This window comes from Bartonella koehlerae C-29, from assembly GCF_000706625.1.
In the GTDB taxonomy this organism is placed as follows: Bacteria; Pseudomonadota; Alphaproteobacteria; order Rhizobiales; family Rhizobiaceae; genus Bartonella; species Bartonella koehlerae.
Map to the genome: position 1 here is coordinate 1,361,659 of NZ_KL407334.1, position 57,671 is coordinate 1,419,329.

Annotated in this window: 38 protein-coding genes, 4 tRNA genes, 1 other RNA gene and 2 pseudogenes (2 of these 45 only partly in view); 17 read left to right on the forward strand and 28 right to left on the reverse strand. The window is 36.8% G+C overall.

Going from position 1 to position 57,671, the window contains the following annotated elements; translation table 11 throughout:
- From O9A_RS05870 to O9A_RS05890, 5 genes are all read right to left on the reverse strand, one after another.
- On the reverse strand, window positions 1-526 hold the 5' portion of the coding sequence (locus O9A_RS05870) for a valine--tRNA ligase (protein WP_034459641.1). 2,198 nt of this gene lie to the left of the window's left edge; only the first 526 of its 2,724 coding nucleotides appear in the window; the start codon lies at window positions 524-526; the stop codon falls past the left edge of the window.
- A 141-nt stretch (window positions 527-667) separates the two neighbouring features.
- Entirely contained in the window at window positions 668-1,228 is a 561-nt protein-coding gene (locus tag O9A_RS05875) for a DUF2497 domain-containing protein (protein WP_034459642.1), read from the reverse strand.
- A gap of 256 nt (window positions 1,229-1,484) precedes the next feature.
- Complete coding sequence (locus O9A_RS05880) at window positions 1,485-2,801, reverse strand: TolC family outer membrane protein (RefSeq protein ID WP_034459646.1); 1,317 nt, start codon at window positions 2,799-2,801, stop codon at window positions 1,485-1,487.
- A gap of 33 nt (window positions 2,802-2,834) precedes the next feature.
- Window positions 2,835-3,509: a protein-L-isoaspartate O-methyltransferase family protein gene (locus O9A_RS05885; protein ID WP_034459649.1), complete on the reverse strand. Its 675-nt coding sequence runs from the start codon at window positions 3,507-3,509 to the stop codon at window positions 2,835-2,837.
- A 212-nt stretch (window positions 3,510-3,721) separates the two neighbouring features.
- Window positions 3,722-3,795: transfer RNA gene (locus O9A_RS05890), tRNA-Cys, on the reverse strand.
- Window positions 3,796-3,982: 187 nt separating this feature from the next.
- On the opposite strand from O9A_RS05890, the gene O9A_RS05895 reads away from it, so the two are divergent.
- Window positions 3,983-4,057, forward strand: a tRNA-Asn gene (locus O9A_RS05895).
- Window positions 4,058-5,572: 1,515 nt separating this feature from the next.
- Here the strand turns inward: O9A_RS05895 and O9A_RS08565 are convergent.
- The 3 genes from O9A_RS08565 to ilvA form a co-directional block, all read right to left on the reverse strand.
- On the reverse strand, window positions 5,573-5,695 hold the full coding sequence (locus O9A_RS08565) for a hypothetical protein (protein ID WP_280949007.1): 123 nt from the start codon (window positions 5,693-5,695) through the stop codon (window positions 5,573-5,575).
- Between the two features lie 261 nt (window positions 5,696-5,956).
- Window positions 5,957-7,342 carry a DEAD/DEAH box helicase gene (locus tag O9A_RS05905; protein WP_195890922.1) on the reverse strand — a complete coding sequence of 462 codons (1,386 nt, stop codon included), beginning with the start codon at window positions 7,340-7,342 and terminating at the stop codon, window positions 5,957-5,959.
- Window positions 7,343-8,207: 865 nt separating this feature from the next.
- Window positions 8,208-9,485 (reverse strand): threonine ammonia-lyase IlvA, encoded by a 1,278-nt coding sequence (gene ilvA / locus O9A_RS05910; RefSeq protein WP_034459655.1) that lies wholly within the window; start codon window positions 9,483-9,485, stop codon window positions 8,208-8,210.
- A gap of 148 nt (window positions 9,486-9,633) precedes the next feature.
- Between ilvA and O9A_RS05915 the strand changes: the two genes are divergently transcribed.
- Window positions 9,634-9,719: transfer RNA gene (locus tag O9A_RS05915), tRNA-Leu, on the forward strand.
- Window positions 9,720-10,044: 325 nt separating this feature from the next.
- On the opposite strand, the gene O9A_RS05920 is transcribed toward O9A_RS05915, so the two are convergent.
- From O9A_RS05920 to O9A_RS05930, 3 genes are all read right to left on the reverse strand, one after another.
- Entirely contained in the window at window positions 10,045-10,929 is an 885-nt protein-coding gene (locus tag O9A_RS05920; RefSeq protein ID WP_034459658.1) for an outer membrane protein, read from the reverse strand.
- A 724-nt stretch (window positions 10,930-11,653) separates the two neighbouring features.
- Window positions 11,654-11,926: a hypothetical protein gene (locus O9A_RS05925; protein ID WP_034459661.1), complete on the reverse strand. Its 273-nt coding sequence runs from the start codon at window positions 11,924-11,926 to the stop codon at window positions 11,654-11,656.
- A complete protein-coding gene (locus tag O9A_RS05930; protein ID WP_034459664.1) occupies window positions 11,920-14,280 on the reverse strand; it encodes a mechanosensitive ion channel domain-containing protein in 2,361 nt (786 codons plus the stop codon). The genes O9A_RS05925 and O9A_RS05930 overlap by 7 nt, the downstream gene beginning before the upstream one ends.
- 624 nt (window positions 14,281-14,904) lie before the next feature.
- Between O9A_RS05930 and secD the strand changes: the two genes are divergently transcribed.
- From secD to O9A_RS05950, 3 genes are all read left to right on the forward strand, one after another.
- A complete protein-coding gene (secD, locus tag O9A_RS05940; RefSeq protein ID WP_034459666.1) occupies window positions 14,905-17,418 on the forward strand; it encodes a protein translocase subunit SecD in 2,514 nt (837 codons plus the stop codon).
- Between the two features lie 102 nt (window positions 17,419-17,520).
- Window positions 17,521-19,224: a cation:proton antiporter domain-containing protein gene (locus O9A_RS05945; protein WP_051665592.1), complete on the forward strand. Its 1,704-nt coding sequence runs from the start codon at window positions 17,521-17,523 to the stop codon at window positions 19,222-19,224.
- Between the two features lie 77 nt (window positions 19,225-19,301).
- Window positions 19,302-20,252, forward strand: a complete 951-nt coding sequence (locus tag O9A_RS05950) for a lysylphosphatidylglycerol synthase transmembrane domain-containing protein (RefSeq protein ID WP_034459669.1) — start codon at window positions 19,302-19,304, stop codon at window positions 20,250-20,252.
- Between the two features lie 662 nt (window positions 20,253-20,914).
- Here O9A_RS05950 and O9A_RS05955 read toward each other — a convergent pair.
- On the reverse strand, window positions 20,915-22,483 hold the full coding sequence (locus O9A_RS05955; protein ID WP_034459672.1) for a TerC family protein: 1,569 nt from the start codon (window positions 22,481-22,483) through the stop codon (window positions 20,915-20,917).
- A 489-nt stretch (window positions 22,484-22,972) separates the two neighbouring features.
- On the opposite strand from O9A_RS05955, the gene O9A_RS05960 reads away from it, so the two are divergent.
- Together O9A_RS05960 and O9A_RS05965 are read left to right on the forward strand one after the other, a co-directional pair.
- A tRNA-Lys gene (locus tag O9A_RS05960) sits at window positions 22,973-23,048 on the forward strand.
- Between the two features lie 1,338 nt (window positions 23,049-24,386).
- Window positions 24,387-25,787 carry an amino acid permease gene (locus tag O9A_RS05965; RefSeq protein ID WP_034459674.1) on the forward strand — a complete coding sequence of 467 codons (1,401 nt, stop codon included), beginning with the start codon at window positions 24,387-24,389 and terminating at the stop codon, window positions 25,785-25,787.
- 96 nt (window positions 25,788-25,883) lie between these two features.
- On the opposite strand, the gene ilvC is transcribed toward O9A_RS05965, so the two are convergent.
- From ilvC to O9A_RS06020, 11 genes are all read right to left on the reverse strand, one after another.
- Window positions 25,884-26,903: a ketol-acid reductoisomerase gene (gene ilvC / locus O9A_RS05970; protein WP_034459676.1), complete on the reverse strand. Its 1,020-nt coding sequence runs from the start codon at window positions 26,901-26,903 to the stop codon at window positions 25,884-25,886.
- Between the two features lie 557 nt (window positions 26,904-27,460).
- The gene (locus tag O9A_RS05975; protein WP_034459678.1) at window positions 27,461-27,679 is read right to left on the reverse strand and encodes a hypothetical protein; all 219 of its coding nucleotides are present in this window, start codon (window positions 27,677-27,679) and stop codon (window positions 27,461-27,463) included.
- A gap of 833 nt (window positions 27,680-28,512) precedes the next feature.
- Window positions 28,513-29,247: a pyridoxine 5'-phosphate synthase gene (locus O9A_RS05980; RefSeq protein WP_034459681.1), complete on the reverse strand. Its 735-nt coding sequence runs from the start codon at window positions 29,245-29,247 to the stop codon at window positions 28,513-28,515.
- 86 nt (window positions 29,248-29,333) lie between these two features.
- Entirely contained in the window at window positions 29,334-30,455 is a 1,122-nt protein-coding gene (locus O9A_RS05985; protein WP_034459683.1) for an ATP-dependent DNA helicase, read from the reverse strand.
- A gap of 365 nt (window positions 30,456-30,820) precedes the next feature.
- Window positions 30,821-32,620 carry an acetolactate synthase 3 large subunit gene (locus O9A_RS05990; protein ID WP_034459685.1) on the reverse strand — a complete coding sequence of 600 codons (1,800 nt, stop codon included), beginning with the start codon at window positions 32,618-32,620 and terminating at the stop codon, window positions 30,821-30,823.
- Window positions 32,621-32,888: 268 nt separating this feature from the next.
- Window positions 32,889-33,761, reverse strand: a complete 873-nt coding sequence (miaA, locus tag O9A_RS05995; protein WP_034459688.1) for a tRNA (adenosine(37)-N6)-dimethylallyltransferase MiaA — start codon at window positions 33,759-33,761, stop codon at window positions 32,889-32,891.
- Window positions 33,762-34,364: 603 nt separating this feature from the next.
- Complete coding sequence (locus O9A_RS06000) at window positions 34,365-35,882, reverse strand: Do family serine endopeptidase (RefSeq protein WP_034459690.1); 1,518 nt, start codon at window positions 35,880-35,882, stop codon at window positions 34,365-34,367.
- A gap of 151 nt (window positions 35,883-36,033) precedes the next feature.
- Entirely contained in the window at window positions 36,034-36,978 is a 945-nt protein-coding gene (hflC, locus tag O9A_RS06005) for a protease modulator HflC (protein ID WP_034459691.1), read from the reverse strand.
- A 2-nt stretch (window positions 36,979-36,980) separates the two neighbouring features.
- Complete coding sequence (gene hflK / locus O9A_RS06010; RefSeq protein WP_034459693.1) at window positions 36,981-38,126, reverse strand: FtsH protease activity modulator HflK; 1,146 nt, start codon at window positions 38,124-38,126, stop codon at window positions 36,981-36,983.
- A gap of 117 nt (window positions 38,127-38,243) precedes the next feature.
- Window positions 38,244-38,753, reverse strand: a complete 510-nt coding sequence (locus tag O9A_RS06015) for a dihydrofolate reductase (protein ID WP_034459695.1) — start codon at window positions 38,751-38,753, stop codon at window positions 38,244-38,246.
- A complete protein-coding gene (locus O9A_RS06020) occupies window positions 38,750-39,544 on the reverse strand; it encodes a thymidylate synthase (protein ID WP_034459697.1) in 795 nt (264 codons plus the stop codon). Before O9A_RS06020 ends, O9A_RS06015 begins: the two co-directional genes overlap by 4 nt.
- Before the next feature lie 227 nt (window positions 39,545-39,771).
- On the opposite strand from O9A_RS06020, the gene O9A_RS06025 reads away from it, so the two are divergent.
- A complete protein-coding gene (locus O9A_RS06025; RefSeq protein WP_034459700.1) occupies window positions 39,772-41,079 on the forward strand; it encodes an MFS family transporter in 1,308 nt (435 codons plus the stop codon).
- Window positions 41,080-41,995: 916 nt separating this feature from the next.
- A pseudogene (locus O9A_RS06030) lies at window positions 41,996-43,353 on the forward strand (MFS transporter).
- Between the two features lie 19 nt (window positions 43,354-43,372).
- Here O9A_RS06030 and O9A_RS06035 read toward each other — a convergent pair.
- Entirely contained in the window at window positions 43,373-43,678 is a 306-nt protein-coding gene (locus O9A_RS06035; protein WP_034459703.1) for a DUF2853 family protein, read from the reverse strand.
- Between the two features lie 94 nt (window positions 43,679-43,772).
- On the opposite strand from O9A_RS06035, the gene ssrA reads away from it, so the two are divergent.
- The 5 genes from ssrA (at window position 43,773) to O9A_RS06055 (ending at window position 47,757) form a co-directional block, all read left to right on the forward strand.
- Window positions 43,773-44,128, forward strand: a transfer-messenger RNA (tmRNA) gene (gene ssrA, locus O9A_RS07790).
- Window positions 44,129-44,298: 170 nt separating this feature from the next.
- Window positions 44,299-44,844, forward strand: coding sequence for an SspB family protein (locus tag O9A_RS06040; protein WP_034459706.1), 546 nt, complete (start codon window positions 44,299-44,301; stop codon window positions 44,842-44,844).
- An 11-nt stretch (window positions 44,845-44,855) separates the two neighbouring features.
- On the forward strand, window positions 44,856-45,062 hold the full coding sequence (locus O9A_RS06045) for a DUF4169 family protein (protein WP_034459710.1): 207 nt from the start codon (window positions 44,856-44,858) through the stop codon (window positions 45,060-45,062).
- Entirely contained in the window at window positions 45,049-45,300 is a 252-nt protein-coding gene (locus O9A_RS06050; protein WP_034459712.1) for a ribbon-helix-helix domain-containing protein, read from the forward strand. Before O9A_RS06045 ends, O9A_RS06050 begins: the two co-directional genes overlap by 14 nt.
- 120 nt (window positions 45,301-45,420) lie before the next feature.
- Window positions 45,421-47,757, forward strand: a complete 2,337-nt coding sequence (locus tag O9A_RS06055; RefSeq protein ID WP_034459714.1) for an ATP-dependent helicase — start codon at window positions 45,421-45,423, stop codon at window positions 47,755-47,757.
- Between the two features lie 58 nt (window positions 47,758-47,815).
- On the opposite strand, the pseudogene O9A_RS06060 reads toward O9A_RS06055, so the two are convergent.
- A pseudogene (locus tag O9A_RS06060) lies at window positions 47,816-48,446 on the reverse strand (LbetaH domain-containing protein).
- A gap of 148 nt (window positions 48,447-48,594) precedes the next feature.
- Between O9A_RS06060 and O9A_RS06065 the strand changes: the two are divergent.
- From O9A_RS06065 to O9A_RS06075, 3 genes are read left to right on the forward strand one after another with little or no spacing between them, the layout of a single operon-like run.
- On the forward strand, window positions 48,595-49,176 hold the full coding sequence (locus O9A_RS06065; RefSeq protein WP_034459717.1) for an SCO family protein: 582 nt from the start codon (window positions 48,595-48,597) through the stop codon (window positions 49,174-49,176).
- A 33-nt stretch (window positions 49,177-49,209) separates the two neighbouring features.
- Window positions 49,210-50,079, forward strand: a complete 870-nt coding sequence (locus O9A_RS06070; RefSeq protein ID WP_034459719.1) for a 50S ribosomal protein L11 methyltransferase — start codon at window positions 49,210-49,212, stop codon at window positions 50,077-50,079.
- A gap of 16 nt (window positions 50,080-50,095) precedes the next feature.
- A complete protein-coding gene (locus tag O9A_RS06075) occupies window positions 50,096-51,922 on the forward strand; it encodes an aminopeptidase P family protein (RefSeq protein ID WP_034459720.1) in 1,827 nt (608 codons plus the stop codon).
- Window positions 51,923-53,376: 1,454 nt separating this feature from the next.
- On the opposite strand, the gene O9A_RS08400 is transcribed toward O9A_RS06075, so the two are convergent.
- The 3 genes from O9A_RS08400 to recN all read right to left on the reverse strand — a co-directional run.
- A complete protein-coding gene (locus O9A_RS08400) occupies window positions 53,377-53,550 on the reverse strand; it encodes a type II toxin-antitoxin system HicB family antitoxin (protein WP_342543786.1) in 174 nt (57 codons plus the stop codon).
- Between the two features lie 350 nt (window positions 53,551-53,900).
- Window positions 53,901-56,051, reverse strand: coding sequence for an NAD-dependent DNA ligase LigA (gene ligA / locus O9A_RS06090; protein WP_034459722.1), 2,151 nt, complete (start codon window positions 56,049-56,051; stop codon window positions 53,901-53,903).
- Window positions 56,052-56,181: 130 nt separating this feature from the next.
- Window positions 56,182-57,671, reverse strand: partial view of a DNA repair protein RecN gene (gene recN, locus O9A_RS06095; protein ID WP_034459724.1) — the 3' portion only. Its footprint extends 172 nt past the window's final position; the window shows 1,490 of its 1,662 coding nt (coding positions 173-1,662); its start codon lies beyond the right edge, outside the window; its stop codon occupies window positions 56,182-56,184.

The window sequence follows — 57,671 nt, forward strand, 5'->3', positions numbered from 1 at the left end:
CAAGCCGCTTGTCTCTATATATCAGTCCTTGTTTATAAAGCGCGACAAAAACTTCACGAACAGCCTCGGACAAACCGTCATCCATTGTAAACCGCTCACGAGACCAATCACAAGAAACACCAAGACGACGTAGTTGATTTGCAATAACGCCACCAGTTTCATAACGCCATTCCCAAATACGCTTAACAAATTTTTCTCTGCCCATCTCTTGACGTGTTGGCTCTTGACGCTCTGCAAGCTGACGCTCGACAACCATTTGCGTAGCAATCCCTGCATGATCCATACCAGGCTGCCACAATACATTCTTGCCACGCATTCGTTGAAATCGGACTATAATGTCTTGAATTGTGGTATTGAGCGCGTGCCCCATATGAAGCGAGCCTGTAACATTGGGCGGTGGTAGCATAACACAAAAAGATTCCGCACCACTTTTGGAGCCCATTCCTGCTTTAAAAGCACCACGAACTTCCCACTTCTTTGCAATCCGTTGCTCTATAGAAGCAGCATCATAGTTTTTGTCTAACATTCTCTTTATCCATAACGCTACAAAAGCACAACGTATGATCTAAAATCTGATCATACTCTCTGCAAAATCCATTTACTCACACAAAGTCTGCAAAACTGCAAACAAAATGAACATATAAAAAAATAATGAGAAAATAAAAAATTAAGACGACTTCTTAATTGCTTTAACGATCTCTTCACGTAAAATATCTTCAAGCATAACGGGCAATTTACGCTGCAACCATTCTGCTATAGCCGGACGCAAAACATCCTTTGCAATCTTCTCTGCAGAAGAAATACAATACGCAGACAATTCTACATGACCAACAGTCACATTTTCAGACTGTGAAAAAGGCTCATTATATTCCTTTGTTCTATGAACAGAATGCTGTTCTTCAGAAGAAAGCTTCATCTTTTGCATATCCACGCCGACCGTATTATATTCCGCCTGTGTATTCTCTTTGTCTTGCGTTAAAGAAAAATCATGGTTTTCAGAAGAGAGGCCAATGCGATCAGCCAAAGCCTTCATCGCATCATCAACCGATAAGGTTGTATCATAAACACCCTCCGATGGTACCTCTAAATTTTCTCTAGAAGAATTCCCCGCAACGCCTTCATTTGAAAAGTAATCAGGATGAACCGCATTCTCTTCGATGATTTCACGAATAGACGTTAAAATTTCATCCATACTTGGCTCACGTAACACGCTTGAACTCTGTACCATACTTAAAAACCTCTCAAAGACGCAACAACAAACAGAATCACACTTTATAGTGTAAGCAAAAGAATCATAAGATCAACATGCCTCCCACTATATTTTCTAACATGCTTGTCATGAAGATGCTGCTACACACAACTTTCTTCATTTATAAAAAATAACATTGAACTGTTTTCTTTTGCAACATAGTGAATTACAGGTTTGCAGATCTTTTAAAGATTAAAAACTTTGAGCAGCAGATGAAAGAGCCATTTTTATGCTTTTATCGGTTATATTTAATCGTTTTTAAGCCTAAATAATCTGCCGTTAATTTCCCAACAGAAGATTGAACACCATAGCTTGCAACGACAGCATTCCGTTCTGCCATAGCAAGCGCAATTTGAGCATTAATTAACTGAGTTCGAGAATTTAGAACATCCAGCGTCGTTGCCTGCCCGACGCGGTTTTCTTGAACACGACCTTTAAGAGCAATTTCAGCAGCACTAACACTTTCACGATAAGCAACAACAGAAGCGCGCGCACCCTCTAACTGAAACCAAGCAGAAGTAAGTGCCTGCCTTATATTACTACGAGCCAAATCAAGCTGAAGATGAGCCTGCCCAAGTTGTTCCTTAGACTGTCGAATCTGAGCAGTCGTCCGCCCACCTTCAAAAATTGGAACATTAACTGACAATCCTATTGATTTAGAAACTCCATCCTCTCCAGGACCACTGTAAATTCGATTATAAGACGCCGCAGCAGAAAAATCAATTTTAGGGAGTAAAGTTCCTTCTTTTGCCTTTACATTATAAAAACTAGCATCGACTAAATATTTTGCATAAAGAATTGCTGGATGCAGAGCAAAACTCATTTGGTAAGCAGCATCAAGATTTACGGGCAAACCTTTTGCCACTGGTGGACGTTTTAACTTTTCAGGATCAGAACCAATAACTTGTCGATAAACTGCTTCTGCTGACTTTACATCAGCACGTGCAAGACTTAGTTCCGAAACAGCCACGGAACGTGCAGCTTGTGCCTGAGAAAGATCAACACGCCCTCCCTCCCCGACATCAAATCTTGCTTTATTCGAACGAACTTGCTCTTCAAGAGCAGCCAAATTTTCTTTACGAAGATCAGCAATACGACGCGCTTGATAAACATTAGCATAAGCAGTTACAGTATCTAGAAAGATATTTTGTTCAGCATTTCGAAGATATTCACGCTGCGCTTGAAGCTTAACCTGAGCTGAAGAAAACATATTTTGCGTGATAAAACCGTCAAATAATCTTTGATTTAATCTTACCCCGAAAGATCCAGAAGTACTATAGGGGCCTATAATAGACTTACTGCGCCCATAGTTTCCAATTCCCTCAATTTGTGGCAATAACCCTGATCGTGCAATGACCACCTCATCATCTGATATACGCACAGCCGCACGTTCACTCTTCAACTTAGCATTATGTATATAAGCTTTAGAAAAAGCATCCATCAATGTTTCGGCACAAACTGACCCTGATAAGAAAACGCTCAACACCAGAAAGAAACAGGCCTGAAGTTTCTTTTTTATTCTGAACACAACAAAAAATCCCAAATTAACTATACGATTATCTTTTATTCACAAACAAAACAAGCACTAAAATATAAAATCAGGCGTCTTTAAAAAACCAGGAAGACATTTTACAGCCAGATTAAAAGCGCGACGCGCAGAAATAATTCCATTTTCTTTTACATAGATTCGAGCAACACCAGCATTACCGTGTCCTTCAACTACAACAAGACGTCCCCCATCTTTCATCTGATCAAAGATAACTTCTGGGATAAAATCGACAGAACCCTCAATAAAAATCACATCATAAGGACCCTCAACAGCATAACCCTGCTCCAATGCTCCATGAACCACAACCACATTGTTACATTGATTACGTTTTAAGGTCGAAGAAGTTCGCTCTATAAGAGCTTTATGAGCTTCTAACGCAATAACAAAACGTGCAAGTTTTGAAAGCAATGCCGCACAATAACCACTATTGGCCCCAATATCTAACACAATATCCGATGATTTTATAACGGCAAGCTGTAGTAATTTGGCTAAAGGAGCAGGTGCCATCAAATAGTATGCAGGAACTCCCTCCCGTGCTGGATATATAAGGATATCGGTATCGAGATAACTCAAAGCTTTCATATCTTCCGGTACAAAATCTTCACGCGGTACCATTAAAAACGCTTCAAGAACTGATAAATCGGTCACATCTACTGTACGAATTTGATTGTCAACCATTTTCCGGCGAAGCTCTGTAAAATCTGCGACCATAATGCCCCTTGTCTCCTCCATACAATAACAAAACAACAATAATGAGGATCTCCAATCCTTATAAAAGGTGTTTACAAAAAATACGCTCCAGTCAACAACGAAATTCTAACCGCACTCTATTTTCATAGTTCCGTAGCAAAGCGTTCTTAACACAGAGAGCAACAGTTCACTTGCGTATATTACCCTTAAAGGCCATTCTGTTTAAAATAGGCTGGAGGCCTCGCCCGGAATCGAACCGGGATACAAGGATTTGCAATCCTCTGCGTAACCATTCCGCCACGAGGCCTCGTTAACAAACATATAAAGCGTCAATAAGGGAAGGCAACGCATCCGTCAAGGTGTAGAAATTTTCTCTAACCTTTTTTCCTCTTCAATTATGCAATTTTTGATATTTTTTTTAAAAAAACAATTTTATACTTTGCAAATCACTCTTGCTTTGCTATAGCCTTTGTAGTTGAAAGATTGGGCACTGTTCCCCGGTAGCTCAGTGGTAGAGCAACCGGCTGTTAACCGGTTGGTCGCTGGTTCGAATCCGGCCCGGGGAGCCATGTCTTTTTTGTGGTGTGTAATTTATCGCTTTTACGTGTATTTTAAAAAGTGGATGGTGTGTAAATAAAAGTAAAGGAAGTGGATTTCAAATGTCTTTTTACAGTGTATTGTTATTTAGAAGCTCTTTAAGTATATTTTTAATACCTATCGGTAAAAGATTTTAGATTTTCTTTTCACGCACATCAAAGGTAAGAATATTTCCTCATTCTAAAAAATAGGAAGTTTTGGAAATTTCCTTTTACTTCATCGGAATCGTTAAGGTGTAATACAAAATATTCTTCAATACCCTAGAAAATATTTACCACTTCTAGCCTTTAGTAAAATCCTTTTCCACAAAATTCTCACCACTATAAGACACTAAGACACTTTGATTATTTCAATAAATTTAAACGCATACCTATCCTCTCAAACTGGATACATTCTTTATCTATTAAGCTACCCAAACCCATTTCGCGATAGCACCCATGAATGATATAATGGTAAATCCATTAAGACTTCACTATTTTTACCCTTATGAAGCAGCAAACCGACACTATCATTCTCTTTGCCAGCTTCCAATGTTACGACAAGCATTGCATTTAAACGATATTAAGGAGCATGTTTACTCCTTTTCTTTAAGAATTTTTATCCATACGCCAATCCTTCCTGTAACGTACAAGCGAATGGTTTTGATTGATTCAACATAAAACAGATTTGAAATGAGAGAATCTTACCATATTAGGGATCTCTCATTCAAGATACAAAATAATAAATTATCTTTATAAATCAATGTTTTGTTTCTGTTATATCAATTAAACAACCAGTTTGTTCTCTCTGAAATCTCAGATAAGTTTTTTCCCTTACTAAGGTTTGGTCATTTTACAGAGCAGGTAATAATTGTTTATGCATCAAAATTGGGTAACTTTTATGAGTTTTGATATATCTTTCCGCGCCTTTTTGCTCCTTTTATATTCTCTTAAAACATTTCCTGAAGAGCACCCTGAATGGCATTATTAGATATTCTAGTTTCTTAAACAAAGCAGGAATATTTTTAGCATAAAAACGTTTTTTGCTAATCATCTTCATTAAGCTTTTTTATAATGTGGAATTGTAAAAAACAAAAACTTTTATTCCCAAATTATACGAAATAAGAGCTTGTTCAACAACATGCTTAAATTATTGCAAATCTTGACAAAGAAGTTCTTCTGCTTCCTTTTCTGTGATGTGCATATCTGTACGAAAAAAGGATTTTTAACATCACTTGTGTGGTAATAATCAAGGGATCAAACCACTCTGTTAAAGCTTGATAAGCGTGTAAACGCAAAACATTCCATTCTTAAATGAACGCTAGCCTTGCTTTAGATATTTTTCGCACAAATTTTTCTATAAAAAGGTGAAACTGGATAAAAGCTGTTGAAAATATTTTCTAATGAAGCTTGTAATATCATAATTCACTTTTTTTATCTTTGATCAATTGCTCGACCTCTTCAACCGTAAAGCCAAACCGAAAAGCAGACATGTTCACCTCCTATAATTCATATGGCATTTTCTATAAGACCAGCATTAAAATCTATGGGCATTTTTATTTCCACGCGAACATTATACCGCTTATCTTCAACACCCACTTCGTTCTCATCAAGATCTCTCAGCACCACCACCAAAATACGCCCTTAAAAGTTCTCTCAAAAGTTGAAATTAATGCACTATTTCTAAAAAACTTGACAAGCTACCTTTATTGTTATCTCTGTTGATGTCTCTACATCATAAATGTTTTCACTTCTAAAAAATTGAAAACTTTGAAAATACCCTCTCTTTTCTTTTGGCAAAAGAATTGCTTTTTGTATCTCTTGCTTTAGTTCTAACTGAGAAGAAAAAAGAGGAAAATATTCTAAACTCATGATCTTGTCTCAGTATTTTACTCAAGCTGCCTTATTTACCGACTTGCGGAAACAAAAAGACTTTGCATGTTTTGCCACTGCTTTTGCTTTTTTATGTCTTGCACTTGGAGAGGAAAAATTTCTTCCTTGTGACTGTACATCATTATCTTTGTGCCCCCTAATCCGTTTCTGACACTTAGATTTTCTAAAATGAGCTTCCTTAGTGTTTTCTTTTTCTATCATGTCCGGCACAAGAGGCTTTTCTGGAAAGGCTGCAAACTTTTCTGGTATAGTTTCACGCATTAATCTCATACAAATCAAGCGCTCTACAGCACGCAACCGCATCTGCTCCACACCTTCATCAAAAAGTGTTATAGCCTCACCAGAAGCGCCATTGCGTCCTGTGCGACCAATACGATGAACATAATTTTCAGATTCATCTGGTAAATCATAATTAATAACGTGACTTATACCTGGTATATCAATACCGCGTGCTGCGATATCTGTCGCAATAAGAATCCGTACTGATCTTTCACGAAAAGCTTTCAATGCAGACTGTCGAGTACTTTGTGATTTATTTCCATGAATCGTCGCAACAGAATATCCTATTCTTGCTAAGCTACGCGTAACAGCATCAGCACCGTGTTTGGTTCGCGTAAAAACAATAACCGAAGTAAGATTCGGATTTGTTAAAAGTTTACCTAAAAGGTTCTTTTTTTCACGTGTAGAAACAAAATATAATTTTTGGGTAATTTCCGCAGCTGTAGTCCCTTGAGGAGCAATCTCTATTTTTACTGGATCATTGAGCAAACATTTTGCAAGTGCGCTAATTTCTTTGGGCATTGTCGCAGAAAAAAGTGCTGTTTGACGCCCTTGATGCAAAAGTTTTGCAATGTGCCGTACATCATGAATGAAGCCCATATCTAACATACGATCTGCTTCATCCAAAATCAAAAAACGTGATTGAGAAAGATCAACGTATTTTTCACGAACAAGATCTCTTAAACGACCTGGTGTTGCTATCAAAATATCTATACCTGCTTCCATGCGTTTAATTTGTTTGAAACGTGACACCCCACCAAAAATGAGACAAGTTGAAAGATGCGTTCCTTTCGCAACTGCACGAATTGTTTCATCAATCTGAACAACAAGTTCACGCGTAGGAGCTAAAATCAAAGCGTGAGCGGTTTTAGGAAAGCGTTTATTACCCAAAGCCAAAATCTGACTTAAAATAGGTAAACTAAATGCCAAGGTCTTTCCAGAACCTGTCTGTGCAATCCCTAGAATATCACGCCCTTTCAACATCACTGGAATAGCTTGTTCTTGAATAAGTTTAGGTTTACGCATACCAGCAATGATCAAGTTTTTAACCAAAAGAGCAGGCAAACCTAACTTTGTGAAAATATTTTTTCTATTTATTACGTTCAAAATAAAATCTTTCCCCAGCTTAACAACTCTAAGAAAGGAATAAATAAGCTGAATTCTGTTACTCAAGAATCCGCGCAAAAAAGATCTTGATATTTCAAATTTGTGAAGCAACGCTTAAAAGAGCGATTGCGCAGCTAATGAATACCCTAAAACCAAGAATAAAGGCATATAAATTTCATTTAAAAAAGAGTTAGATCACCAACCCAAATACCTTCACTATCATTTATCATTGTATGACAAAAAAAAGCAAGAAATTTACGAAAGTTATTTATCAAGAATAAAAAAAAATAATATTACAACCATTCATTTCTTATTTTTATTATTATTTCTTTCAAGAAAGATACCCCTCTTAAAATCAGGATAAATCTCAAAAAACTGGATTTTGTAAAGTTTTCTGACCAACATAGGTGAAATACCATTATATTTTATCAAAAATCGCTACAGTTCAAGAGTGAATGATATGATCTCTCATCTCAAGCGTAGCGGGAATCAAAGCATAAAAGGACTGTTATCAGCAAGTAGATAGTCTACTTTTGTTTTATCTAAACAATAAACACCGCAAGCAAAACCTCAAACTGAACACACAGCTATTAAAAACTGTGCGATAAATGATAGTCTGACATATTTAATCAACGAACTATTCTTTAATAAAAACAATCGGACATATAAGCAGAAATAAGCATAAAATTTCCATTTTTACCGCATGAATGACATCAACAACTAAGTTCAAAAGTTCAGTTTTTTATATTACCCTTTAGTTCAAATGCTAAACTGTGTTGAGTAACATTATAAAAAGACAGTTCCAATAAAAAATCAAAAAAAGAGATCTGATTTTTATATTTCTTTTTCCAGCAAAAATTTATCCTCAAATAACAAAATCAAATAACGTTTGATCATCAGTAATATCACGATAGCGCCAACCTAACGCTTGAAATTTTTCTTCTAAAAGACAAAAATTATCATATTTTTTTGTCTCAATTGCAATCAACACAGAGCCAAAACTTCTAGATGATTTCTTAAGATATTCAAAACGCACGATATCATCATCTGGAGAAAGTTGATCAAGAAAACTACGCAACGCACCAGGATGTTGCGGAAAACTAAAAATAAAATATTTTCTCAAACCCTGAAAACGTAGAGAGCGTTCTTTAATATCTGGCAAACGCTCAAAATCAAAATTACCACCTGAAATAACAAGAAGAATTCTTTTACCTTTCAACTCTTGAGGAGAAATACTATTAAGAGCATCAATCGATAAAGCGCCAGCTGGTTCAAGGACCACACCTTCAACATTGAGCATTTCAACCATTGTAGAGCACACACGATTCTCAGGAACTGTAATAACAGAATCTGGTAAAAATTTCTTCAGCATTGCGTAATTTAACGCGCCAATTTCCGCTACAGCAGCCCCATCTACAAATGTATCGATATTTTCAAGTTTGACACGTTTTCCACTCTTCAAACAAGCAAGCAAACTTGCAGCTCTTTGTGGCTCAACAAAGCGAAGCTCGGTTTTCCAACCATATTCACGTAAAAACTTGCTCACACCACTGGCCAAACCACCTCCACCTACAGGGACAAGAATCAAATCTGGCTCGCTTTCCCCATTAAGTTTTTTCCATTGCAAAACAATCTCACACAGAACTGTCGCCTGCCCCGTAATAATGCGAACATCGTCAAAAGGCGGAGCCATAACACCGCCACTCTCCGTGGCAAAAGATTGTGCTGCCGCATAACATTGATCAAATGTTTCACCAATTAAACGAATATCAATAAATTCTTTGCCAAAAACGCGTGTTTTATCAATTTTCTGTTGCGGAGTCGTCACAGGCATAAAAATCACGCCTTTACGTTTAAAATAGCGACAAACAAAAGAAACCCCTTGCGCGTGATTGCCCGCTGACGCACAAACAAATGCTGCATCTTGAGATATCTTACCAAGCATTTCTGAAACAAAATTAAAAGCACCGCGAATTTTATAAGATCGCACCGGAGTTAAATCTTCACGTTTTAAATAAATTTCTGCATCATATTTTTGACTAAGAAAATCATTTCTTTGAAGAGGTGTTTCAGCAAACACATTATGCAAAGCCACCATAGCCTTGTTTACATCTTGAATAAATTTACTCATAACAGCAGTCATTTCATGCTTCACCAATACTATACAAAAGTCCCTTCTAGCTATAAAAGCAACCATTGTCAGTCAAAAATTGAACGAAGAATGAAAAGTTTTCTTCTTATCATTAATTCTTGATTCAATAAAAGATATAGCTTATGAGAGAGTTCTTATCGCGGACGTGATGAAATCGGTAAACATAGCAGACTTAAAATCTGCCGGTCTAAGACCTTGCGGGTTCAAGTCCCGCCGTCCGCACCATTACTTTAAATTTCTCTTAATTTTTCAATAAATTGCTAAATAGACTATTTCAAAATCTTTGTATGATAGTGTTATAGCGTTATTAAGCAGAGTCATAATTATGGAAAGTTACGAATCATGGTTTCCTTTTGAACACATGTCTTAGCTGTGCTCATAATCTCAAAAGCTTTCATTCTTTAAAAATGGGTGTCTGATAAACTTTTTTCACCATTTAACAATTAAAATTAACAGCCTCTTCTCCACCACAAAACAGTATTTTACACAAATAAAGAATAAAGGCCCTATCAAAGATAGGACCTCTTTAAGCGAATTTCATTTTGTAAAATTAGAATTTGTAAGCTATGCCGACGCGGAAATCATTCGTCTTATAATCAAGTTCAATCTCATCTTTGAATTTCTTTTTACCAAAATCTGAGTAACGGTACTCCGCACGAACAATAAAATTATTTGTCATTGCAAAGTCAACACCACCACCCACAGTGTAACCAATCATCGTTTTTGTTTCATCTAATATAGCAGAAAAGGGATCTTCTCCAGTAATCGAGATGGACAAAATATCTTGAAATTGCCCATACGCAACACCCCCAGCGATATAAGGCATCATACGCGCAACAGAAAAACCAATACGCGCTCGTGTAGCACCAGTCCATTTTTGCTTCAAAGTATGACTGAAAGTAAAACGATCTCCTTCTACTTCTTGTTGATTTCTTACAACCGGCTTAAAAACTTCGCTTAAGTAACCTAACCTGAAACTAGCCTGTTTATGCTCACTACCTTCCTCTTCCGTACTACCCTCTACAGTTTCATTATGAACGATAATTTTTGTATCTTTTTGCCCCAAGAACAGTATATCTGTATCAATTCCTAATATTAAACCATTGCCAAATTCGAGATTAGCACCTGTATAAAAACCACCTATAAAACCGGAAAGGCTAGGTATATATTGCTTTTCAACCGGAATCCATTTTTTACTCTTACTACTCTCATCAGGATAGAGAGGAACGTCAACATCACGAGTCATTGCAGAAATTTTACTCGAAAAACCACCAATTTGACCTCCAAAATAAAAACCTGTCCAAGAAAAAGGATGAGATGTGATAGCTGGTGGAATAACTTGTTCTGACTGATGAGGAACTGTTACATCTGCAGCTTGTATCACAGAAGCTGGAATGAAAGCAAAAAGAGATGCTATTATAAACCTTGTATTCATAAAATTATACCCCACTGTTATTATCTAGATATAACAAAAGCATTACATTTAGAAAACTTGAAAGAACCGTAAAATCTTATGCTGAAAAATGCATGCAATTATAACTATAAAATTTAAATTTAGCAAATAAATTTAATCACTTTTACGACTTTTGCTATCATCAATAATTTAGATTATAAAACTTTAACCCAGAAAATGTTATATTATGAAATAATAATACTCTTCTTATTCAAATTAGCGTATTAAAATTCTAAAAATGGATCATTCAGCGAGCTTCTTGCGCGCATTACCCTATAAATAAAGAGCAAATTATTTTTAATTATAGCAATATTTTTTAAAATATTAACCAAATATATTACAAATATATTTTAAAATAAAATAATAAAAATGATGAATAAATTAAATTCAAATAAATAACATATGTTATCTTTATTTTAAATAAAGATCATAAAAAACTTAATTGAGTTTATTTTAATTTCTTACCTTTTGTACTACATATGCAAATCTTATAAAAATATTTAAGAGGTATCAGGATAAAAATACGTATTACAGATACTATAAGAAGCTAAGAAAAATCCTACCTGCCTTATTAAATCAATGCCAAACCTCACATTGAGATCACAGCTTTCCCTCTTCATTCTGTAATTACGATATTATTTAAGAAAGAAAAAACGATATCATTGCTTTTCCAAATTTTCTCTAATCACAAAAACCTTAAACCATTTTATTTAAAAATTGCTCTACCCTCACTGATTTCTATATTATCTTCTGCCCTTACCACAAAACGATCTTGATTAGGAAAAGTGATAAAACACCCTTTCATACAAATCGTAGCTGTTTGATGAGGATACAACGCAATATTTGAAAGGGTACTCCCTTCAACAAGAGTAAAAGATTGTATCTCTAAATCAGTATTCTTCACAGTTGCTGCAAAAGCTGTCATGATAAAAATATCCAACAAGATAACCCCAACAAAAACATGAAGATATTTTAGCACTCTAAGATTCCTTCCTGAACAAAACGTTTATATAATACAAAATGAAGAGCATTTGTTACCTTAAAAGATGAAGTAATGTTAGGCACATAAACAGACAAATTAAATGAAAATTTCTTACTATCGAACGCCGTAAAATTCACCTGCGGTGCAGGATTTTTTAAAACACCTTCTGTCGTAGAAGCAATCTCTAGCAAAATTTCGACAACACGCTCCGGAGCAACATTAGGAGAAACAGTAATAGGGATATCAACCCGCCCCATTTTGCTTCCTCGAGTCCAATTATTAACGTTATTATTAATGAGACTTGAATTAGGAATAATAATCGTCTTACGCTGAAATGTTTCAAGTTCTGTCGCACGTACACTAATACGTTTAACTATACCACCCACTGATCCAGCTTCCACATAATCTCCAAGTTTAAACGGTCTCCCAGTCAGAATAATAAGACCAGAGACAAAATTTTGAACAATATTTTGCAAACCAAAACCTATACCAAGCGAAAGCCCACCAGCAATGAGTGCAAAATTTTTAAGATCCAAACCTGCCATTGACAATCCTATCAAAGCGGAGACAACAACACCAGCATAACTGATAACTGTTTTGATAGAATTACGGACACCAGAATCAAATTCCCCATGGACCAATACCGTTCCATCCAGCCAGCAGACAAATCGGCGGTTGAGAAACCGACAAGCAAAGAAAGCAATGATTCCAATTGCAATAGAAATTAAAGAAACAGACACATTTCCAATTTGAAAATCAGTCATAAACTGCCACAACACCCCTCGCAAATCAGAATACGAAAATCCAAATTGTACAGCAATTGGCATTGCACAAAGTAAAACCACAATTAAATTGAGGAAAACACTTATCAAAATCCCCAACTGATTCATTGTTTTCTCTTCTAAATGGAACCATTGCATCAAAGCATGACCAACGCTCGTTTTCATAAATTGCCCTTTAATTCCAATAGCTTGAGCACTTTTTATCCCTAAATACATGAGAACCAAAAATGCACCACCAATCACGATTTTCTGCATAATAAAATGAGCCAAACCAACATACCCTAAAGAATCCATCACAATGAGCAATAATCCCAATGTAATGAGGGGAATACGTATATAAAGTGGAAAAAAGTGCGGTTCTATCTCTTCATCTTGAAAAGATTTACGTCTAAACTGCAAAGGCACAAACGAAATTATAAACAGCAGTATTGCAAAAAGAAAAACAGCAATAAAACTTTTGGCAATTGTCAAAGAAAGAGAAGCTGAAACGATTTGATAAATACTATCAAGAATAGCATCAAATGCCAAAATGCCACCTAGAAAAGTGAGCAAAATTACTAATTGATGTGCTACGAGCGGCATAATATTGAAAAGGCGCACATGGGTCATATTCGATGATAAAAAAACAAGAGTTAAACGATTGATCAAAAAGACTAAAATAATTTGATGTCCAACAGTATAAAATATCGTTGTGAGTTTCCCTAACTCCACGCCAAAACTATGAAATAAAAAAAACACGAGATAAATGCAAACAATACAGACAAGCAAAGGCAAAAGAATTGAAATAAAAGCAACCAATAAGCGTTGTAAATAAGATATTTCCTCATTGACCTTAGTAAAATGACAGTTCACATGAGCGAAAACTTTACGAAAAAAATAAGAAAGCCCCAAAGCAACAAAAAGCGGAATTAAAAATGAAAAAAATAGCTGTAAAAACTTGAAATGAAATACGAATTTACACCAAGAACTAAATAGAAAAAGAAAATCAGAGAAAGCCTCTTTTGTTTTTTCAACGAAATATCTGAACATCGGTATCGAAAACTCAAGTCTGTTCGTCAATGTGCGTTTAAAAAGTTCCCGAGACTGAGAAAGAGAAAGTTCGGCTATTCTATTTGTAGCCAAAAAGATTTCTTCAAACTGCAGCACTATATCATTAATCTGTGCTTTTTTATTTATCAGATGAGAGCGCTCTTTCAAATTTTTTGGCTCACCTTTGAGTTCTGTCAATTGATCAAGAAATACATTAATATCATTAAGAGGAGCACGCAAAATAAATGCTGCCTCTATAGCACGTTTATTGATATCGCGCGCACGCAAACGAACCTTCGCCAAGACATATTCATCTACTGATTCGTTGGCAAAATCTTTTTGTAATTTTTTTATCTCTTGTTCAAGTGTCTTAATAATTTGTTGTTGCTTTTGAATAATTTCATCAATTGAGTGAGACGTTACCGATTGCCCAATTATTGATTGTAATCCCAGATGCCCCCATACACAAGAGCTCCATCCAACAACACTTCCAAGAATAAAGAAAAAAATACATAATTTTTTTTTAAAAAATAAACACATATCTGCCTTAAATTTAAATGTAGAACTCCATCTTCGTAGAAATATGAAATGAGACAAATATTTTCAACTTGTGTAAAACAAGTTTTATACAAGCTTCCCTTCATCCTATAATCTGATAAAAGAAAGAATAAAGTAAGTCGATACCAAATAAGAGACAGAAAGCAAACTAGTATGTTTTTTTTTGCGCGCCTATTGCAAAAAAAGAAAAATTTTCTCCTTTTACGATTTGGTTTTTTCTGTCCAGCTTTGGCATATTATTAACCACTGATCTAGGAGCATATACTCTTTATGATGGCACAACCACATGTCATTAATGCCATTACAACTAATGCATTTAATTTAGAAAACAAGTATGATCACTTAAACATTCCACCAGCTAGAAACAAAAAGTTTTTAACACTCCATACAGATTATGTTTTGCCTTTCAGGGATTTTCAAAGTATCCTAGTATTGAATAAATCTTTAATAGCTGCCATAATTATTTGTATACGACTTCATAATTTTCAGACGCAATGTTTTGCAAACAAACGTCCAACTTTTTTTTGAAATGTGAAACCATCATCCTATGCTTACTCCTGCGTTTCATTTTAATAACCATTAAATTGCCTATTAGCGGAATATATCATGCGTACACCCGGTTGGTTGATTACTCTTTATTGTTTTATCCTCTTAAGCAGCATTTACGTTGCATTACCCAATTTATTTTCGCAAGAACAAATTAAAAACTCAAAATTCTTAACTGACACTCGTGTAACACTTGGCCTTGATCTTCAAGGAGGTTCTTCCCTTCTCCTTGAAGTCGATACAAAAACACTAAAACGTGATCAACTACACATAATTTTAGGCAATGTGCGAAACATACTTCGTGAAAAGCAAATTCGCACATCGAGCGTTCGTATCATCGAGAATAGCGTAATTGCTCTTATTTCTGATCCAATAGAAAGTGAAAAAGCTGTCTCTGCTTTAAAAACATTGATTACACCTATACACAACAGTTTTGGGACTACAGCCGATGATATCACTATCAGTGCTCAAAATAAAACTATCCGTGTCATGTTAACCGAAGCTGGTATGAAAGAACGTATCAGCAATGCTATTGAGCAAAGCTTAGAAATCATCCGCCGTCGTATAGATCAGGTTGGTGTAACAGAACCAGCCATCCAAAAGGTAGGAACTGATCGTATTATGGTTCAATTGCCTGGTCTACAAGACCCAAAGCAGCTACGCGATCTTTTAGGAACAACCGCTAAGATGACCTTTCATCTTGTTCCCTCCAACGTGGATATAAATAACTTACCCACAGGTGTTTCAATTCTTTCTGGTTATACTGATGAAACACAACGCTATGCAATTTATGACCAAATCGCCTTAGACGGAAATGTCCTGAAAGATGCCCGTGCAGGTTTTGACCCGCAAATGCCAGGGCGTTCTATTATTTCATTTACCATGAATTCCACGGGCTCAAAAATATTTGCTGACATAACACGGCAAAACATCAATCGTCCTTTTGCAATCGTTCTTGATAACAAAGTTTTGACCGCTCCGACCATTAATAGCGTCATTCCCAACGGACAAGGTCAAATTACAGGAAATTTTGACCCCAAAGAAGCATCAACTTTAGCAGCTCTCTTACGAGCTGGTTCCTTACCGGCACCGCTAACGGTAATTGAAGAAAGAACTGTAGGTCCTAACCTCGGTGCTGATGCCATCAAAATGGGGCTTTACACAGGTATCATTGGTTTTGTTCTTGTTACAGTTTTTATTTTTCTTCTATATGGAGTTTGGGGTATTATTGCAAATATCGCACTAGCACTCCATACTATTTTAACACTTGCCGCACTAAGCCTTCTGGGTGCTACACTCACACTACCAGGTATTGCTGGTATCATTTTAGGCATCGGTATCGCTGTTGACGCCAATATTCTCATCAATGAGCGTATCCGTGAAGAAAGTCGAAAAGGCATCAGCGCCTTTGCTGCCTTGGATCGTGGATTCAAACAAGCTTTCGCGACCATTGTCGATGCCAACGTTACTGCAATTATTGCAACTATTTTACTATTTTGGTTTGGCACCGGTCCTGTTCGCGGTTTTGCTATCACAATGTTGCTTGGTATTATCATCTCCATGTTTACAAATATCACCATTGTGCGTATCATGATGATTTGGGTTGTCCGTAAATGGAAAATCAAAACTCTGCATCTTCACTCTGTTTTCAATGTCATCCCACAAAATACAACTTTCTGCTTTATGAAAGCGCGATTCATTGGTATTGGTGTCTCAATTATTTTATCTCTTGCTTCTGTTTTTCTGTTTTTTAAACCTGGCTTAAATTTCGGAATTGATTTCATTGGCGGTAGCCAAATGAGCATTACCACCAAAGCTCCAGCAAATTTAGCAACCTTACGTTCACAGCTTTCTACCCTTAATATCGGTGAAGTTACGCTACAAAATATGGACAATGCAAACACCATGCTCATCCGCATTCAAAAACAAAGTGGTGGCGAAACACAACAAATTGCTGCTATTGATAAAGTGAAAACAGCAGTACAAAATATCTATCCTAATGCCACATTCGATCAAATAGAAGTCGTTGGTCCCAAAATTTCAGGTGAACTTGCTACAGCTGCTTTTACTGCGGTTATTCTTGCGGCAATTGCTATGTCTCTTTATATATGGTTACGCTTCGAATGGTTCTTTGCAGTTGGAGTAATTGTAACGCTCATTCTAGACACCACAAAAATGATTGGTTTTTTTGCTTTATTTCAATTTGATTTCAATTTAACTGCCATCGCCGCTCTTTTAACGATTGTTGGTTATTCCATAAATGATAAAGTGGTGGTTTATGATCGAATGCGCGAAAATATGCGCCTTTATAAAAAAATGTCACTACGTGAACTGATTGATCTCTCAATTAACCAAGTTCTTATACGCTGTCTCTTTACATCCGCTACCACCGTTCTCGCTATGCTCCCTATGGCGTTATGGGGCGGAAATGCTGTCCATAATTTTGCATTTCCTATGGTATTTGGAATTATTATTGCAACATCATCTTCAATCTTTATTGCCGCTCCTATTTTACTACTACTCGGGAATTGGTGGCGTAAAAAAAATAATCGCACAAACACGAAACTACAATAAAAATGCCACGTTAATTCATATATGAAGTACCATTCCTCTCTTATTAGAAAAAAGCTACAATTGCTTTAATGAACTCATTTTTTTGAAAAAGCCGTAAATATTATGCTCCATGATACGCCACTTATTACAACAATCGTTGCAGGTTTATGCTTAGCATTTCTTTTAGGAATGATTGCTAGTCGTTTGCGTATCTCACCACTCGTGGGATACTTATTAGCTGGTGTGATTGTGGGACCAAACACAGGCGGTTTTAGAATAGATTCCGGCATTATCAACCAACTTGCTGAAATTGGCGTTATTTTGCTGATGTTTGGTGTTGGTCTGCATTTTTCATTAAAAGATCTATTATCTGTCAAAGCTATTGCTATCCCTGCTGCTATTGCACAAATGGCATTTTCTACTTTTTTAGGCTCGTGCCTTGGTCTAATCATGGGATGGGGTCTTAGCAATAGTGTAGTTTTCGGTTTAGCTTTATCAACAGCAAGTACTGTTATTCTATTGCGTACTTTGCAAGAACGCCATCTTATTGAAACAGAAAAAGGACGTATTGCTGTTGGTTGGTTAATTATTGAAGATTTAGCGATGGTCTTGATACTTGTTCTCATACCATCACTGGCAAACATCCTTGGCAATACGAAAAAGGAAGCTTTTGATCCTCTTATTCAATGGTTAGACTTAAGCATTTGGGGAATTTTTGGTCTCACCATTCTAAAAGTTATTATATTTATCATTCTTATGCTTGTGATTGGACGACGCGTTATCCCGTGGTTATTAAAAGTAAGTGCACATTCAGGATCACGTGAATTATTTCGTCTGAGTGTCTTTGCTACCGCACTAGGGGTAGCTTTCGGAGCTGCTCATTTATTTGGTGTTTCTCTTTCCCTTGGAGCCTTTTTTGCAGGTATGGTTATGAGTGAATCAGAATTAAGCCATCGTGCAGCTGAAGAATCTTTACCCCTACGAGATGCATTTTCTGTTCTCTTCTTTGTTTCTGTAGGTATGTTATTTGACCCAGGAAAAATATTAACTCACTTTTTTCCTCTCTTAGCAACATTATTTATTATTATACTAGGGAAATCTGCTGTTGCCTTTTTCATCCTTAAAGCTTTTCGCTACTCTAATGCAACAGCCTGCACAATTTCTGCCAGCCTCGCCCAAATTGGAGAATTTTCTTTTATCCTTGCAGGCTTAAGTTTAAGCTTTGGGCTTTTAAACAACGATGCTCATGACTTTATCCTTGGAGGAGCAATTCTTTCTATTTTAGTCAATCCCCTTGTTTTTATTGCCTTTGGAAAAATTAAAAAATATCTAGAAAGTTTGCCTAAAAACTCACAAGACACACAAAAAATCATTGATATTGATCCGAAAGATCCTGACCAAGAATTTTTACCAATGACCTCAAAAAAAAATCATATCATAATTATTGGTTACAGTCGTATTGGTAAAAGTGTTGCATTATCTTTAATAAACAGAGGTGATCCTGTAGTTATCGTGGAGGAATCAAAACGCCTTACTGACAAAGCGATTGCAGACGGTTTTGAAGTCATTTGCGGCAATATCATTAAACAAGATGTCATGAATGCTGCAAATATGAGCAATGCGTACAAAGTTGTTATTACAATGCGCAATACTATTGAAGTAGGAGAATGTATAGTGAATATACGTGATATGGAAAAAGGTATCCAGATAATCACACATGCACTATCCGATGTAGATACAGCTTATCTCATTGATTTAGGAGCAGATATTGTAGTAACTGATGATGAAGAAATCGCAAATGGTATTATTGAGCATATAACTGGATAGAGATTCATAAAAAAATATTGCGCAATCATGAATGGCATTTAGAGAAAACATATAAAAACAAAAACGGATAAAACAGTATGAGAATGAAGCAATTGATATGGCCATTTATTGGTATTTTAGCCATGCTGATATCTATCCGGATTCTTTATATAAAGCTCTCTGCCATTTCTTTCAGTAACGTACTAGAACGACTAAGCAATTTAAGTGCACAACACTGGCTATTAGCCTGTTTATGTTCTCTTTTAGCTTATGCTGCTCTTGCTGGATATGATCGAATTGCTTTGCAACATCTCGGTCATAAGATTTCTTGGTTTTTTATTGCTCTATGTTCGTTTACCACCTATGCACTTTCACACAATATTGGCGCTTCAGTTTTTTCTGGTGCAGTCGTGCGCTACCGCGCCTATAAAATGAAGGGATTAAGTGGAACAGAAATTGCGATATTGGTAGGGTTTTGCTCTTTTACTTTTGTAATAGGCACAATCTTACTTTTTGGAATCGTTTTAATTTTGCAACCCCAAATTATCACTCTTATTTATGATGATCTTCCTGAATGGCTTGGAACGACTGTTGGTGTCATTTTACTCGGTTGTACGGTACTCTATATTTTTGGTAGCTGGCTTCAGTTAAAACCTCTACGCTTGGGAAAAAAAATTCAACTTTCTTATCCACAGTTGAAAATTGTTGTTCAACAGCTTCTCATCGGCCCCTTAGAACTTTTAGGAGCAGCAGGAATTATATACGCTGTACTCCCACACAACACAGATGTTCATTTTATTTCTGTGCTTGGTGTTTTCCTAGCATCTTTCACGATAACCCTTCTCTCCAACGCCCCTGCTGGAGGAGTTGGTGTTCTTGAAGCTTTATTCATAACAGGCATGTCCAGTATCAACCCAACTGATGTTGTTGCAGCACTTATTGTATTTAGAATGCTTTATTTGATCATACCACTCATCATCTCGTTATTTGTTGTAGCAATTTTCGAAGTTCAACAATATTGTAAGAAAAACACGCAAGACACTATCTGAGTAAAAGTAAAAACCTTTTCTCCTTTTACGCGCAAGTGAGTAAGGATAACTGCACTTAATTTGAATTCATATGTAAATCAACTGACTAGTATTTTCATTTGTCTTTTTTGAGATTGTGTATTAAAATATTCTTTTTCAAGACAATGCCATTTCACTGTTCAAAATACAAAGAGATATTTGATACTTCAATTCTTTTTCAAAAAGTCTCTTGATTGTTCCTCCCCAGAACGAGCTTTACCATGAAAAACAAAAATATCTATCCCCTTCAATCGATTTTTCAATCGATTTAAATATTTGATTGCTATTTTGCAATATAATAGTCTTCTCTCACACTTTTAATGAAAGAAAAGAATAAAAGGAGTTTCTATAAACAAATATATAAAATACGAACAATAATTTGAAAAAAATTTTGTCTTTTAAAATGGCTATTTTAAAATCACTACACACCATTTTTTCTCTACTCGAACCTCTTCCGCAGACCATCGATGAAAGCCCTTCTTTTGAAATGAAAATTCATGAATAATTCAAGCTTTTGCTTATCCATTCATTTGACGCTTAAAAGCCTGTAAATAATAAAAACACTATCGTACAGCTAATCTCCTTATTCTTTTCACTCTCGCTAAAAAGAAAACTTTTTCCTATCACTTGGACTTTCTCAATAATTAGCTTTTTTCTGGCAAGACAAGCGGAGAGATAAGGATTTTAGATATATTACGGCGATCCATTTCAATAACTTTAAAGCGTAAACCATCAGCTTCAAAGCTTTCACCTTCATTAGGTAAATGACCAAACCGCCAAAGCATAAATCCTGCCAGAGTAGTATAACGATCTGCCTCATCAACAAAATTACGCTCAAGATAACCACTTAAACGGCGAATATCAGCATATCCCTCAACAAGAAGACTTCCATCTTCAAGCTTTTCTGCTATCATGAGTTCTTCATCATCATCAGGAAAATCACCTGCAATAGCTTCAAGAATATCGGTTGGTGTAGCAATCCCTTCAAAAGATCCATGCTCATCAACTATAATTGCAAGCTGAATTGAAGAATGACGTAATTGCTCCATCAATCGTAATACACTTGTATTTTCATGAACAACGAGAGGTTCTCGCATAGCTTTTTTCCAATTAATCTTTTTTCCCTCAGCCAAATTCAACAGAAGATCTTTAGTCAAAGCAACGCCAACAAATTCATCCACTTTTTCACGTGCAAGAATTAAGCGGCTATGTTTCACCTTTTGTAACTCTTCACGCATTTCACACTCATCACTATTGAGATCCAACCACTCAATCTCATTACGCGGTGACATAATAGAACGGACAGGACGATCAGCCAAATCAAGAACACCACGAATCATTTCTTTTTCTTCCGGTCGAAACAACTCAGAAGCTGCTGCCTGTTCAGCAATGACATCTACAGTCTCACTCAGATTACCATCTTTGTTTCCACCCCCTAAGAGTCTCAAAACAGCATCAGCTGTTCGACCACGTAGATCATTTGTTGTAATCATCTTTTCACGATTACGACGTCCAATTTGATTAAAAGATTCAATAAGAACAGAAAAACCAATAGCGGCATACAAATACCCTTTTGGAATATGAAAACCAAATCCTTCAACAATGAGAGCAAAACCAATCATCATCAAAAAGCCAAGACAAAGGATCACAATAGTGGGATGACGATTAATAAAACGCATAAGAGCGCCTGATCCACACATCATCACACTCATAGCAACCATAACTGCTATATACATAACCGCTGCCTGCTCTTTTGCAATCATACCTGTTGCAGTAATAATACTATCTAGGGAAAACAGAGCATCAAGCACCACAATTTGAACAATTACCTGCCAAAAGACGACATAAGAAAGATCTGTTTTTCTTTCATGCGCTCCACCTTCTAATCTTTCATGTAACTCTAGCGTTCCCTTTGCCAGCAAAAAGGCACCACCACCAATCAAGATAAGGCTATGCCAACTAAACACAAAGGATGAGAATTCAAAAATCATCGTATCGAGATTCATTACCCATCCAATAACCGTAAGCAGAAAAAATCGCATCACTAATGCTAAAGTGAGACCTATTAAGCGTGCACGATCACGCAAATGCAGCGGCAATTTTTCAGCTAAAATTGCAATAAAGACAAGGTTATCTATTCCTAAAACAATTTCGAGAAAAATCAACGTAACCAAGCCAAACCACGCATGGAGATCAGTGATCCACTCCATCATAGTTCACCTTTTAAAAATATCTTTAAAAGCCCAAAAGCATGCGCTTGACAAAACAAACTCATGAGCTTTCATTCTCATAATTAAACAAAACCATTGAACACAAAAAAACTGCAAACAAAGCAAGCAATAACCAAACATTGCTTAAACGCACATAGCTATAAAATAGAACGATGGACCACACCATCTGTAACCACAGAAAGGTTCCTTTGTATTTTGCTCGGGCATTACGCTCGATAATCCTCCAACTCCAGTTCTGCATAATAATCAGAACACTTACTGCATAATAATCAGAACACTTAATTTATAAAGATTTTTATAATGGGTCTATTTTTAGATAAGATCAAGGGGGTAGTACAGTATATTTTTAACCTTACAGTGAGTTTAGCTATAGACTTTACCATTTTCATATAAAAAACAATAAAAACCATCTAGACATAGTTCCTTAAGAGCGTTATAGAGACCCCTCGTTCTCATTGTTTAAGTAACTGTGGGTGATTAGCTCAGGCGGTAGAGCAGCTGACTCTTAATCAGCGGGTCGTGGGTTCGATTCCCTCATCACCCACCACCTGTTTTCATATCGCGTTAATGTAGTGATTTTTCTGTTCTTTTTAAGATGCGGAATGCATGAATGAAGGTTCAGGAATGAAATTCCTCAAACTTGCCTCTGCAAAGCACACCTTATTTTATCCGTATACTTTTTTGACGATGTTATTTGTCAACAGATTTTATATAATTCATCATAAATTTTATACCGACTATTTTTTTTCAAAATATTTTAAAGAGCTTTTCAAGAAGGAGATTTCAAAGGCATTTCATAGGTCATTTGAAGCCTTTTAATCTTTCTTGTAAGTAAGGAATATAATTCATTAAACAAATATCCTAACAATTTCGCAACAAAATGGACTAAAAAGAAATTATTTGAAATTCTTATAGCAATTATCTATCCCTCTTTGTAAGAGAATTTTTGTCTCTTTCAAAATCATTTTGTCCTCTTAGTTTTCTCTTTCATCCCCCACAAATAGATTTTTACCAATTTTTACAAAAGAGAAAATGCTATGGATACAACTCATTTCTCTACTATATCTGTAAAGACCCTTCTATATGATCTGCGCAGTGCTCATAAGATTCTATAAATAGTGTAAGAATCTGAAAAGAATTCTTATTTACAACTTTAAGATTAAAGAATCGATAGTCTTTCTCACTTCCTTTGTGCAAAAGGAAAGAGTTTCCTTCCATTTTATACTACCAAATAAAAATCACTAAAATAATTGAGAAAAATATAATATTTCTGAATGAAACATTCATCAAAATCGTCTTTCAGCAATAAGAAAAATCACCAGAACTCAATGCTCAATGCCAGATTGCTGATTAACGACTTTTGTATCACTAAAATCAACAATATCTTTCTAAAAATGAATACCAAAATTTTCTTTTTTATCTTTGATCTTTTTATCGTAACGGAAATTACCCATGAAGAAATTATTTAAAAATCTTCTGCCATTAGAGATTTTTTTTTCAGTAAGATGACGATTCTCTATCCTGTTCGACTGAAAATTAAAATTTTTCTCTACTATGATAAAACAACTACAAGACTTAAAAGGTAGAATTCACTATAATCTATAAGCAGTTTCTTACAACTATTTGAAACAGCTTATAACTCTCATAGTAACACTAAGTCTTCTTATCAGCTATCTCAGCTACAACTTAAAAACCAATACCCCAATATCTGTTGCATTACTCGAGAACGAAGTAGTATACAGCATTACTTCCATATTCTTTCTCTTTATCCACATGAAGTCATAAAAAATTTTTTTCTCCTTTACTCCTCATTCATATCATGCTTCGATGAGCAAGATCATCTTTTTCAGCGTAATTTTAAGTAATTAAAGGGAACCTCCTAAAAATGGACTATAAACAAAATTCAGAAAATAAACCTAAGAAGAAATTACAACGTGGCTTAAATAACCGTCACGTACAACTTATAGCCCTAGGTGGTGCTATTGGAACAGGCCTCTTCATGGGATCAGGAAAAACAATCAGTGTAGCAGGTCCTTCCATCATACTGGTTTATGCGATTATTGGTTGTGCTTTATATTTCGTAATGCGTGCTATGGGAGAATTATTGCTTTCTAACTCACAATACCGATCTCTTATTGATTTTTCAACCGATATGCTAGGACCAGGAATTGCTTTTTTTGTCGGCTGGAGCTATTGGTTGAGCTGGGTTGTAACTGGAGCTGCAGATATTATTGCTATCATCACTTATACGCATTTTTGGTGGCCAACACTCAATCCATGGATTATCGTTTTCGCTTGCATTATTTTCTTTTTAACCCTTAATCTTCTTGCAGTAAAAATGTTCGGTGAACTTGAATTTTGGTTTGGCCTTATTAAAGTCGTAGCGATTTTGGCATTAATCGTTGTTGGATTTTATATGATTTTTACTGGATTTACCTCTCCAAACGGTACTGTTGCCTCTCTCAGTCATGTATGGAACAATGGAAATATCTTTCCTCGGGGAATTCCAGGTTTTTTTGCTGGATTTCAAATAGCCATTTTTTCTTTTATTGGTATAGAAATTGCCGGAACGACTGCAGCTGAAGTTAAAGAGCCTAAAAAAGTTCTACCAAAGGCAATTAGTGCAATACCGTTTCGTATTGTACTCTTTTATATTTTTTCTCTCATTGTGATAATGTCAGTCACACCTTGGAATCAAGTTGTTCCAGATAAAAGTCCCTTTGTCTCGATGTTTTGGCTTGCTGGCATTCCAATAGCTGCTGGTTTGATAAATTTTGTTGTTCTCACCTCAGCTGCCTCTTCAGCAAATAGTGGTATTTTTTCTACCAGTCGCATGATATATGGGCTTGCAACACAAAAAGGTGCGCCTCGGTTTTTAGGAAAACTTTCCAAATACCATGTTCCAGCAAATGCCCTATTCTTTTCCTGCTTATGTATTTTATTAGGATACACAATTGCATCATCATCTCCAAACATTATAAGCGCTTTTACAATTGTGACCAGTATTTCAGCGATTGCATTTTTATTTGTATGGTCTGTAATTTTGGTTAGCTATATTATGTATCGTCGCAATCGCCCTCATCTACATGCCGAATCTATCTACAAAATGCCAGGAGGTGTTATCATGTGTGGAGTTATTTTAGCTTTTTTTGCTTTCATGCTCTATTTATTGACATTAGAATCTGATACTCTAATAGCTTTAAAATATAGTATATTTTGGTTTATTTTCTTAGGCATAATGTATTTTATGTTTATAAGAAAAGAAACTGCTCAAGATAACAAATAAAATTACACATAAAAAACATATCAAGAAAGGGTAACCAAAACTACCCTTTTTGTATATAAAACATAAAAGCTGTTTACATAATATTTTATATAAACTTCAATTACGTTCTTTATCAACCAAAGCGTTCGTCTTTATCCAAGGCATCATAGAACGGAGCTTTTTTCCAACTTCTTCAATAGGATGGCTATCATTCAAACGGCGCATACCTTTAAAATGAGCAGCACCAGCTTTATATTCCTGAATCCAATTTGAAGTAAATTTACCCGTCTGAATATCTTTCAAAATACGTTTCATTTCTGCTCTTGTCTCATCCGTAATCACGCGTGGACCAGACATATATTCGCCCCATTCCGCCGTATTGGAAATGGAATAATTCATATTGGCAATGCCACCTTCATACATGAGATCAACGATCAATTTAACCTCATGCAAACACTCAAAATAAGCCATTTCCGGCGCATAACCTGCTTCTGTTAGTGTTTCATAACCTGCTCGAATAAGCTCAACAAGACCACCACATAGAACTGCTTGTTCACCAAAAAGATCAGTTTCGCATTCTTCTTTAAATGTTGTCTCAATCACCCCAGCACGTCCACCACCAAGACCACATGCATAAGACAATACGACATCATGGGCATGCCCTGAAGCATCTTGTGCAACAGCAATTAAGCAAGGAACACCACAACCATTTTGATATTCATTGCGAACTGTATGACCTGGACCTTTAGGAGCAATCATCACGACATCAACTGTTTTTTTAGGTTCAATGAGACCAAAATGAATACTCAAACCATGTGCAAAAGCAATCACAGCACCATCACGTAAATGATCATGAATATGCTCTTTATAGATATCAGCTTGCAATTCATCTGGTGTTGCCATCATGATGAGATCTGCCCATTTTGCCGCTTCAGCAACAGGAATAACCTCAAAACCATCTGCGACAGCCTTTTTAGTTGTTACTGACTCCGAGCGCAAAGCAATTTTCACATTTTGAACACCGGAATCTTTCAGATTTAAAGCATGCGCCCGCCCTTGTGAACCATAACCAACAATAGCCACTTTTTTCTCTTTAATCAAATTAACGTTCGCATCACGATCATAATAAACACGCATGAAAATACTTCCTTATATTTATATTAAAACTGAAAATTTTAGATTTTTTATTGAATAAAAAGCTAAAACCACCCTTCAGTGCATCACATACTATGAATAAACACATTATTCTTCATAACAGAACTGCAATTGAATAATCTTTAAAAGATATATATTGCATACAAAAAAACCATGCCCCCTATCCTTACAAACACATATTGAGATCCAAAAAGAAACTTCAGCCGCCGCTCTACAAAAAACGATACATTATATAAAACAATATTGCTGAAAAAAAATATAGACTCTAAATTGTACTCTTCTTCTGCATAATGAACTTTTGTAGCCTTAGTGCCCTCAAAGTTAAGGTACACGATGCGGTTTTTGAGCATGAACTAAATTCAAACGGATAGCAAGAAAAATTATAAAATGAGTCTCGTAGTTCATATTTTAGTTTTTTTTTGCACTTAACATCTAGCCCTTGAGGAAAATTAAAGCTTAAAACAATAATCCCATAAAAGAAGAAGCTTTTTTATCCAATCACTAGAAAATACATATTAAGTGTTTGATTTATCGAAGAATTATTCGATAAGATAATGTACTTTATCAGCATGTTCATCACCGTTTTGCGTTATAATCTTAATTGGAAAAAGGAAGAATTTTGTTTTTTTATCCCCTCTCTTTGTACCTCTTAATATAATTATTATCATATCAGCGATAATTTGGATATTTTCTCGCTCTTCAACAAGCCAAACTGCTTGGATATTATCATTACCGTCTTTGAGATCAGAAAGAAACACAAAGCTTAGCTCAAAACATTCATAACAGTGTAGACTCTTCAGTAATCAAATCTTAAGTTTGCTCTTTTTAACGCTTCGTTCTCATACTGACTTTTTCTATGATATGCTGCCAATCTAGACTTCCCAGCCCAGAGATAAACACGAATAAAAGAAATATCAATCTTAAAAAGCACTATCACCCCCCATATTGCTAATTCTTAGAAAGTTTTTCTAAAAACTAATGCCTCCTTCTGAAACTACAATCATAAGATTTATCGATAGATTCTATGCCATCTCATACCATGGATTCATGAATGAAATAACACTTGCCTAAGAGTTAAGGAGAAACTTTCACCGTTGAGACTCAGTTTTAAAACAACATGAATTTCTTACCCAAAACGACAGGTAAAGTTTTCAATTTTATAAGCATCTGCAAAACTTATTCCCTAAAATGGTAAATCTTTCACCAATTTCTAACTTGATATCACACTTCTCCTAGTAACACACCTCATCTTTTACAAATAAAGCAATCACCATTCAAATCTTACTCTCAAATCTTCCTGAGATGCACAGATCTAATATAAAAAATAAATTTTCCTTCTCACACAGTAAAAAGATTCTTCAAACAGAGGAATTAAATCTTATTAATAAAAACAATATCCTAAATATATATTTTTTATCTTTACTGAAAGATTACATGAATACAAAAACACTTAATACAGACTTACAAATCATATATCAGCGAAGAGCAGAGCATTATTCTTTATCAAACATGTGTAAAATCACTCTTATGAAGCAGAATTTGCAGAGTTTTATAAAAGCTCATTCATAAAATTGAATAAAGGAGAAAAAAATTACGATAATAACCGAATGAAACGCTGAACAGTTTCATAAATTCCGTGTTCTAACGCATCAGCAATAAGCCCATGACCAATAGAAACTTCATCAAGCCAAAAAATATGATTAACAAGAGCAGGAAGGTTGGTAATCGTCAGATCATGACCTGCATTAACACCTAATTGCAGTTCTTTAGCCTTTCTTGCCGCTAAAGTAAGTTTCTTCAATTCTTGATCCTGTTTTGCTTTATCTTTAAATGCACCACCATAAGGTCCAGTATAAAATTCCACACAATCAGCACCAATTGCTTTAGCAATGTCAAGACCATCCACAAGAGGATTAGCAAATAACGACACACGAATTTTCTTTTCTTTCAAGCGCTGAATAATAGGCGCCAAAAACTCCGCATTATGAGAAAAATCCCAACCATGATCGGAGGTTGATTGAGCTGGATCATCAGGGACAAGGGTAATCTGATCAGCATATTTTTCTGCCAAATTCAAAAATCTATCACTTGGATAACCTTCAATATTAAACTCTGCAGTGGGAAAAGCACTGTTAATTAAATAACGTATGTCTGGCAAATCAGCAAAACGAACATGTCGTTCATCCGGTCGTGGATGAACTGTCAAACCTGTTGCACCAGCTGTAAGCGCTATATGCCCAATACTCTTAATATTTGGCCATGGAAGATTACGTCGATTGCGCAAAACCGCAACAGCATTGAGATTAACCGAAAGTTTTACTGCCATATATACTCCCATTTACATACATAATCTAAAAGACAGAAAAAAGATACATTCCCCAGCATAAGCCCAGACAATAAAAATAATTTTCTCTATCGAACAATGGTCAAACGCTCTGCCGCACGGGTAATTCCGGTATAAAGCCAGCGTGCATGCATATCACGAAATGCAAAACTTTCATCAAATAAAACCACAATATCCCATTGAGACCCTTGTGCCTTATGAACAGTTAATGCATATCCATAATCAAAATCATCGTATCTTTTTTTTAATTGCCATGAAACATCATTATCAGGACTCTCAAACACTGCTTTTAAAAGCTTAATCTTCACCACTCCACGTTCACTCTCTTCTGGCTTAACGAGAAGATTAACACCCAGTTTAATGGTTTCCTTCTGTGAAGTCATCACTTTCCATAAAGAACCATTCAACAAGCCTTTAGCCGGATCATTGCGCAAACACACAAGCTTGTCTCCTACTTGTGGATAATCTGCCGTAAAGCCCTTCAACTCACGCAAACGTTTGTTATAAAGATAACGCGTTCGGTTAATCCCTACCAAAAGCTGATCAGCATCCAAAACCAACTGTTTATCCACCTCTTTACGTGTAACAACGCGAGCTGCTCCATAGTCACCATAAGCAATATCGCGTCCTTCACGCACGTCCATAGCTAAACGAACGATAGGATTATCCCGCGCTTGTCGATGAATTTCTGAAAGAAGAAAATCTGGTGCACCATTGAAAAAAAAACCACCTCCTGAGATAGGAGGCAATTGACCTGGATCACCAAGAACAAGAATCGGTGTCCGAAAACTCATTAAATCACGGGCTAATTGTTCATCTACCATTGAACACTCATCAACAATAATGAGTTTTGCTTGCGCAGCCGCACTCCTCCGATTTAATGCAAATGTCGGTGCAATAGACTTTTTTCCGGTGACTTCATCAGAAATTTCTTCCTCCCCACGCGGACAATAAATCAGCGAATGAATAGTACAAGCATTGCTTGCACCTTTAGAACGCAAAACCTGAGCCGCCTTACCTGTAAACGCTGCAAATTGGACAGCACCATCAACTGTTTCTGCAAAATAGCGAGCAAGCGTCGTCTTCCCAGTTCCTGCATAACCAAAGAGACGAAAAAGCGGAGAACCCCCTTCCTTCAACCACGCAGAAACAGCCTTCAATGCATTATCCTGTTCCAGTGAAAACTGCATAATTTATCAAAATAAGATTCGTGTAAAAAGAGCAAGCACTTTGAAAACAAAACCTCTATTGAAAAAAATCTTTGTCGAGACATGCCCATCCTCCCCTTCTCACAGCACAATCATCAAACTTTGTACCAGTGAAACTCTTGAACAAAACACTCCATAATCTCAATCTTATACCCAAATAAAATTTGTATCACACATTTTCATCAAATCACATTCTTATTGAAAAATAATACCTTACTCTATAGCAAAATAATACATACAATAAACTTAAAACAACCTACATATTGAGCTTATGTCGAATTATATTCAAAGTAAAGAAAGTCACTAAAGTAAAATTTAACATCGGTGTTATCGTAATTGCAAACTCCTTAGACCAAATATTGTCCCTCAACAGAAATAGCATTGGCAACTGCTTCATCATGAGCCTCGTCAGGCAACAGCATATCATTATGTGCACACCCAGATGGAATCATGGGAAAACAATTCTCTAAATTAGAGACACGACAATCAAAGAGAACTGGTTTTTCACAATCAATCATTTGCTGAATTTTACCATCAAGTTCATCCGGTTCTGAACAACGAATCCCAACCGCTTCGTAAGATTGTGCTAATTTTACAAAATCAGGCATCGACTCCGTATAAGAATGAGAAAGACGATTACCATGCAGCAATTGCTGCCATTGTCGGACCATACCCATATATTGATTATTTAAAATAAAAATTTTCACTGGCGTTTTATGTTGAATTGCCGTTGCAAGTTCTTGGATATTCATTTGAATTGAAGCATCACCAGAAATACACACAACAAGTGCATCAGGATGTGCAATCTGAACACCAATAGCAGCAGGAAGGCCATAGCCCATAGTTCCAAGACCACCAGAAGTCATCCAATGTTTTGGCTCATCAAAACGATAATACTGCGCCGCCCACATCTGATGCTGTCCAACATCCGTTGTGATATAAGCATTCGCATCTTTGGTCAGTGCATAAAGTCGTTCAAGAGCATATTGTGGCATAATAGCATCTTTTTTCTCTGTATATGCTAATGAATTACGAGCTCTCCAGCGATTAATTTGTGCCCACCACGCATCACGACTTTCTTTCTTTAATATTTGTTTCTGCATATTTAAGCGTTGATTTATATCTCCTAAAATATCAGCTACATCGCCAATAAGTGGAACTTTCACTTTTATGATTTTATTGATAGAAGAAGGATCAATATCAATATGAATAATGCGCGCATGAGGTGCAAATGCATCAAGCCGCCCAGTGATACGATCATCAAACCGTGCCCCAACAGCTAACATAACATCGCAATCATGCATGGCCATATTAGCCTCATAGGTTCCATGCATTCCAAGCATTCCAAGCCAATTTTTGCCAGAAGCCGGATAAGCACCAAGTCCCATGAGTGTTGAAGTAATCGGAAAATCTCCCAATTGAACCAAATCACGCAAAAGCTTTACAGCTTGAAGACCCGATGAAATAACACCACCACCAGAATAAATAACAGGCCGTTTTGCTTCAGCTAAAAGAGAAGCAGTATATTCGATAGCCTTAATATCCCCTTTCAACTGTGGAGAAGAACGCAAAGATGCCGAAACTTGAGGCGTTCTATAAAGACCTGAAGCAAATTGAATATCCTTAGGAATATCAATCAAAACCGGTCCTGGACGTCCTGATTGAGCAATAAAGAAAGCTTCATGAATAATTTCCGCAAGATCATTCACATCTTCAACCAACCAATTCTGTTTCGTGCAGGACCTTGTAATATTAATCGTATCAGCCTCTTGAAAACCATTTGTTCCAATCACAGTTGTCGGCACCTGACCAGAAAAACAAACAAGAGGAATAGAATCCATAAGCGCATCTTGCAAAGGTGTCACAGCGTTCGTTGCCCCTGGACCAGAAGTCACAAGCATAACACCTACTTCCCCTGTGCTACGTGCATAACCTTCAGCAGCATGACCTGCTGCTTGTTCATGACGCACCAAAATATGCTGCAGTGAATCTTGTTGATAAAGAACATCAAAAATAGGAAGAACAGCCCCACCAGGATAACCAAAAAGATGTTTAACCCCTTGATCAACAAGAGCTTGAACCACCATTTCAGCGCCCAACATTGTTTTTCCGTTCGCACTCTCTTGCATTCTTGGATGATTTGTCATTTTCCCACTCGTCCACTTGATAGCACAATTAAAAAAACCCGAAGGAGCCTATAAAAAAAGGCTCTGAGAGAGCCTATTACACACAAAACACAGATTGTATGATTACCCCCCACTATTCTAATGCACAAAATACATAAGGAAAACCTTCCCTATAAAAGGATTTCTAATTCCATTGATCCCATCCGTCAATAAAAAAATATACTTCTTTTAAAAATTCCATTCACAATTCAATTTTTTACATTGCTTTTCAATCTTATAGCCTCCTTTATCAAGAAATAAGTATCCATTCTTCATCAAATTGATTACGAAACCATGTCATTTGCCTTTTTGCATACCTCCTCGTTTGTGTTTTTACCGTTTCAAGAGCCTTCTCAAAACTTTGCTGCCCATCCAAATAAGCTATAAATTCAGGTACACCAATAGCCTTCATCGCCGGTAAAAAAGGCGAAAGTGCAAGCTTCTTCATAGCAATCACCTCTTCTAAAGCACCCCTTTCAATCATAGATTCCAACCGTTTATGAATACGTTCATACAGCAACTGACGCGGTGGAATGAGAAGAATTTTTTCTGAACAATTTAGCGCAATGAGGGGGAGTGTTTTTTGCTTCTGCCACCAACTTAGCTTTTTATCAGTTGCATCATAAACTTCCAAAGCACGGACAATACGTTGTCCATCTTGTGAAGAAATTTTCTCAGCGAAAACATTATCAACCTTCAACAATTGGTGATAAAGGCTTTCTGCACCCTCTTTATCAAGCCGAATTCGCCATTTCTGCCGCACGGCATCTGGAATATGAGGGATTGTTGAAATTCCTTCTAAAAGAGCACGAAAATAAAGTCCTGTTCCACCAACAAAAATAAGCGATTTTGACGTAAATGTAGTCAACAATTTCTCAACATCACACAACCATCTCCCTACTGAATAATTCACACTAGGACTCACATAACCATAGAGATAGTGTGGAGCAACCGCAGTATCAGTCTGTGTAGGTCTTGCCGTTAAAATATTTAAAACATCATAAATCTGCATTGAATCAGTATTAATGATGAGAGCATTTTTCTCCTGAGCCATTTGTAAGGCAAGTGCCGATTTTCCACTTGCTGTTGGCCCCGCTATCAAAGTAATCGTTCTCCCTATCATGAATGCAAATCCTTACATCCATCAATCAACAACTTATTGAAACAAGCACAAGCAACCCCAAAGACCTTTTATTTCATCTCCACTGTCATAAATGTGAATAGTTTTAAAGAGAAAGTGCCTACGATAGTTCTGCCATCTTTGAGAAAAAGAAAAATGAATACAATAACTAATGACTAAAAAATCTTAAAATGTTTTTTGCTATCCTTACTCAATAATAAAACACAGCCATAATTTTTTTCAACTAACCCATTCAACAAACATACTTCTTGTAATTATATACTAAAATTAAGACTCATTTAACTCATACGATCACACAGCTTATCTTTTCATAAAAAATGGATGAGATTCAATTTATCACAAGCTCCTCACAGATCATCATCCTCAAGCTGGCATTTTTCTTACAATTTTTTCATCAACCACAAAGCAAAATATAGCAATGCCGACATGAAGAAATCTGATATGAATCCTTTCTTGTATAATGACTATTTAAAAACTAGAGAAAAAACTCCTACCTACCCATTATTTTTATAGTGATACAAAAAACACCGATGATTAAATACACATTTTTTAAAATGAATTACTAAAATATCAATCTTCAAAATATCAATCCATTGGGATCGTTACGAATCGTAATTCCCCATCTGGCCTAGCAATAATAAAGAGAGCATTTTTGCGTCCAGCTTCACGTAATTTATGAATACGTCTTTTAGCCTCATCAAGTGTTGTAACAGTACTTTGATTAATATCAACAATCACTTCACCAGTACGAATACGTTTTTTATCCGCCGCACTATTTTTTGCAACAGATGTCACGACCAATCCTTGAATTTTATCTGTAATAGAATAATGTTGACGTAAACCCGCTGTAAGCTCAGATAATGTCATTCCCATAAATTGCATCGTCTTGCTTTTCGATACAGAACCGCTTTTTTCATTGTCAGATTCTTCTACCATATTCTCATTCGTATCTGTCTCAATTAAACGTCCAAGCTTAACTTTTACTGTTTTTTCTTGTCCATTGCGCAAAACAGTAACATCCACTACCTTCCCTTCCAGACTTTCCGCCACCAAACGCGGTAAATCACGTGCATGCTTAATCTTTGCATTCCCAAAGCAAAGAATGATATCGCCAATCTGCAACTGGCTATTATCTACATCCGTTTGTTCCATTTTACCTGCAACCAATGCCCCCACAGGATTGTCTAGTTTCAAACTTTTTGCAATATCCTCTGTCACCGGTTGAATACGAATAGCCAACCAACCACGCCTTATTTCTCCAAAATCACGCAATTGATTGATAACAGAAAGAGCCATATCCGATGGTATAGCAAAACCAATACCAATAGACCCTCCAGAAGGCGAAACAATTGCTGTATTAATTCCAATAACCTCACCATTTCTATCAAATAACGGACCACCAGAATTGCCTCGGTTAATCGCAGCATCTGTCTGAATAAAATTATCATAAGGACCAGCATTGAGATCACGATTACGTGCAGAAATAATACCAACCGTTACACTTCCACCAAAACCATAAGGATTACCAATAGCCATCACCCAATCACCAATACGGGCCTTTTCTGAATCACCAAAACGTACGGCTTTTAATTTTTTACTTCCTACGTCCACTTGAAGCAGTGCCAGATCAGTCTTGCTGTCTTTTCCAAGTAATTTTGCCTTTAGTTTTGTACCATCGGTAAAATTCACTTCAATATCATCAGCATCAACGATAACGTGATAATTTGTAACGATAAGCCCTTTTTGTGCATCAATCACAAAACCAGATCCCAAAGAACGTACTTTTTGAAACTGACTCTCTTTTTGATCATCTTTAGGTGAAAAAAAATCAGTAAAATATTCTTGTAGCAATGAATCTTCTGGAATAACGGGTACCGAAGTATGTTCATCTTGTTCGGTCCCATCAACTGTCTGTGCTGTGGAAATATTCACAACTGTCTCCAAAAGCTGAGCAGCGAGATCAGGAACGGAAAGCGATATATTCTTTGTCTCCCAAGCCCAAGATAAATTCATTGATCCTAATAAAAACAAAAGTACGCTAACAAAAACTTTTATGAGAAAGCACTTTATAGACGTATTTTCACTTATGACATTTCTACCCATAACACGCCTTTAACCAAAAACAGTAAAAAGAGCCACACCAAATTTATCCCTGCAAAATCAATATAGCTCAATACCCATTTTTACCCTAAAAGAAAGCAACCAAATATTACACTTCTCACGCGAAAGCTCGTGTCCGCAATCGAGTGTTTCTCTATTCTTCCCCAAATTTTGAAACAGTTTTATTAAGTCCAGTATTTCCATTAGCATTCATCAATGAAAGTTTCCCATTTGCCCGTGGTAAATTACGAAAATAGAAAAAGAAATCCTCATTTGGTGAAATCACCATCGGAGTAAGCTCTAAATTCTTGTATTGCTCCATCGCCAACCAAAAATCGTAAAAGGATGGATTAGCCTCCCTCGCTTTCAATAAAAGGCGAATACTTTCAGCCTGACCTTCACCACGAGTAATTTCAGCATCACGCTTTGCCGCTGCTACAATTTCTTCATATTCACGATTAGCTTCCGCCACAATGCGATCTCTCTCTTGCTGACCACGAGCACGAATATTTTCTGCTACAGCCTCCCGTTCAGCTGCCATTTGTCGATAAACATCTTCTGAAACCGCATCGGTTAAATCAGTTTTGCGAATACGCACATCAACAATAGTAATACCTAACGAACCGGCATCTACAGAAAATTGGCGTTGTACTTCAGCCATCATAGCTCCCCGTTCATCTGATAAAGCGGCTTTAAATTCCCGTTTACCATAAACGGCACGCAAGGCATCAATAAAACGCGGAGCAAGATTTTCACGTGCAGCAATTTGCGGACGCCCAGAAGCAATGCGCTGTAAAAACAACTTAGGATCTGTAATACGATAAATAAAAAACGCATCTACTTCATAATAGGCACCACCACGAACCTGTACAGATTGCGTAGGAACATCATAACGTAACAAGCGGTTATCAACAACGATTCTCTTATCCACAAAAGGAGCTTTCAAATAAATCCCAGGATCAGACTCCACTTTAACAATTTGCCCAAAACGTTTAATTGCCACTTGCTGACGAGGATAGACAATAAAAACGGACATCCACAAAACCATCAAAATCAGCACTATGGCACTTAACATAAACAAAAAACGAAACTGCTGCATAATTAGCGTCCTTCAGAAATGCGATTATCCAACAACGATGCAGAATGCGCTGATCTTGTTCTCACTTTTTCTGATGAATTGCTACGCAACAATTCATTCAAAGGAAGATAGGGCACCGCTGAAGAATTCGTTTGATCAAGAATCAACTTATTTGGAGAAGAAAGAATACGCCCCATCGTCTCCATATAAAGACGATAACGAGCGGCTTCTGGTGAAATCGCAGATTCACGAGCTATAGCTTGAAAACGCTCAGCACGCCCTGTTGCCTCCTCAACCATTCGTGCTTTTTCACCTTTTGCAACTTCCCGCGTTCTTGAAGCTTCACCATTGGCTAAACCAATCTTATTAAAACGCACACGATTTCCCTCTTCAATCATTCGCCCACGTTCCTGTTCTGCTTGCTGAACAGAATTAAAAGCAGCAGCAACTTTGGTAGGAGGAGCGGCTTCACTGATCGACACACGACTTATTTCAATACCAAGCTGATATTTATCTACGGTCAACTGAATAATTTTTCTGACATCACTCGCAACTTCTTCTTTTTTGTCACGTAAAACATCATCAACAGGCCTCGAACCAATGACTTCACGCATTGCACTCTCAGAAACCTGACGAACCGTCCCTTCTTGATCATTCACATTGAATAAAAATTGGCCTGGATGTGAAATACGATAGTAAACGGAAAAATTGACATTAACAATATTCTGGTCACTAGAAAGCATCAAACCTTCACTTTGTTGCCTCTGCCCCGGCTGACCACCAATCGCGATTGTTTTTTCTGTTAAAGGCACTTTCATATAGGTCTCAATTGGCCAAAAGTGAAAGTGCAAACCATCACCGATAATTTCTGTCTTAGGCACACCAAAACACAATTCTACCGCTTGTTCATTTTGCTGAACAATATACAGAGACTGATACAGCCAAAATAACACGGCAAACAGAAATAACAAAACAAAAAGCCCATTTCTGCCAAATTGTTTAAATTGATCCTGCCCTTTACGCAAAATATCATCAATATTCGGACTATTGTCACCGCCGTTATTACCATCAGAACCGAAAAGATTCTTAGAGGGTGTTTTTTTATCACCACTAAGCTTATTTTTATCGCCGCTCCACGGGCCACCACCATTTTGATTTGTCCAGGGCATCATCACCTCTTTAACTGACTAGCATTCCTCAAATAACAACCATTCACTTGATCTATAGGGTACCTCTTATCTCATTACAAGGCAACTGATAGCCTCTTTTCACCTAATTACAAATAATTATTTTCGCTCATAAACCACAAAACGTGTCGGATGACTGTCTTTCTCTCCTTCTGGAATATATTGTGTTTGCACAATAGTCCACTTCTCTTTATCGAAAACAGGAAAAAAACTATCACCTTCGATGGAATCTAAAACTTCTGTAAGGAATATTTTATCAGCAATACCAAAACCTTGTTGAAAAATTTCCCCACCACCAATAATAAAAACTGCATCCGCACCATTTTGAGAAGCCATTTTTTTTGCGATAGAACAAGCCTGAGACAAAGAATGAGTAATCACAGCACCTTGAGCATTGAATGCAGAATTGCGCGTAATGACAATATTTGTACGCCCTGATAAAGGAACCCTGAGAGAATCCCAAGTCTTTCGCCCCATAATCACAGGCCTACCGAAAGTTAAAGCCTTAAAACGTTGCAAATCCGTCGATAAATGCCAAGGCATTGCACCTTCACGACCAATAACACCATTTTTTGCAACAGCTGCAATTAAACAAATGGGAAAAGTCATACTGCTACCGACGCCTTGATATGTGGTTGTGCATCATAATTAAGCAATTCAAAATCCTCAAATTTAAAAGAAAAAAGATCTGTTACCGCTGGATTTATATGCATCAACGGCAAAGCATTTGGTATACGAGACAATTGATGTTGAGCCTGTTCAAAATGATTAGAATAAAGATGGGCATCACCAAGAGTATGAATAAAATCGCCGACTTTAAGACCACTTACTTGTGCAATCATCATTGTTAACAACGCATAAGAAGCAATATTGAACGGAACACCTAAGAAAATATCTGCCGAACGTTGATAAAGTTGGCAAGACAACTTACCATCGGCAACATAAAACTGAAAAAGACAATGGCAAGGTGGAAGAGCCATTTCCTCTATCGAGGCAGGATTCCACGCAGATACAATTAAACGACGAGAATCAGGCATTTTTTTAATCATCATCAAAAGATGACTAATCTGATCAATATGACATCCATTAGGAACTGGCCAAGAACGCCACTGATAACCATAAATAGGACCAAGATTGCCTTTTTCATCAGCCCATTCATCCCAAATTGACACACCATGTTCTTTCAACCAAGCGATATTGGTATCACCTCTAAGAAACCACAAAAGCTCATAAATGATCGAGCGTAAATGCAATTTCTTCGTTGTTAATAATGGAAATCCAGCCTGTAAGTCAAACCGCATCTGATAACCAAAAACCGACCGTGTTCCAACACCAGTTCTGTCAGTACGATCAATGCCTTTATTTAAAACATGAGATAAAAGATTAAGGTAGGTTTTCATAATAAAGCAGTATGACCGATTCTATTGATTATAGAAAATAGAAACCATAAAATTTATAAAAACATAGTTTAAATCTCTCTCCTCAAATTTCTTGCACAAGAAATTACCATGATTTGATGAAATTTTTGACGCAAAAGATAAAATACTGTAGACAGCTCCTAGGGGAATAAATACAGGGATGATAATACAATACATAACAGTATGAAATAAAATAAAGGGATAGACTTATGGAGAATGAAAAAGCTCTAGCACCGCATGATACAAAAAAACGTGTTCTCTCTATTATATCTAGTGCATCAGGTAATCTGGTAGAATGGTATGATTTTTACGTTTATTCTTTTACGTCCATCTATTTTGCATCACAGTTCTTTCCCTCTAATGGAGATGTTGTTACAGAACTTTTAAAGTCTTCTGTTGTTTTTTTTATCGGCTTTCTCATGCGTCCAATTGGTGGCTGGTTGTTTGGATTTATTGCTGATCGCTATGGGCGTAAACGTTCCTTGCTTATTTCTGTCTTTATGATGTGCGGTGGTTCGTTCCTCATTGCCATTCTTCCTACCTATGAAACGATTGGAGCAACAGCCGCGGTTCTACTTATTTTACTACGTATGCTTCAAGGACTTTCAGTTGGTGGTGAATATGGCACAACAGCAACTTATATGAGCGAAATTGCACTCAAAAATCGTCGTGGTTTCTTTAGTTCTTTCCAATATGCCACACTTATTGGTGGTCAACTTCTCGCCAGTCTGGTTATGTTTATTCTGGCCCTGTATTTAACAGAAGATCAGTTAAAAGCATGGGGATGGCGTATTCCTTTTGCGATTGGCGGATTAGGAGCAATTGTTGCAATTTATCTGCGTCGTTCGCTTCATGAAACAACCACAGAAGAAAGTCGTTCTAAAAAACAGGCTGGCAGTCTTAAAGAACTGCTCTGCAATCACAGGAAAGCTTTCTTTCTCGTTATTGGCTTTACAGCTGCAGGTTCACTCACATTTTATACTTGTACGACTTATATGCAAAAGTATCTAATCACAACTACCGGATTTGATAAACACACGGCCACAACGATAATGACGGCTGCACTCTTCGTTTTCATGTTACTCCAACCCCTCTTTGGTTCTCTAGCCGATAAAATTGGTACAAAAGCCTCACTGCTTATTTGGAGTATTTTATCTATCATTTGTGTGATTCCTGCACTTAAAGTAATTGGTAACACTAATGATACGTGGGTTGCATTATCCGTCGTAATTGGGATGTTCTGTATTATGAGTTTTTATACATCCGTTTCTGGTATCGTAAAAGCAGAAATGTTTCCTGCTTCAGTACGTGCAATGGGAGTTGGTCTCTCTTATGCCATTGCAAACGCGATATTTGGTGGTTCGGCTGAAACTGTAGCACTCGAATTTAAAAAGATCGGCTATGAATCTGTATTTCATTTTTACATAGCCGGTATGATGATCATCGCATTTATCGCAATTCTCTTCATGCCAGATGCTCGTAAAAAAGGCTATCTACAAGGCGATGATATTAATTAACTTTTTAATTAAACAAAAAAAGCTCAGAATTCAGAATACTGAGCTTTTTTATGTGTACAAAATAAATGAAATCAAGTGTTTTAAAACTTCCATCTCTACTTTCTGATACTATAAAGAAGCCTTAGAAAGAATACTGAACATTTTTTGAGAATTACTTATTCCATTAACAAAAAGTGCATCTAACCCATCCCCATTCTTTTTAAGATAAACTCACAAAAACAAACAACAAAACCATTTTCAATTATAAGTGTACAGATTGCGAATTATCATAATATCTATGTGCACAATAAACCGCGTCAAAGAAAAGCCAATTTTTTTGCCCTTACCTCACTATAGTAAACGCATTTAAAATTTAATACCTTGAAATAGTACAAATCTGTCAATGAATACGAAACAGTGCATAAACGCGCCTAAGAGTACCATTTTGTAAATAACAAAATGATATGAATCGGAAAATATGAGACTTCTATAGGTGTTTTATTTGTATCTAAATTCATAATGAAGAAAAGAAACTCTGTTTTTCTTAACCATAGTTAAAATAATGCGATTTAATCAATATAACATCCCTCAAAAACTGTCCAAGAATACAACTGATCGCTCAGAACAAAAATACAATTTACTCTCAAAACATTCATTTTCAAGAGGATACTCTTGTTCTTTTCAACATACAAAACTTGTAGCCGCTCTAAGAAATCATAAAAACCTAGTATAATGAAGCAAAATACAGTTTCCTTATTTTTTAACAATGGAAATTAAACTGCATCTGCTGTCACAAACTCATTCTCTCTCCATGCTCTTTCAATTTGAATGGTCAAGCTCATTGTATCACTTTTAAAACATTTAATAAAAAATCAAAATACAGTTTCATATGAATATCTTACTAGAAAAATAAAAACTGCGAAAAGGGGAACACTTCATGAAAAGCGAAATAACTTCAACACCACATGATACAAGGAAACGTATTTTTTCTATCATATCTAGCGCATCAATAAACTTAGTAGAATGGTATGATTTTTACGTTTACTCATTTACGTCAATTTATTTTGCATCACAGTTCTTTCCCTCAGGTGGTTTGTTATACAACTGTTAAAAAACGCAGGAGTCTTTATTTATTGGTTTTCTTATACGCCATATTGGAGTGTAGCTCTTCGGCTTCATTGCCGACCGTTATGGATGTAAACGTTCAATGCTCATACTCTATTTTGTAATGTGTGGTGATTCTTTTCTCATAGCTATACTTCCCACTTACGAAACTATTGGAATAACAGCGACAATCCTTCTGCTTTTAATCCGAATGATGCAAGGACTTTCAGCAGGTGGTGAATATGATACAGCAGAAACTTATATGAGCGAAGTTGCCCTAAAAAGATATCGTGGTTTCTTTGCTTCTTCTCAATCTGCTACACTTATCACAGGACAGCTTCTTGCTAGTTTTATTACATTTATTTTAGCGCTTTATCTTACAGAAAATCAATTAAAATCACGGTGCTGACGTATTCCTTTTGTAATTGGTGGTTTAGGAGTAGTGGTTACGATTTATCTGCGTCGCTCACTTTATGAAACAACCACAAAAGAAAGCCGCTCTCAAATTCACACTGATAGTCTTATAGAACTTTTATCAAACACAGCAAAGCCTTCATTGTGATTGCTCTCTTTGCATCAGGAGGATCTCTCACATTTTAAACACCTGTAAGACTTATATGCAGAAATACCTGATAACAACCACCGGTTTTGATAAACATACTGCCACAACGATAATGACTAGCGCATTGTTTGTTTTCCATACTATTCCAACCACTAGCTGGTATCTTAGCCGATAAAATTGGAACAAAAACTTTACTCATCATTTGGAGTATACTCTCTGCACTCTTTACATTTCCCGAGCTTAGCTTAATTGGCAACACACATAATTGCCCTATTACTCATTATTAGCATGCTCTGTATTACGAGTATGTACACATCGATCTCTTGTATTGTAAAATCAGCAATGTTCCCTGCTTCAGCACGAGCACTAAGAGTGAGTCTTTTCACGCTATTGTAAACGCATTATTTGGTAGCTCTGTTGAATATGTAACACTTGGATTTTTAAATATGGTATATGAATCACTCTTTTATTTTTACATAACCGGTGTGATGATCATTACATTCATCGCTCCTCTCTTTGTACTGAATATGAGAAAAGGAGGATACTTCCAAGATGATGAACTCTGTAAATTTTCTCCATTAAACAAAAAAGCCCAAAGGTCATTGAGCTTTTTTGTAATGATTATATAAAATCCAGTTGTGATAGTATTTAAATTTTATGAAGTGCATTTAATTGTCTAGCTATCAAATAATAAAAAGTCATACGACTTTTTCTACGATCTCCTGACATCATGTTTGCAACTTTTAAAACACTCCTCTTAGCACTCTGCTCATCAGCACCTAAAATATCTTGAACCCATTTTTCAACTCGCTCTAACTCTTGTGGATCCGATGTAGCAACGAGCGATGCATCCTGCTTTTTCATCACCAAAGCTAAACGATGACGAAGACGTTCTATTGCAGCTTCATCAGGATTTGGATCATATAATTTAATATCTGCTAGATCATTTGTCATTCTGCCCATCTCCTCTTCAAAAATTAGCGGCTGTACTTTACAACCGCATCGTATAGTTTCATAAATAACTAGAGGACTTAAAATATTAACAACCCCCCTTTTCCAAAGGCTGTTCTTCATCTATATTTAGAGAGCTGGCTTGCCAGCTATGGTAATAAATGGACAATGAAATAAACTTATTGGACCCGGGGGCAGTACCCGGCGCCTCCACCAAAATATAATTTAGTTTGTTATATTTTGGTGGGGGCGAAATAGGATCGACAAAAGTGTAAAGATTGCTCTTTTACTCGGTATAGTACCACCGTTATCGGACTAAATGAATAGTTGCAAATGACAACTATGCGGAAGCACGTCTCGCCGCGTGAGGTGGTGTGAATGCTTCAAATTAAGCCTTAAACCGTCGCAGGTTTAAGCGGGGTTCGAAGGCACCTGGCAACAGAAGCCTTCACTTTTGTCAGTATGATTGATTGAGATTTCAAACACTATTTATCATAAAATTTCGTGTTTTTCGCGATTAATAAGATGCATCATAGATAAAATATTGCTAACTTAAATAAACATTTTATTGCACGATACCATTTACGTTCAACTGCTGTGTAAAATAAAAGGAATAAATTTCGATGGTTCAAGATCAAATCCGTTACGATATTCTCGTTCAGGATGCGCTGCGTGGGGTTATACGTAAGGTTTTATCGGAAGTTGCCAAAGCAGGTCTTCCGGGTAATCACCATTTTTTTATTACTTTTTTGACAAATGCACCGGGAGTAAAGATTTCTACTCGGCTTAAAAGTCGTTATCCAGAACAAATAACAATTGTATTACAACATCAATTTAGAGACTTAAACGTGTCAGAAACTGCTTTCGAAGTAACCCTCTCTTTTAGAGAAATCAGCGAAAAATTAGTAATTCCTTTTCATTCTATCCAAGTATTTTATGACCCTGTAGCAGCATTTGAAGCAGCATTTGACTTGCCTTCAAACCTTAATTCTAAAGAAGGTGAAAATTTAGAAAATATTGAGTCTACACCTGTTATTTTTTCGGACAAACAAAAAAAAGAAAACAAATTCAAAAAAGAACAAAGTTCTAAAACAAATAAAGACTCTTCAAACAATGATACCAAACAAAGTGCTGAGGTTGTTTCTTTAGATTCTTTTCGAAAAAAATAAATAATTTTCCTATGACAAAACTGATTAACCTTCGCCAATTTCGAAAACAAAAAAAACGTGCAGAACGAGCTGTTCATGCAGAAGAGAATCGTTATCGTTTTGAACGAACAAAAGCTGAAAAAAATTTTGAACAAAAAGAATCCTTAAAAACACAAAAATTTCTTGATCAAAACCGTTTGTGGCACAGTGAAAAAGTAAGAAAGAATGGAAATAAGTGATTCTATTGATTGGTCAAAAGTGACTTTGCAAAAAGTATCTGTTCGCATTAATGGACATGCAACAAGTGTATCTTTAGAGCAACCGTTTTTGGACATTCTGAAAGCCATAGCACGTAAAAAAGGACAATCTTTAGCCTTTATTATCACTGATATTGACAGCAAAAGACCCCAACAAATGAATCTTTCCTCTTCATTACGCATTTATGCACTTGAGAGTGTTCTCACCCAACGCCTTTAATATCCGTTTTTATTTTTCACGATCTTTGTCTTTTTTATTCAGCTGAAGGTATTGTTTCTTTTAAGGAAAAGTTTTTTAAACCTAGCACTCAGATAAAAAAAAGACTACACAGAAGGTATAATGAATAATTTTTCTAATCAAATACCATTCTTTGAAGATACCTCCTCTCCCCATAAGCATGAAAATAACTCTGGGTTAACCGCCCGCATTGTAACAGCAGAAGAAAAAACACGATATAGTGCTGATTATTTGGAAAAGCTCAATCCCGAACAACAACAGGCCGTTATGAATACAGAAGGGCCTCTTTTAGTTCTTGCAGGTGCTGGTACTGGAAAAACGCGCGTTCTGACAACGCGCATTTCTCATATTTTGCACTCTGGGCTTGCTTCACCTCAACAAATACTCGCTGTAACTTTCACCAACAAAGCAGCACGTGAAATGAAAATGCGTATTAGTGAACTTATTGGTGAAATTGTTGAAGGCATGCCTTGGCTTGGAACTTTTCATTCCACCGGTGCAAAGATTTTGCGCCGCCATGCAGAACTTGTGAACTTAAAAAGTAACTTTACAATTCTTGATAGTGATGATGTTACTCGGCTTTTAAAACAGCTTATTCAAGCTGAAGGATTGGACGATAAGCGTTGGCCCGCAAGAAACCTTTCCATAATGATTGATTCTTGGAAAAACCAAGGACTTTCACCGGAACGTATTTCAGAAAGTGACGCCCATTCCTTTGGTAACGGCATGGGACGTGAACTTTATCGAAGCTATCAGAATCGATTAAAAAGTCTCAATGCATGTGATTTTGGTGATCTTCTGCTTCATTCTATCTCTATCTTCCAAAATAACCCAGACATTCTTCGCGATTATCATTCTAAATTCCGTTATATTCTTGTAGATGAATATCAAGATACGAATACAGCACAATATCTTTGGCTCCGCCTTTTGGCACAACAACCTAAGGGACAATATATCAACCTTTGTTGTGTTGGTGATGATGACCAATCCATTTATGGATGGCGTGGTGCTCAAGTTGACAACATATTACGTTTTGAAAAAGATTTTCCTCCTGCAAAAATTATTCGTTTAGAACGCAATTATCGCTCAACATCTCATATTCTTCAAACCGCTTCTCATCTGATTTCTCATAATCAAGGAAGACTTGGGAAAACTCTTTTTTCTGATCAAGTAAATACCGAAGAAGAAAAAGTAAAAATTCATGCTGCTTGGGATTCTGGAGAAGAAGCTCGCGCAATTGGAGAAGAAATTGAACGCGCGCAACAAGCCGGTCATTCATTAAATCATATGGCTATATTGGTGCGTGCATCATTCCAAATGCGTGAATTTGAAGATCGCTTTGTAACACTTGGTCTCAATTACCGTGTCATTGGGGGTCCACGCTTTTATGAACGAATGGAAATACGTGATGCCATGGCCTATTTGCGTGTTGTGGTTCAACCAGCAGATGACTTAGCTTTTGAACGTATTATTAACATACCAAAACGTGGTTTAGGAGATGCGACTTTACGCACTATTTATGAGAGTGCACGTACACGCGCTATTCCTCTATTTACCGCTGCCACTGAAATCATTGAAACGGATGAGTTAAAGCCCAAAGCACGCAGCACTCTGCGAAGTGTTGTTGAAAACTTCCGTCGCTGGCAAAATATGCTACAAAACACACCGCATAGAGAACTTGCTGAAATAATCCTCGATGATTCAGGCTATACAGCTATGTGGCTAGAAGATCGCTCACCGGAAGCACCAACACGACTAGAAAATCTCAAAGAAATGGTTCGCTCTATGGAACAATTCGTGAGCCTCCCTAGTTTTTTAGAACATGTTGCACTGGTTATGGATGCTGAAAACGATGAAAATACTGATGCAGTCAACATTATGACTCTCCATTCAGCTAAAGGGCTTGAATTTGAAACCGTTTTTCTTCCTGGTTGGGAAGAAGGGCTCTTTCCCCACCAGCGTTCATTAGATGAAGGCGGGCGTTCAGGATTAGAAGAAGAACGACGACTAGCTTATGTAGGGCTAACAAGAGCAAAAAAGCATTTGCATATATGGTTTGTATCCAATCGAAGAATTCATGGATTTTGGCAATCTACCCTTCCCTCTCGTTTTCTTAATGAATTACCAGAAGAACATATAGAAATCATAGAAATGAAAACATCTTATGGTAGCTATGGGAAGTCACACTTTAAACATCATAATCCCTTTTATAATGATTATTCGACACTAAAACAAAAACACGAACAAAAGAACATTAAAGGAAAAGTCATCACTCAATCAATCTCTGAAACTCCATCAGATTTTTCTATCAATGATCGAATTTTTCACATAAAATTCGGTTATGGTTATATCTCAGCAATAAATGGTCATAAATTAACCATTGTATTTGAAAAAGCAGGAGAAAAACGAGTGCTTGATAATTTTGTAAGCAAAGCTTAGCATATACACAAAAAACTCCCTTTCCAAATGAAAAGCCATTTTTTACTTTATTTTAATATTACTTCCATTTGTGAATAAAAACCTCAATGGATGAGTTTTGCGTATCAAACAATGCATCGTAAATCTTATAAAGTGGCCAATTTCATCAAGCCATCTCCAAAAGTATCCGAATCATACTATCGGGAAAGCGCATCCGCAAAAACTTTGCAGGAAAACCAGCAACAATCGTATCAGATAAAATATCCTTTGTTATAACAGCGTTAGCACAAAATGATAGCGCTCTATCCAATTACCACTCCAGACATAATAACTGTACCATATCCAATCCATACATCATACCCAATGGTAAAACGCTTTTCACAACGATTCTCACGAAAGGAACGATCTTAACAGCACATAGCAGAAATATTCATTAGGACGATATGTTATTCTATGTATTGAAAGATGTTCCATGGTATGTTCTAGTGCACTCATATAGACATAAGATGCAATAGAACAAAAACGCCCAATATCGCTTAAACAGCTTCACTGTTATGCTCAAAATAAGAAAAATCTCCAACCGTTACATCACGTAAAACCATCCGCTCGTTGATTTCTACACAGCACTCCAATTTATAACCATGCAACCGTGCTGTTGCATTGATACTAATCTTACTCTCATAGAATCGAAGATCTTTCTCAGTATCCATTTATCTTCCACCAATGTATTTTTTTTCTTATTTTTTTTCAATAACATGAAAAAACAAACCACCTGATAAATACAATCAATCATGAAACAGAGATTGCAAAACTAATCCGCCAATGTTAAAATCTCCAGTAATTATAGAGAGACAAACTATGAAAAATGTAATACGCATCTTGGGGCTAACAATCATATTTCTTGCAGGCATTTTCATTTATGATACGTTTTGGAATAAGCCTTTAGGTGATAATTTTATACTAACTGATTCCAATGGAAATACTGTCACCGAAGCTGATATTCGAAGCAAACCTTCAGTTATTTTCTTTGGCTTCACTATGTGCCCTGAGAGCTGCCCTACTACACTGACCAATCTTGATCGATGGCTGACAAGTCTTGGTACAAATGTCGATAAGTTAGGAATATGGTTTGTTACCGTTGACCCTGAACGTGATACACCAGAAGTCCTCCACGATTATCTTAGTAATTTTACCCATAAAATTATCGGTATCAGTGGAGAACCTGAAAAAGTTCACAAAATGGTTGATTCCTTCAACATTGTTGCTGAAAAAGTACCTGGAACAAATGGAAACTATACTTATAGTCACACAGCAGCAATTTTTTTACTAAAAAAAGGTGGGAAATTAGCTGGTGTTATTCCTTATAAAATTGAAGAAGACAATGAAGAATTAAGAGATAATATTGCTATTGAACGGCTCAAAAAACTTGTCTTAAACTAAATTTTCGCAGCCACTTTATAAAGAAAGAACGGCATGTCGCAGCAAATTCGCCTGTATTGTACTGCTTCCAAAAATGAAGCAGAAGAGTGGTATATTTTTATGGGGACAGCCTTTGAAGAAGAAGGATATCCTCTTTCTCTTGCAGAGATAGATGAAAAAAATGCTATCTATGAGCTTTCACTTTATGTAAATAAAGAAAACCAAGAAACTGCTTCAAAACGTTTTGCAAGCACCCTTTCTATAAATCCAGATAAAATTAACAGTGAAATTTTGCCCAATATCGATTGGGTACAAAAGAGTCTTGAAGAGCTAAAGCCTGTGTCTGCAGGTCCTTTTTTTCTTCATGGAAGCCATCACCGAAACAACATTCCACCAAATGTTTTGCCTATTGAAATTGAAGCAAATCAAGCCTTTGGGACAGGACATCATAGAACAACATCAGGCTGTTTGGAAATAATTGCCAAAGTATTGCAAAATGAAAATCCCCAAAATGCCCTTGATCTTGGTACTGGCAGCGGAATATTAGCCATAGGTATTGCATTGCTCAAACCTATTTCTGTACTTGCGTCCGATATTGATCCAATAGCTATTCAAGTTGCTCAACACAATATCCAACTTAACGGCGTAAAAAAATATATCACAGCTGTCACAGCAACAGGTTTCAACCACGATGAAATTGCATCGCGTGCACCCTTTGACCTCATTGTTTCCAATATCCTTGCCAACCCTCTCATTGAACTTGCACGAGAAATGGTACAAGCACTTCAAAAAGGAGGATCCCTCATTTTATCTGGAATTCTTGAAGAACAGCATGACCATGTTTTGGAAACTTATATCAAACAGGGATTAACAAATATTGAAACACACCACTGTCAAGGATGGGTTACCATACATCTAAAATAAAAAAAAGGACGTTACTATGTATCAATCCTTTGAGGTGATAACAAATTCAGCTTATGCTGCAGGGCGTATTTCCTCTCTTCGTAAAGAACTCAATCGCCTCGATCTCGATGGTTTTCTTGTGCCGCATTCTGATGAACATCAAGGAGAAAATGTGCCTCCATATGCTCAACGCCTTAGCTGGCTGACCGGTTTTACTGGCTCATCTGGTATCGCACTCATCTTAAAAAACAAAGCCATTCTCTTCACAGACGGACGTTATAAACTCCAAGTGCGCCAACAAACTGATCCTCATATTTTTGAATATGAAGATCTGGTAATTTGCCAACCCTCACAATGGCTTGAAAAGAATGGGAAAAAACTTTCTATTGGATTTGATCCATGGCTCCACACTATTGCTGCAACCGATACACTAAAAAAAGCATTAGAAATGAAATCAGGTGGAAAGCTTGTAGCAGTTCAATCCAATCCCATTGATTTTATCTGGCATGATCAACCACTCCCCCCTCAATCTGCCTTATCAATTCATCCTCTCAAATATGCAGGATGTAAAACCGATACAAAACTGACATTAATTCGAAAAAATATCCAAAAAGCCGATGCAGATGCTTTTATTTTTACAGACCCCTCCTCTATTGCATGGACATTCAATATACGTGGAAATGATGTTTCTAACACACCTTTTTCTCTTTGTTTTGCTTTCATTCCCATCAAAGAGAGTCCCATCTTGTTCATTAATAGCAAAAAATTGGGTATAGAACAGAAACAATATCTGGAACGTTATACAAAACTACATGAACCAGAACAGCTTATTCCAACGCTCAAAAATTATGTTCAAAAGGGGATAATTTTTGCCTTAGATCCACGGATAACCTGTGAAAAATTACGCACCATTATTGCAGAACAAGGAAGCTCTTTCACGACACTTACTGATCCCGCCGCTCTACCACGAGCCATTAAAAATAGCATAGAATTAAATGGTACGCGCCAAGCACATCTGCGCGACGGCGTAGCCTTGACTCGTTTTCTTTCTTGGCTAGATAAACAAACACCAGGCTCCATAAATGAAATTTCTGCTGCTCAAAAATTAGAAGAATTTCGTATAATGACAGCAAACGAAATGGGAGAAAAACTCGAAGATCTCTCTTTTAATACGATCTCAGGAACAGGAGCGAATGGTGCCATTGTTCATTATCGTGTAACGAATGAAACAAATAAACAACTCAATCCTGGTGAACTTTATCTTGTTGACTCAGGCGGACAATATCGTGATGGCACAACAGATGTCACACGTACAATAGCAATTGGAAATGTTGGAGAAGAAGAAAAACGCTGTTTCACTCTTGTTCTCAAAGGTATGATTGCTCTTTCAAGCGCACGATTTCCAGAGGGTACACGTGGACAAGACATTGATGCTCTAGCACGCATCGCCTTATGGAAAGCTGGTTTTGATTATGCCCATGGCACTGGTCATGGAGTTGGATCTTATCTCTCTGTTCATGAAGGACCACAAAATCTTTCGCGCAATGGGTGCCAAGAATTGATCCCCGGAATGATTGTTTCCAACGAACCTGGATATTATCGTGAAGGTGCTTTTGGCATCCGTATTGAAAATCTGCTTATTGTGAAACCCGCACAAAAAATTAGCGGTGGGGATAGAGAAATGCTCTCGTTTGAAACACTTACAAACTGTCCCATTGACCGACGATTAATCCTTATAGAGCTTTTGACAGAACAAGAACGACAATGGCTTAATGATTACCATGCGCATGTTTATCAGGTTACTGCACCTTACTTGAATGAAGAAGATAAAAAATGGGCAAAAGAAGCAACAATGCCTCTTTAAGTGAAGAAGCATGAACATCTTCTCATTCTTTTTAAGAACACCGCACCTTCTTTTTTAAAGAGAAAATATAGGTTTTTCATCATGAAATACCAAAAATATTCCATTGTAGATGCTTCAAGTTTTTTTGCTGCTATAGAAAACGCCAACCTCGATGGAACAGGGTGGAATGTACTAATAAAGCCTGCGCTTTAGTAGTTGTCTGTAAATCAAAATCTAACGCAGCAGCGTATTTGAGACAAAGATTAAAGCAGTTTAATCCTTCCTCTATTGTTATAGCTTTTGTATGCCAGATTGAAGCAGCATATTGCGTATCTCTGTTTGCGTAATCTCTGAAACGGAACGGCCTCATTTAGGGAGAATAATATGAAGTTGTAAAGATAAAAACCAGTACCCAGCCTTACCATCACCCTTTAATTCTACTTTACGACAAAAACATTGAAGAGCAATATCTTCTCAATAATGGAGAATGCACATTGTCTCATGCTTTTTGTTTCTCATGTTCTTAATAGGATCACGCTCCACAACGCAAAACAGAATATCATTATGCTGCACCATTTACGCACTTGTTTTAAAGAGACATCCGTCAGCCGACAAAAGCCTATTTCACGACGGTGTTCGTGAAAGGTATAATGGTAAAGCCATTGGCACAACCATTTTTACACTTATTGAGCATGCAAGTAGACACCGTTATTCTCTTTGCTAGCCCCCAAATGTTGCCACCGCCTTTGTATTGAAACGGTACATACGAGGTATTTAAAATCCTTTCTTGAAAAGTTTTTATCCATACGCTCATCCTACTTATGACGTGCGAACGAATGATTTTGAGTGATTCACTATGAGATTATCTTACGTTATTTGGAGCTATCATTCAACGTTTAAAACAATAAATTATCTTTATAAATCAATATTATGCTCTTACAAGTAAATAATGCTTATCTTGACAACTATCCTCCAATGCCTCCGCACAGTGACATCCCTTTATTTTCCTTATATGAAAATTTTCATTATATTCATTGTAATCTTTAGCATAGTCTTCATGCAATCTACTATAATAATCTTATTATGGCGTTTTGGACTCGAAATTTTTGCATATTTGTTCACAATTAGTTATTTTTTCAGTTTACCTTATAATGATAATCTATATCTTTTTTTGATAATAAAATTTGTATTTTCTTGGTAAAAGAAACTGAAATATAATATAAATTGCAATGTTAATCATTTTTAAAACTTAACAAATATTAAGTTCACGGCGCGCTTCTGTTACTCAAAAAACAGATCTCGTTAGACTTCTTTTTTTTTGCGTAATCACTCAATTATCAAGTGCACAAAAAACTCCTCACTTAATCGATACATTCACACGTACTACTTTAGAATCATTGTCAATAAAAGACACCTGTACCAAAAAAGCACCTTCTAACAAGACTGCTTTGATAACCTCCAATTCTATCACTTTTTTAAATTTTAAAACCTGTAGGCAATATATTCATTTCTTCGCAATAAAGTTGAAGTTCTTCAACTGCATTTGTGATGAGATTTTCTTCTTTATCCACAGCAGAAAAAAATCCCTCAAAATCAGGAAACTGAATACCAAAAGCAGAATCTTTCTCTTTATGAATAAGGAAAAAAATCTTTTCATCATATCACCGTTGCAGAACGATATTTCATAGCACTTTAAAATAATTATAAAGATTTCCTAAGATCACACATACTGACTTTTAATGTCAATAAATCGCGCTTGATAAAGAACGACAAATAGTTATGAATTCACTATACTTGAGGAAGATTAACCCTAAACATAATATCCCTTAATCAAGTATGGTCAAGTCTCTTCATCGATAACCTCAACACCTAATTCTTGTGCTTTAATCAATCTCGATCCCCTCACAAGTTCCATAACAACATGTCCCATGAAAGAGAGATAATCATACGAACCACCTATGCATATTCTAGTTCTAGAAAAAGCTTTTTCTCCTAAATATTACCCTTCGATCAACTGCAACCAAGCCTCTTCATCGATAATCTTAACACCTAACTCTTGTGCTTTGGTCAATTTCGATCCTCCCCCAACTCCTGCAACAAGAAGATTCGTTTTTTTAGAAAGAGAAACAGACGTCTTAGCACCTAACCGTTCAGCGAGTACTTTTGCTTCATCGCGTGACATATGCGTCAAAGTTCCTGTAAAAACAATGGTCTTCCCTGCTATTGGCGAAGAAGCAATCATGACAGGTTTCTCATCCAAAGGCATGACTTCCTGAAGCAAACCAGATAAAACCTCGCGGTTATGCACTTCCTTATAAAAATCAATAATTGCTTCACCTACCTGTGGTCCAATCCCTTCAATATTGGTAAGCTCTATCCACACCTCATTGCCTTTTTCATCCACTTTATCGTCAGGCATAGTAGCTGTTATCGCAGCAGTTTCAAAAGCTGTATAATTTTGATAAGTACGTGCAAGACGGCGTGCATTAACCTCTCCAACATGGCGAATTCCTAGTGCAAATAAAAAACGGCTTAAAGGAATTTTGCGGCGCGCATTAATAGCATCATAAAGTTTACTCACTGAAACAGTACCAAACCCTTCCATATTTTCCAAACGGACCAGAGATTTTTCTTGGCGGCGTTGTAAAGTAAAAATATCGGCTGGCGTATGAATACAAAGCGTTTCATCTTGAATCTGAAAAAAGAATTCCACCTGTTTTTTACCAAGCCCCTCAATATCAAAGGCATTTCGCGAAACAAAATGACGAATACGCTCAATCGCTTGTGCGGGACAAACAAGCCCACCTGTGCATCGACGCACAGCTTCTCCTATTTCACGAACAGCATGACTTCCACAAGCTGGACACAGATGAGGAAAAATAAAAGGAGAAGCGTCCTTTGGACGCTTTTCAGCAACAATATCAATAACTTGAGGGATAACATCACCAGCACGCTGTATAATCACTGTATCACCTACGCGAATATCATTTCCCTCACGAATTGGCTCCCCTTTATGACCAATTCCCTTAATATAATCCTCATTATGCAAACTTGCATTGGTAATCACTACACCACCAACAGTAATAGGTGCAAGCCGGGCAACAGGAGTTAATGCTCCCGTACGGCCAACTTGAATATCAATACCTTCCAAAACTGTCATAGCTTTTTCTGCTGGAAATTTATGCGCTATTGCCCAACGTGGCGAACGAGAAACAGAACCCAAACGCATTTGCAGCATCAAATCATTAACCTTATAAACAATCCCATCAATATCATAGTTTAAAGAATGACGGCATTCTTCGATATCATGATAATAGGAAATAACCTCTTCTAATGATTTAATTTTTTTTGTTAATGGATTGATAACAAAGCCATATTCTTTTAACTTTTTTATCATCCCCATCTGGCTTTCTGCAAATATTTCACTCACTTCACCACAAGCATAAGCAAAAAATTGCAGCTTTCTGCTAGCAGTTATTCTTGAATCCAATTGACGTAGCGAACCAGCTGCTGCATTTCTAGGATTAGCAAAAGCTAATTTGCCTTTTTCTTGTTGATTCACATTAAGTGTTTGGAAATCCGCCCGCTGCATATAAACTTCACCGCGAACTTCAATTATATCAGGAAACTTGCCTTGTAAAACTTGTGGAATATCAGAAATTGTTCGTGCATTCGCAGTTACATTTTCACCGATATATCCATCACCACGCGTTGCAGCACAGATAAGCCTTCCTTGTTCATAGCGTAAAGATAAAGATAAACCATCAATCTTCGGCTCCGCTGTCATTTCCAACATTTGTGTTGCTGGCAGTCGTAAAAAACGCCGAACACGCTCCATAAATTCACTAACATCTTCAGAACTAAAAGCATTATCAAGTGAAAGCATCGGTTGGGCATGAACAGATTTTTCAAATTTTTCAGAAACCGGAGCTCCAATTTTATGTGAGGGAGAATCTAGACGAATAAGTTCGGGAAAGAGAGATTCAATTTCTGTATTACGCCGACGAAGAGCATCATATTCTGCATCAGAGATTTCAGGTTTGTTATTACGATTATAAAGCACATCATGACGAGCAATCTCTTTTGCCAACCACTCTAATTCACTTTCTGCTTCAAGAGCAGTAAGGTTTTGAATTTCGTCTTTTTGCATAAAACTTATTCCAAATTATAGGCAACAAACATAAGAACTTAATTTTTTATCACGCATAGAATTCAAATGAAGACATGCTCACCAATGATATAATTCATAAGCAATATTTTTACCACTTAATCAATCATCTCTATGCCAAAAGCTTTTGAGCAGCTGCACGCGCCTCTTTAGTAATCTGCTCTCCTGCTAGCATGCGTGCAATTTCTTCTGCACGCTCTTGCTCTTCCATTTTATGGACAGCCGTAACAAAGCGGCCCTTATCATTACTCTCCACCTTTGAAATAAGAAAATGACTGTGCGCTTTAGATGCTACCTGGGGCGCATGCGTAATAGCAAAAACCTGAATATTTTCTGATAAACGCTGCAACCTTTGCCCAATGGCAGCAGCAACAGCTCCACCAACGCCTGTATCAATTTCATCAAAGATTAGCGTAGGAGCTGATCCACGATCAGACAAAACAACCTTTAACGCCAATAAAAAACGAGAAAGTTCACCACCAGAAGCTACGCAGAGCATTGGTCCCGCACGGGTTCCAGGATTTGTCCGAACCCAATATTCAACACGATCTATCCCTTCTGCACTGCGTCTTTCAACATCGGTTTGCATTTCAACGATAAATTCTGCCTTCTCCAATTTCAATGCTGGTAACTCAGCCATCACACCTTCAGACAAATGTTTTGCTACTTCTCGACGCCTTATTGAAAGTGCTTGTGCTAATATATCATAGTTTTTTTGTGCCTTCCCTACTTCTTCCTCAAGACGCGTTAATGTGCTCTTATCCTCTTCAAAATCAGCAAGTTTTTCATTCATTTTATCACGTAACTGTATGAACTCATCCGCAGAAACTTGGTATTTACGAGCAAAGCCCCGAATAGCAAAAAGGCGCTCCTCTATCCGTTCCAATTCACCAGGTTCAAAATCCAATGCCTGCATTGCTGCTTCAATGCCGTCTTGTGCTGTTGCAAGCGAATGCAATGCTTCATCAATGGATTTCACTACAGGTTCAATCAGCTCTTGCGCCTCGGGAATTTTGCGTTCCAAACGTCTCACTAAATTAGAAAGAACTGGAATTGGCGATTTTGAACCAGCTAAAAGATCATCAGCATCCTTAATATCTGTCGCTATTTTTTCTAATTTAAGCATATCTGCACGACGAAGAGAAAGGGCCTCTTCTTCACCAACTTGAAAATCCAGCTTTTCGAGTTCTTCCACGCACGCACGAAGATAATCAACCTCACGTAAAGCATTCTCTACTTTCAAACGCTGGTGCTGCAAACGCTGTTCAAATTCACGCCATATTCGATAACAGTCACGTAAATTGTCTGTTTCATCCTCAAGCCCACCAAAAGCATCTAACAATTGGCGATGCATAGCAACATCAACAAGCGCACGATCATCATGTTGTCCATGAATTTCAACCAACATACGACCAACATGACGCATCAATGCAACACTAGCTACCTGATCATTGATAAAGACACGACTACGACCATCACTTGATTGCACACGCCGTAAAATAATATCGCCCTCATCATCAAAACCATTCTCACGGATAAGCTGGCGCACAGGATGCGAAACAGACACATCAAAAACAGCTGTCACCTGCCCACGGTCAGCAC

Excerpts from the sequence above, each read along its gene's own strand:
- O9A_RS05875 (WP_034459642.1), bottom strand. The coding sequence starts at position 1,228 with ATGGTACAGAGTTCAAGCGTGTTACGTGAGCCAAGTATGGATGAAATT.
- O9A_RS05885 (WP_034459649.1), bottom strand. The coding sequence starts at position 3,509 with ATGGTCGCAGATTTTACAGAGCTTCGCCGGAAAATGGTTGACAATCAA.
- ilvA (WP_034459655.1), bottom strand. The coding sequence starts at position 9,485 with ATGACTGCTGTTATGAGTAAATTTATTCAAGATGTAAACAAGGCTATG.
- O9A_RS05920 (WP_034459658.1), bottom strand. The coding sequence starts at position 10,929 with ATGAATACAAGGTTTATAATAGCATCTCTTTTTGCTTTCATTCCAGCT.
- O9A_RS05930 (WP_034459664.1), bottom strand. The coding sequence starts at position 14,280 with ATGTGTTTATTTTTTAAAAAAAAATTATGTATTTTTTTCTTTATTCTT.
- secD (WP_034459666.1), top strand. The coding sequence starts at position 14,905 with ATGCGTACACCCGGTTGGTTGATTACTCTTTATTGTTTTATCCTCTTA.
- O9A_RS05945 (WP_051665592.1), top strand. The coding sequence starts at position 17,521 with ATGCTCCATGATACGCCACTTATTACAACAATCGTTGCAGGTTTATGC.
- O9A_RS05950 (WP_034459669.1), top strand. The coding sequence starts at position 19,302 with ATGAGAATGAAGCAATTGATATGGCCATTTATTGGTATTTTAGCCATG.
- O9A_RS05955 (WP_034459672.1), bottom strand. The coding sequence starts at position 22,483 with ATGATGGAGTGGATCACTGATCTCCATGCGTGGTTTGGCTTGGTTACG.
- O9A_RS05965 (WP_034459674.1), top strand. The coding sequence starts at position 24,387 with ATGGACTATAAACAAAATTCAGAAAATAAACCTAAGAAGAAATTACAA.
- ilvC (WP_034459676.1), bottom strand. The coding sequence starts at position 26,903 with ATGCGTGTTTATTATGATCGTGATGCGAACGTTAATTTGATTAAAGAG.
- O9A_RS05980 (WP_034459681.1), bottom strand. The coding sequence starts at position 29,247 with ATGGCAGTAAAACTTTCGGTTAATCTCAATGCTGTTGCGGTTTTGCGC.
- O9A_RS05985 (WP_034459683.1), bottom strand. The coding sequence starts at position 30,455 with ATGCAGTTTTCACTGGAACAGGATAATGCATTGAAGGCTGTTTCTGCG.
- O9A_RS05990 (WP_034459685.1), bottom strand. The coding sequence starts at position 32,620 with ATGACAAATCATCCAAGAATGCAAGAGAGTGCGAACGGAAAAACAATG.
- miaA (WP_034459688.1), bottom strand. The coding sequence starts at position 33,761 with ATGATAGGGAGAACGATTACTTTGATAGCGGGGCCAACAGCAAGTGGA.
- O9A_RS06000 (WP_034459690.1), bottom strand. The coding sequence starts at position 35,882 with ATGGGTAGAAATGTCATAAGTGAAAATACGTCTATAAAGTGCTTTCTC.
- hflC (WP_034459691.1), bottom strand. The coding sequence starts at position 36,978 with ATGCAGCAGTTTCGTTTTTTGTTTATGTTAAGTGCCATAGTGCTGATT.
- hflK (WP_034459693.1), bottom strand. The coding sequence starts at position 38,126 with ATGCCCTGGACAAATCAAAATGGTGGTGGCCCGTGGAGCGGCGATAAA.
- O9A_RS06015 (WP_034459695.1), bottom strand. The coding sequence starts at position 38,753 with ATGACTTTTCCCATTTGTTTAATTGCAGCTGTTGCAAAAAATGGTGTT.
- O9A_RS06020 (WP_034459697.1), bottom strand. The coding sequence starts at position 39,544 with ATGAAAACCTACCTTAATCTTTTATCTCATGTTTTAAATAAAGGCATT.
- O9A_RS06025 (WP_034459700.1), top strand. The coding sequence starts at position 39,772 with ATGGAGAATGAAAAAGCTCTAGCACCGCATGATACAAAAAAACGTGTT.
- O9A_RS06035 (WP_034459703.1), bottom strand. The coding sequence starts at position 43,678 with ATGACAAATGATCTAGCAGATATTAAATTATATGATCCAAATCCTGAT.
- O9A_RS06040 (WP_034459706.1), top strand. The coding sequence starts at position 44,299 with ATGGTTCAAGATCAAATCCGTTACGATATTCTCGTTCAGGATGCGCTG.
- O9A_RS06045 (WP_034459710.1), top strand. The coding sequence starts at position 44,856 with ATGACAAAACTGATTAACCTTCGCCAATTTCGAAAACAAAAAAAACGT.
- O9A_RS06050 (WP_034459712.1), top strand. The coding sequence starts at position 45,049 with ATGGAAATAAGTGATTCTATTGATTGGTCAAAAGTGACTTTGCAAAAA.
- O9A_RS06055 (WP_034459714.1), top strand. The coding sequence starts at position 45,421 with ATGAATAATTTTTCTAATCAAATACCATTCTTTGAAGATACCTCCTCT.
- O9A_RS06065 (WP_034459717.1), top strand. The coding sequence starts at position 48,595 with ATGAAAAATGTAATACGCATCTTGGGGCTAACAATCATATTTCTTGCA.
- O9A_RS06070 (WP_034459719.1), top strand. The coding sequence starts at position 49,210 with ATGTCGCAGCAAATTCGCCTGTATTGTACTGCTTCCAAAAATGAAGCA.
- O9A_RS06075 (WP_034459720.1), top strand. The coding sequence starts at position 50,096 with ATGTATCAATCCTTTGAGGTGATAACAAATTCAGCTTATGCTGCAGGG.
- ligA (WP_034459722.1), bottom strand. The coding sequence starts at position 56,051 with ATGCAAAAAGACGAAATTCAAAACCTTACTGCTCTTGAAGCAGAAAGT.